This window comes from Corallococcus sp. CA054B, from assembly GCF_003611625.1.
GTDB classification, from domain to species: Bacteria; Myxococcota; Myxococcia; order Myxococcales; family Myxococcaceae; genus Corallococcus; species Corallococcus coralloides.
Genome location: NZ_RAVY01000006.1, coordinates 1 through 55,647 on the forward strand (window position 1 = coordinate 1; position 55,647 = coordinate 55,647).

The 55,647-nt window shown below is 69.8% G+C and carries 51 protein-coding genes, 1 tRNA gene and 1 pseudogene; 23 read left to right on the top strand and 30 right to left on the bottom strand.

Annotated features, from left to right (window positions below; genetic code table 11):
- The 3 genes and pseudogenes from D7V80_RS02600 to D7V80_RS02610 form a co-directional block, all read right to left on the bottom strand.
- A pseudogene (locus D7V80_RS02600) lies at positions 1-208 on the bottom strand (energy transducer TonB); the annotation flags it as partial.
- Between the two features lie 82 nt (positions 209-290).
- On the bottom strand, positions 291-1,508 hold the full coding sequence (locus D7V80_RS02605) for a glycosyltransferase family 87 protein (RefSeq protein WP_233585089.1): 1,218 nt from the start codon (positions 1,506-1,508) through the stop codon (positions 291-293).
- Positions 1,509-1,566: 58 nt separating this feature from the next.
- Positions 1,567-2,958: an NAD(P)/FAD-dependent oxidoreductase gene (locus D7V80_RS02610; RefSeq protein ID WP_120586638.1), complete on the bottom strand. Its 1,392-nt coding sequence runs from the start codon at positions 2,956-2,958 to the stop codon at positions 1,567-1,569.
- A 437-nt stretch (positions 2,959-3,395) separates the two neighbouring features.
- On the opposite strand from D7V80_RS02610, the gene D7V80_RS02615 reads away from it, so the two are divergent.
- From D7V80_RS02615 to D7V80_RS02635, 5 genes are all read left to right on the top strand, one after another.
- Positions 3,396-3,794: a ribosome-binding factor A gene (locus D7V80_RS02615; protein ID WP_120586639.1), complete on the top strand. Its 399-nt coding sequence runs from the start codon at positions 3,396-3,398 to the stop codon at positions 3,792-3,794.
- Positions 3,791-4,948, top strand: coding sequence for an RtcB family protein (locus D7V80_RS02620; protein WP_120586640.1), 1,158 nt, complete (start codon positions 3,791-3,793; stop codon positions 4,946-4,948). The genes D7V80_RS02615 and D7V80_RS02620 overlap by 4 nt, the downstream gene beginning before the upstream one ends.
- Positions 4,949-5,124: 176 nt before the next feature.
- Positions 5,125-5,198 (top strand) — tRNA-Gln (locus D7V80_RS02625).
- A gap of 57 nt (positions 5,199-5,255) precedes the next feature.
- Positions 5,256-5,786 (top strand): non-proteolytic archaemetzincin-like protein, encoded by a 531-nt coding sequence (locus D7V80_RS02630; RefSeq protein WP_120586641.1) that lies wholly within the window; start codon positions 5,256-5,258, stop codon positions 5,784-5,786.
- A gap of 141 nt (positions 5,787-5,927) precedes the next feature.
- Positions 5,928-6,881, top strand: a complete 954-nt coding sequence (locus D7V80_RS02635) for a TolB family protein (RefSeq protein WP_370452442.1) — start codon at positions 5,928-5,930, stop codon at positions 6,879-6,881.
- On the opposite strand, the gene D7V80_RS02640 is transcribed toward D7V80_RS02635, so the two are convergent.
- The 3 genes from D7V80_RS02640 to D7V80_RS02650 are packed head-to-tail and all read right to left on the bottom strand — an operon-like array spanning position 6,878 to position 8,387.
- Positions 6,878-7,417, bottom strand: coding sequence for a DUF3592 domain-containing protein (locus tag D7V80_RS02640; RefSeq protein ID WP_120586643.1), 540 nt, complete (start codon positions 7,415-7,417; stop codon positions 6,878-6,880). The two genes, D7V80_RS02635 and D7V80_RS02640, sit on opposite strands and share 4 nt — an antisense overlap.
- A 45-nt stretch (positions 7,418-7,462) precedes the next feature.
- A complete protein-coding gene (locus D7V80_RS02645) occupies positions 7,463-7,909 on the bottom strand; it encodes a DUF3592 domain-containing protein (RefSeq protein ID WP_120586644.1) in 447 nt (148 codons plus the stop codon).
- A gap of 7 nt (positions 7,910-7,916) precedes the next feature.
- Positions 7,917-8,387, bottom strand: a complete 471-nt coding sequence (locus tag D7V80_RS02650; protein WP_120586645.1) for a DUF3592 domain-containing protein — start codon at positions 8,385-8,387, stop codon at positions 7,917-7,919.
- A 155-nt stretch (positions 8,388-8,542) separates the two neighbouring features.
- Between D7V80_RS02650 and D7V80_RS02655 the strand changes: the two genes are divergently transcribed.
- A complete protein-coding gene (locus D7V80_RS02655; RefSeq protein WP_014400536.1) occupies positions 8,543-9,031 on the top strand; it encodes an ankyrin repeat domain-containing protein in 489 nt (162 codons plus the stop codon).
- Positions 9,032-9,119: 88 nt separating this feature from the next.
- On the opposite strand, the gene D7V80_RS02660 is transcribed toward D7V80_RS02655, so the two are convergent.
- Entirely contained in the window at positions 9,120-11,330 is a 2,211-nt protein-coding gene (locus tag D7V80_RS02660; protein ID WP_120586646.1) for a (Fe-S)-binding protein, read from the bottom strand.
- Between the two features lie 452 nt (positions 11,331-11,782).
- On the opposite strand from D7V80_RS02660, the gene D7V80_RS41630 reads away from it, so the two are divergent.
- The 6 genes from D7V80_RS41630 to D7V80_RS02685 all read left to right on the top strand — a co-directional run bounded on the left by D7V80_RS41630 (position 11,783) and on the right by D7V80_RS02685 (position 18,566).
- Positions 11,783-11,944 (top strand): hypothetical protein, encoded by a 162-nt coding sequence (locus tag D7V80_RS41630; protein ID WP_014400534.1) that lies wholly within the window; start codon positions 11,783-11,785, stop codon positions 11,942-11,944.
- A gap of 487 nt (positions 11,945-12,431) precedes the next feature.
- Positions 12,432-13,775 (top strand): VWA domain-containing protein, encoded by a 1,344-nt coding sequence (locus D7V80_RS02665; protein ID WP_120586647.1) that lies wholly within the window; start codon positions 12,432-12,434, stop codon positions 13,773-13,775.
- A 166-nt stretch (positions 13,776-13,941) separates the two neighbouring features.
- Entirely contained in the window at positions 13,942-16,269 is a 2,328-nt protein-coding gene (locus D7V80_RS02670; RefSeq protein WP_120586648.1) for a protein-disulfide reductase DsbD, read from the top strand.
- A gap of 56 nt (positions 16,270-16,325) precedes the next feature.
- Complete coding sequence (locus D7V80_RS02675; RefSeq protein ID WP_120586649.1) at positions 16,326-16,913, top strand: redoxin domain-containing protein; 588 nt, start codon at positions 16,326-16,328, stop codon at positions 16,911-16,913.
- A gap of 70 nt (positions 16,914-16,983) precedes the next feature.
- On the top strand, positions 16,984-17,598 hold the full coding sequence (locus D7V80_RS02680; RefSeq protein ID WP_233585090.1) for a hypothetical protein: 615 nt from the start codon (positions 16,984-16,986) through the stop codon (positions 17,596-17,598).
- Complete coding sequence (locus D7V80_RS02685) at positions 17,562-18,566, top strand: nucleotidyl transferase AbiEii/AbiGii toxin family protein (protein ID WP_233585091.1); 1,005 nt, start codon at positions 17,562-17,564, stop codon at positions 18,564-18,566. The genes D7V80_RS02680 and D7V80_RS02685 overlap by 37 nt, the downstream gene beginning before the upstream one ends.
- On the opposite strand, the gene D7V80_RS02690 is transcribed toward D7V80_RS02685, so the two are convergent.
- On the bottom strand, positions 18,542-19,510 hold the full coding sequence (locus D7V80_RS02690) for an oxygenase MpaB family protein (protein ID WP_158616534.1): 969 nt from the start codon (positions 19,508-19,510) through the stop codon (positions 18,542-18,544). The genes D7V80_RS02685 and D7V80_RS02690 overlap by 25 nt on opposite strands.
- Positions 19,511-19,675: 165 nt before the next feature.
- Between D7V80_RS02690 and D7V80_RS02695 the strand changes: the two genes are divergently transcribed.
- Together D7V80_RS02695 and D7V80_RS02700 are read left to right on the top strand one after the other, a co-directional pair.
- Positions 19,676-19,912, top strand: a complete 237-nt coding sequence (locus D7V80_RS02695) for a hypothetical protein (protein ID WP_120565340.1) — start codon at positions 19,676-19,678, stop codon at positions 19,910-19,912.
- A gap of 50 nt (positions 19,913-19,962) precedes the next feature.
- On the top strand, positions 19,963-20,577 hold the full coding sequence (locus D7V80_RS02700) for a hypothetical protein (RefSeq protein ID WP_120586652.1): 615 nt from the start codon (positions 19,963-19,965) through the stop codon (positions 20,575-20,577).
- Between the two features lie 15 nt (positions 20,578-20,592).
- On the opposite strand, the gene D7V80_RS02705 is transcribed toward D7V80_RS02700, so the two are convergent.
- From D7V80_RS02705 to D7V80_RS02735, 7 genes are all read right to left on the bottom strand, one after another.
- A complete protein-coding gene (locus tag D7V80_RS02705) occupies positions 20,593-21,507 on the bottom strand; it encodes a S1C family serine protease (protein ID WP_120586653.1) in 915 nt (304 codons plus the stop codon).
- Between the two features lie 12 nt (positions 21,508-21,519).
- Positions 21,520-22,410 carry a S1C family serine protease gene (locus tag D7V80_RS02710; RefSeq protein ID WP_120586654.1) on the bottom strand — a complete coding sequence of 297 codons (891 nt, stop codon included), beginning with the start codon at positions 22,408-22,410 and terminating at the stop codon, positions 21,520-21,522.
- A 139-nt stretch (positions 22,411-22,549) separates the two neighbouring features.
- Positions 22,550-23,029, bottom strand: a complete 480-nt coding sequence (locus tag D7V80_RS02715) for a hypothetical protein (RefSeq protein ID WP_147446970.1) — start codon at positions 23,027-23,029, stop codon at positions 22,550-22,552.
- A 23-nt stretch (positions 23,030-23,052) separates the two neighbouring features.
- A complete protein-coding gene (locus D7V80_RS02720; RefSeq protein WP_199738342.1) occupies positions 23,053-23,994 on the bottom strand; it encodes an HNH endonuclease in 942 nt (313 codons plus the stop codon).
- A 24-nt stretch (positions 23,995-24,018) separates the two neighbouring features.
- Positions 24,019-24,876 carry an ROK family protein gene (locus tag D7V80_RS02725; protein ID WP_120586656.1) on the bottom strand — a complete coding sequence of 286 codons (858 nt, stop codon included), beginning with the start codon at positions 24,874-24,876 and terminating at the stop codon, positions 24,019-24,021.
- Positions 24,873-26,066 carry a glycosyltransferase gene (locus D7V80_RS02730; protein WP_120586657.1) on the bottom strand — a complete coding sequence of 398 codons (1,194 nt, stop codon included), beginning with the start codon at positions 26,064-26,066 and terminating at the stop codon, positions 24,873-24,875. The genes D7V80_RS02725 and D7V80_RS02730 overlap by 4 nt, the downstream gene beginning before the upstream one ends.
- Positions 26,067-27,572, bottom strand: a complete 1,506-nt coding sequence (locus D7V80_RS02735) for an asparagine synthase C-terminal domain-containing protein (protein WP_120586658.1) — start codon at positions 27,570-27,572, stop codon at positions 26,067-26,069. It abuts the gene before it with no gap.
- 192 nt (positions 27,573-27,764) lie between these two features.
- On the opposite strand from D7V80_RS02735, the gene D7V80_RS02740 reads away from it, so the two are divergent.
- A complete protein-coding gene (locus tag D7V80_RS02740) occupies positions 27,765-29,693 on the top strand; it encodes an ATP-dependent DNA helicase RecQ (protein ID WP_120586659.1) in 1,929 nt (642 codons plus the stop codon).
- Here the strand turns inward: D7V80_RS02740 and D7V80_RS02745 are convergent.
- From D7V80_RS02745 to D7V80_RS02755, 3 genes are all read right to left on the bottom strand, one after another.
- Complete coding sequence (locus D7V80_RS02745; protein ID WP_158616535.1) at positions 29,677-30,564, bottom strand: nucleotidyl transferase AbiEii/AbiGii toxin family protein; 888 nt, start codon at positions 30,562-30,564, stop codon at positions 29,677-29,679. The genes D7V80_RS02740 and D7V80_RS02745 overlap by 17 nt on opposite strands.
- Complete coding sequence (locus D7V80_RS02750) at positions 30,561-31,475, bottom strand: hypothetical protein (RefSeq protein WP_233585092.1); 915 nt, start codon at positions 31,473-31,475, stop codon at positions 30,561-30,563. The genes D7V80_RS02745 and D7V80_RS02750 overlap by 4 nt, the downstream gene beginning before the upstream one ends.
- A 306-nt stretch (positions 31,476-31,781) precedes the next feature.
- Positions 31,782-33,374 carry a S8 family serine peptidase gene (locus tag D7V80_RS02755; protein WP_120586661.1) on the bottom strand — a complete coding sequence of 531 codons (1,593 nt, stop codon included), beginning with the start codon at positions 33,372-33,374 and terminating at the stop codon, positions 31,782-31,784.
- An 80-nt stretch (positions 33,375-33,454) separates the two neighbouring features.
- On the opposite strand from D7V80_RS02755, the gene D7V80_RS02760 reads away from it, so the two are divergent.
- Positions 33,455-34,249: a radical SAM protein gene (locus D7V80_RS02760; RefSeq protein WP_120586662.1), complete on the top strand. Its 795-nt coding sequence runs from the start codon at positions 33,455-33,457 to the stop codon at positions 34,247-34,249.
- Here D7V80_RS02760 and D7V80_RS02765 read toward each other — a convergent pair whose 3' ends face one another.
- From D7V80_RS02765 to D7V80_RS02795, 7 genes are all read right to left on the bottom strand, one after another.
- Complete coding sequence (locus D7V80_RS02765) at positions 34,250-36,364, bottom strand: ATP-binding protein (protein WP_233585093.1); 2,115 nt, start codon at positions 36,362-36,364, stop codon at positions 34,250-34,252.
- Positions 36,365-36,436: 72 nt separating this feature from the next.
- On the bottom strand, positions 36,437-37,447 hold the full coding sequence (locus D7V80_RS02770) for an aldo/keto reductase (RefSeq protein ID WP_120586664.1): 1,011 nt from the start codon (positions 37,445-37,447) through the stop codon (positions 36,437-36,439).
- A gap of 86 nt (positions 37,448-37,533) precedes the next feature.
- Positions 37,534-38,832, bottom strand: coding sequence for an AMP-binding protein (locus D7V80_RS02775; RefSeq protein WP_120586665.1), 1,299 nt, complete (start codon positions 38,830-38,832; stop codon positions 37,534-37,536).
- The gene (locus D7V80_RS02780; RefSeq protein ID WP_120586666.1) at positions 38,829-39,392 is read right to left on the bottom strand and encodes a hypothetical protein; all 564 of its coding nucleotides are present in this window, start codon (positions 39,390-39,392) and stop codon (positions 38,829-38,831) included. The genes D7V80_RS02775 and D7V80_RS02780 overlap by 4 nt, the downstream gene beginning before the upstream one ends.
- Complete coding sequence (locus D7V80_RS02785; RefSeq protein ID WP_120586667.1) at positions 39,392-41,098, bottom strand: M48 family metalloprotease; 1,707 nt, start codon at positions 41,096-41,098, stop codon at positions 39,392-39,394. The genes D7V80_RS02780 and D7V80_RS02785 overlap by 1 nt, the downstream gene beginning before the upstream one ends.
- Positions 41,095-41,922, bottom strand: coding sequence for a hypothetical protein (locus D7V80_RS02790; RefSeq protein WP_199738343.1), 828 nt, complete (start codon positions 41,920-41,922; stop codon positions 41,095-41,097). Before D7V80_RS02790 ends, D7V80_RS02785 begins: the two co-directional genes overlap by 4 nt.
- Complete coding sequence (locus D7V80_RS02795; RefSeq protein WP_120586669.1) at positions 41,919-43,463, bottom strand: MoxR family ATPase; 1,545 nt, start codon at positions 43,461-43,463, stop codon at positions 41,919-41,921. Before D7V80_RS02795 ends, D7V80_RS02790 begins: the two co-directional genes overlap by 4 nt.
- Before the next feature lie 127 nt (positions 43,464-43,590).
- On the opposite strand from D7V80_RS02795, the gene D7V80_RS02800 reads away from it, so the two are divergent.
- From D7V80_RS02800 to D7V80_RS02815, 4 genes are read left to right on the top strand one after another with little or no spacing between them, the layout of a single operon-like run.
- Positions 43,591-43,893, top strand: a complete 303-nt coding sequence (locus tag D7V80_RS02800) for a hypothetical protein (protein ID WP_120586670.1) — start codon at positions 43,591-43,593, stop codon at positions 43,891-43,893.
- Positions 43,890-44,324 carry a type II toxin-antitoxin system death-on-curing family toxin gene (locus D7V80_RS02805; RefSeq protein WP_120586671.1) on the top strand — a complete coding sequence of 145 codons (435 nt, stop codon included), beginning with the start codon at positions 43,890-43,892 and terminating at the stop codon, positions 44,322-44,324. Before D7V80_RS02800 ends, D7V80_RS02805 begins: the two co-directional genes overlap by 4 nt.
- A 9-nt stretch (positions 44,325-44,333) precedes the next feature.
- Positions 44,334-45,614 (top strand): hypothetical protein, encoded by a 1,281-nt coding sequence (locus D7V80_RS02810; protein WP_147446971.1) that lies wholly within the window; start codon positions 44,334-44,336, stop codon positions 45,612-45,614.
- 60 nt (positions 45,615-45,674) lie between these two features.
- A complete protein-coding gene (locus D7V80_RS02815; RefSeq protein ID WP_120586673.1) occupies positions 45,675-46,961 on the top strand; it encodes a hypothetical protein in 1,287 nt (428 codons plus the stop codon).
- Positions 46,962-46,965: 4 nt separating this feature from the next.
- Here the strand turns inward: D7V80_RS02815 and D7V80_RS02820 are convergent, their stop codons facing one another.
- The gene (locus D7V80_RS02820; RefSeq protein ID WP_120586674.1) at positions 46,966-47,595 is read right to left on the bottom strand and encodes a response regulator transcription factor; all 630 of its coding nucleotides are present in this window, start codon (positions 47,593-47,595) and stop codon (positions 46,966-46,968) included.
- A gap of 123 nt (positions 47,596-47,718) precedes the next feature.
- On the opposite strand from D7V80_RS02820, the gene D7V80_RS02825 reads away from it, so the two are divergent.
- Positions 47,719-48,903 (top strand): S41 family peptidase, encoded by a 1,185-nt coding sequence (locus D7V80_RS02825; protein ID WP_120586675.1) that lies wholly within the window; start codon positions 47,719-47,721, stop codon positions 48,901-48,903.
- 4 nt (positions 48,904-48,907) lie between these two features.
- Here the strand turns inward: D7V80_RS02825 and D7V80_RS02830 are convergent, their stop codons facing one another.
- Positions 48,908-49,978 carry a dipeptide epimerase gene (locus tag D7V80_RS02830; RefSeq protein WP_120586676.1) on the bottom strand — a complete coding sequence of 357 codons (1,071 nt, stop codon included), beginning with the start codon at positions 49,976-49,978 and terminating at the stop codon, positions 48,908-48,910.
- Positions 49,979-50,175: 197 nt separating this feature from the next.
- Between D7V80_RS02830 and D7V80_RS02835 the strand changes: the two genes are divergently transcribed.
- A complete protein-coding gene (locus D7V80_RS02835) occupies positions 50,176-52,161 on the top strand; it encodes a PAS domain-containing protein (RefSeq protein ID WP_120586677.1) in 1,986 nt (661 codons plus the stop codon).
- Between the two features lie 29 nt (positions 52,162-52,190).
- Here the strand turns inward: D7V80_RS02835 and D7V80_RS02840 are convergent, their stop codons facing one another.
- The 3 genes from D7V80_RS02840 to D7V80_RS02850 form a co-directional block, all read right to left on the bottom strand.
- Entirely contained in the window at positions 52,191-52,886 is a 696-nt protein-coding gene (locus D7V80_RS02840) for a suppressor of fused domain protein (RefSeq protein ID WP_120586678.1), read from the bottom strand.
- Between the two features lie 93 nt (positions 52,887-52,979).
- Positions 52,980-54,170 (bottom strand): GNAT family N-acetyltransferase, encoded by a 1,191-nt coding sequence (locus tag D7V80_RS02845; protein ID WP_120586679.1) that lies wholly within the window; start codon positions 54,168-54,170, stop codon positions 52,980-52,982.
- A 94-nt stretch (positions 54,171-54,264) separates the two neighbouring features.
- On the bottom strand, positions 54,265-54,675 hold the full coding sequence (locus tag D7V80_RS02850) for a helix-turn-helix domain-containing protein (RefSeq protein WP_120586680.1): 411 nt from the start codon (positions 54,673-54,675) through the stop codon (positions 54,265-54,267).
- 107 nt (positions 54,676-54,782) lie between these two features.
- Here D7V80_RS02850 and D7V80_RS02855 point away from each other — a divergent pair, with 107 nt between their 5' ends.
- Entirely contained in the window at positions 54,783-55,640 is an 858-nt protein-coding gene (locus tag D7V80_RS02855; RefSeq protein ID WP_120586681.1) for an SDR family oxidoreductase, read from the top strand.
- The last annotated feature ends 7 nt before the right edge of the window (positions 55,641-55,647 follow it).

Sequence of the window (55,647 nt, forward strand, 5' to 3'; positions counted from 1 at the left end):
GCTTCACCTCCACGACGGGAGGCGGCGGAGGCGGAGGGGGACGGAAGACGACGTCCACCTTCTTCTCCTTGATGACTTCCTTCACCGTGTTGGCCGCGGTCATCGCCGCCACGGCGATGAGTCCGAAGACGGCGACCGACGCGGTGGTGGAGAGCGCGAACCGCCGGGCGGCGGGGGCGCTGGAAGCGCTGTCGAACGTTTCGAACATGACGGGGACGCATATAGCGACACCGTGTGTCACGAAGGTTCAGGCGCCGTGACACTTTGCCCCCGGCCCTGTTTCGATTGGGTCACGAACCGCGAGCGTTCAAAAATCCGCGCGGCAGGTGAGTCACGGTCTTGTCGGACATCACCGCCGTGGGCGTTCCGTGGCGCCGCGTCTGCCACAACAGCGCGATCAGCAGGGCGGAGTACGCCACCGCGAACGGCCGGAAGAGCAACACGCGCCGGGTCTGGTCCGCGCCCAACACCGCGTCGGACACGACCATGCCAATGAGGGCCACCGCGGCCACGCACACCTGTCCCAGCCGTGAGCGTCCCTCCAGCGCCGCGCGGATCACCGGCCACGCGAGCAGGTAGTTCGCGCGCCATGCCAACGGTGACAGAAGCGTGACGCCCAGGCAGCAGAACGCGAGCAGCTCCACCGGACCGGGCCGTGCCCACACGAGCGCGCCGATGAACAGCCCCAGCGCCACGACCTGCGCCCCGGTCATCGAGCCAGCGGGAGGCAGCGACTCCGCGGGCAGCACCAGCGACAGCAGCAGCGTGGGCAGGCCCTGCGGGTTGTGGCCCAGCGCCCATGGCGGCGTGGTGCGCGCGAGGATCTCCGTCCAGTCACGCAGCTGTGACAGCGTGCCCGCCCAGCCGTAGCGGCCCAGCGTGGGCAGCACCAGCAGGACCCCAAAGAGGGCGGTGGTCCCCACCACGCGCCAGTGCCGGCGCGCCAGGAAGAACAGTCCCAGGAGCGCGGCCGGAGGCTTGAGCAGGCACGCCACGGCGAAGGCCGCGCCAGGGCCCCACGCGCGGCCCCGCTCGGCACCCACGGCCGCGAGCACCAGCAGCCACAGCAGCACGGCGTCCACCTGGCCGTAGAAGATCTCGAAGGAGAACGCGGGCAGGAGCGCGGCGGTGGCGAGCACCGGAGCCCACGGCCACGGTGTGGCCTCCGCGTCCCTGGGGACCGCGCGGCGCGTGAGCACGGACACGGCGCCGAGCGCGAGCACGGAGCCCAGGTTCCACAGCGCCACGGCCGCGCGCGGCGGCAGGGCGGTGAAGGGCAGGAACAGGGGCGCGGTGACGGGCGCGTACTTGAACGGCATGGTGCCGTCCTCGGCGCGGTAGAGGTCCGTGCCCTCGCGGAAGCGCTCGGCGGCGGTGAGGTAGACGCGGAAGTCCGCGCCGCGCCGGGGATGCTGCCCCACCGCCACGGCCGCCACGGCGAGCACCAGCAACAGCGCCCACTCCACCTTCAGGGACGCGCGGTGGCGGGCGGGCTCAGCGGTGCTCATTCACGGGCGGGGACACGGTGGGGCGCGCACCATTCCACGCGGGAGCGCCCCGCCGCAATCACAGCCCGTAGGCTTCCAGGAGCCGCAGCCACACCTCGCTCACGGTGGGATACGACGGCACCGCGTGCCAGAGCGTGTCCAGCGGCACCTCGCCCGCGACGGCGATGGTGGCCGCGTGGAGCATCTCGCCCACGCCCGGCCCGGTGAACGTGGCGCCCACGATGACCCGGCGCTGCTCGTCCACCACCAGCTTCGCCGTGCCCTTCAGGTCCTTGCCCATGACGGACGCGCCGGCCACGTTGCCCAACTCGTACTGCACGGTCTTCACCGGCACGCCCGCCTTGCGCGCCTTGTCCTCGGTGAGGCCCACGCTGCCCACCTGCGGGTGCGTGAAGATGACCTGCGGCGTGGCCTTCGCGTCCGCCCACGCCTTCACGGGCTTGCCCAGCAGGACGTCGCCCAACAGCCGCGCCTGGTACTTGCCCATGTGCGTGAGCAGGTTGCGGCCGTTCGCGTCGCCGCACGCGTACAGCCAGCCGCCGTCCACACCCGTGGCGCGGAGCTGATCATCCACCTCGATGGTCGCGCCGGGCTTGAGCCCCACCGTGTCCAGGCCCAGGTCGTCCGTGCGCGCGGTGCGGCCCATGGCGACGAGCAGCGCGTCCGCGCGCAGCGTGTCCCCGCCGGTCAGCGTGATGGTGTACTCGCCCTTTTCGCCGGAGCGCTGCACCTTGGTGGCCTGCGTCTCCAGCAACACGCGCACGCCGGAGTCGCGCAGCGCCTCGGCCACCTGCTCGCCCACGAAGGGCTCGAAGCGCTTGAGCACGCGGGGCCCGCGCTGCACCAGCGTCACCTCCGAGCCCAGCTCGCGCCACGCCTGCGCCAGCTCCACGGCCTCCACGCCGCCGCCCAACACCACCAGCCGGCCCGGCACGGTCTTGGCGCCGGTGCCCTCGCGGTTGTCCCAGGGCTTGGAGTCCTTCAGGCCCGGGATGTCCGGCAGGCGCGGCTTGCTGCCCGTGGCGACGACGACGGCCTGCTTCACCTCCAGCTCGCGCACCTTGCCGTCCTTGCCCGTGACGGCCACCTTGCGAGGGCCGGTGAGCCGGCCGTGGCCGCGCATGACGGTGAGCTTCGCGCCCTCCGCCCACTTCACCTGGGACCTGTCGTCGTAGCCGGACACCATCTGGTCGCGGTGCTTGAGCACGGCGTCCGCCTTGAGCGGGCCCTGGATGAGCTCGCGCACGCCGGGCGTGTGCTTCGCGAGCCACAGCGTCTCGCCGGGATGCAAGAGCGCCTTGCTGGGCATGCAGGCCCAGTAGGAGCACTCGCCGCCCAGGAGCTCGTGCTCCACCAGCGCGACCTTCAACCCTCCCGCCGCCGCGCGCGCGCCCGCGTTCTCCCCCGCGGGACCCGCTCCAATCACCACCACGTCGAAAGTCTCGGCCATGACGCCTCCTGGCCCCTGCTTGCCCGGGGTCGGCCGTCCCGCCAATCCGACTGGCGCCGCGCGTCGGATGGTGGATGGAACGGCTGGTCACCAGAGGACAGCACCGCCTTGTGTCAGGACCTGGAATGCCCCCGCGTCAGGGCACGGACGGATGCGCGTGTCTCCCCGCGTCCGTGGACGGTCCGCGCATCGGCTTGCGCGGCGGGAGGTGTGCCATGGGACGTGTCGCCAAGGTGGTCTCGGTCCGCTCCGCGGGGTCGCGCTTCTAGCGTCACCGGCGGCGTCCAGCGCCCGTCCGAAGGCAGCGCCGTCCGAGCGCTGTCGCGGCCGTGGAGGACGCCATTGCCGTGAGGTCCAGACGGCGTGTCCGCGCGGTGTCGTTCGCGTGCACACCCCGGCCGTGCTCCGGCACGGCCCGCAGGAATCCGTCTTCGTTCATGTCCTCTTCCAAGCATCGCCGTACCCGCGCGTCCAGCCGGCGCTCGGGCTCCTCGCTGTTCCATGCCGAAGCTCCGTCCGCGCGTCACCTGCGCGTCCAGTCCACCCTCTCCGAGGACGTCTCGCTGCTCTTCCGGAGCGAGCTGTCCGACCCCAGGCTCGAAGACATCACGCTGACGTCGTGCGAGCTGTCCCCCGAAGGCCGCACCGTGCGCATCGGCTACTCGCTGCCGCACGACGCGGACCCCGCAGCCGTGAAGGAGGCCCTCGCCCGAGCGGAGGGCTTCCTGCGCTCGCGGCTCGCGCAGCACCTGAACCTCAAGCGCACCCCGCACCTGCGCTTCGTCCTCGTGGGCACCGCCCCACGCACCGAAGCAGAGGACGGGGGTGACGCATGATGCCCCGCGTCCTCGAAGTCCCACCGGGCGCGGTGCCACTCCTCGCGTGGGCACGCACGGTGCCCCCCGCGGCCCTGAAGCAGCTCCAGCGGCTCGCCGCGCAGCCCTACGTCACGGAGCACGTGGCGGTGATGCCGGACGTGCACCTCGCGTCGGGCGTGGCGGTGGGCACCGTCTTCGCCACGCAAGCCCACGTCGTCCCCGGCGCGCTGGGCAACGACCTGGGCTGCGGCGTGAGCGCGCACCGCTTCGCCTTTCCCGCCGCTTCGCTCTCGCGCGCGGACCTGGAGCGGCTCCTGTCCCAGCTCGCCCGGGTCATCCCGGTGGGAGACGCGGTGCACCGGGGCCGGGGCCTGCCCCTGCCGCCGGGGCTCGAAGCGCCACCGCTGTCCACCCAGAAGCTCGCGCATGCCTGGGAACGGCTGGCGCCGCGTCACCTGGGCACGCTCGGCGGGGGCAACCACTTCCTGGAGCTGGACCGCGACGGGGCAGGGGACCTGTGGCTGCTCATCCACTCCGGCTCGCGGGGCGTGGGGGGCGCCGTGGGGGAACACCACCAGCGCGTGGCCCAGGCGCTCGGACAGGGCACGCCGCCCGCGCTCGACACCGGCACTGAAGCGGGCCGGGCCTGCGTGAATGACCTGGACCTGGCGTGCCGCTTCGCCCGTGCGAACCGCGACCAGCTCGCCGTCCGGGCCCTGGCGGTGCTGGCGGACGTGCTGGGCGTGGCCCCGGATCCGGACCGCACCGTGGACGTGCACCACAACCACGTCGCCTCCGAAGCGCACTTCGGCCGCGCGCTCTGGGTCCACCGCAAGGGCGCGGTGGGGCTGGATGCCGGAGCCCGGGGGCTCATCCCCGGCTCCATGGGCACGGCCTCCTACGTCGTCGAAGGGCGGGGGGAGCCCCGCGCCTTCCGCTCCTGCTCGCACGGCGCGGGCCGCGTGCTCACCCGCACGGAGGCCCGCGCCCGCATCCGCCCGGACGCCCTGGTCCACGCCCTGCGCCGCGTGGTGTTCGACCCGGGCCGGACGCACGCCCTGGTGGAGGAGGCCCCCGCCGCCTACCGGGACCTCACCGAGGTGCTGGAGGACGAGGCGGACCTCGTGACGCCCCGCGTCCGGCTCACGCCCCTGGCCGTACTGAAGGGCTGAAGGGGCCGCACCTGTCGGGTGGATGACAGCCCGGCCCCCCAGCAGCCTCCCGAGTGGCGTCCGGGGGGAGTGATCCACCCCCGCACGCCATGGATGGAAGGGTCCAGTGTCAGAGTGGGTTCCCGCGCCCGTCAAAGTGCCGTAGTATTGGCCCACGAGTACGCGTGCGAACCTGCTGGGGCGTCGTCTAATGGCAGGACGTCAGACTTTGACTCTGATTATCAAGGTTCGAATCCTTGCGCCCCAGCCACTCCGCTCCGGGGGGACGCGGTAACGTCGTCCGTCCGGAAGCAAAGGCGGTGGGCTGATGCCGCAGAAGACGCTCCTGCTGGTCACCGTGGGCAGTCCACCGTCCGCGCTCGTGAACGCCTTGCAGGATCCGCTGGTGACCCATCTGGGCGTCAGCTCGGTCGTGAGCCGGATGGCGCTGTCGTCGCCGGCCTACGCCTTCAACAAGGACCGCGGCCAGTATCACTGCAACGCCATCATGCGCCGGCTGGGCACGGTGCTGGATGAGTCGCCGCAGGAACTGGTGATGGGCGTGACGGACGCGGACCTCTTCGAACCGGACTCGCCCTTCGTCTTCGGGCAGGCGGACCGGGAGTCCAAGGTCGCGGTGATGAGCCTGTTCCGGCTGCGCCAGGGTGCGGAGGGCGAAACGCTCCGTCGCCGCGTGCAGGTGGAGGCGGTGCACCAGGCCGGGCACCTCATCGGCCTGTCGTACTGCGAGGACTCGCGCTGCGTGATGTTCTTCCCGCAGTTCCCGCAGGACATCGACCGCAAGTCGCTGGGCCCCTGCAACGTCTGCCGCAACGAACTGAACCGCCTCAACCGCTGAAAGGCCCTTGCGCGCTCCCGGACACGGGCGCGCGTGAATGCCTCCGTGTGCGTTGACGTCCTGTCCGGCGCGCCCTGTAGTGTTCGGGCGCGAAGCGCGTGTGACAGGGCCGGCACGGCGGGAGACACAGCGATGATGGGCATGCGGCGATGGCTCGGCGGAGTGGTGGCGGTGGGGTTGTTGGGTGCGTGCGAGCCCACGGACTTTGGCGGTGGCGGCACCACGGGTGACGTCCTCTTCGACCGGGGCTTCGCCTTCGTGCGCGGCGACCGGAACATCTACGTGGTGGACGACGACGGTGACCCCAACAGCCCGCAGCGGCTGACGACGGCCGGCGGCGCGTACACGCCGTCCATCTCCAAGAACGGCAACAGCATCGTGTTCGTGCAGCGCTCGGGCAACACGTACTCGCTCCAGACGGTGCCCACCACGGGCGGGCCGGTGGCCACGCTGCTGAGCACCAACGACGCGGCCTGCGGCAGCTGCACCGGCTTCCGCGGGCCCACGTTCAGCCCGGACGGCCGCTTCATCGTCTTCGCGTTCGAGCGGACGTCGGGGGCGCTGAGCTCGCTGGCGCGCATCGGGGTGGATGGCAGCGGCTTCGTGGAGCTGACGCCCAACGCGGGCATCGCCTTCGGGTCGCCGTCCTTCTTCCCCTCTGGCAACACGGTGGTGGCGCCCGCGGGCAACAATGCCTCCTTCTACAACCAGCTCGCGTTCGTGCCGCTGGGCGGAGGTGTCACGCAGTTCGTGTTCATGGGCGGTGACGTGCTGGCCATCGCGAACCGCGCGGTGGTGTCCCCGGATGGGCGGCAGGTGGCGCTGGACGGGCGGCAGTCCAATGGCAGCACGCGCATCTTCGTGGGCAACGTGACGACCAACGGCCTCAGCGGCGCCCTGCGGCGGCTGACGGACTACACGGCGAGCACCGTGGAGGAGAGCTTCCCCAGCTGGACGAGCAGCACGGAGCTGGGCTTCCTCTTCAACGACTCCGGCGGTGACCCCAGCATCTACCGCGCCCCGGTGTCCTCCACGGCCAGCTCCGTGACGCTCGCGGTGCCCGCCGCGAACGAGCCCTTCTACGGGCCCAACTAATAGGCGCCGAGCTGCCGCTTCTCCCCGGAGGGATGTGGCCGCGTGCGCGAGGGCGTCTCGTCGTAGTTCCGCAGCGTGCCCGCGGGCGTGGGCCCGCGCGGCGCCGGAGCCTTCTTCCTGGGCGCGCTCATCAGCATGAGGACGAGCAGCACCAGGAGCACCGCCATGCCAATCACCCCGGTCGCGGCGCCCAGCAGCCCGACCTCCGTCCCCACGCGCTGGTGACGGTACGGGTTGTCCGGCAGGTAGTGGACCTCCAGCGGGTCCCCCTCGGAAGGCGCGGAGGAGAAGAGCGAGGACGAATTCTCGGAGTACTTGCCACGGACCTCCGCGCCGTCCTCCAGGTAGAAGACGTACTCCACGATGCGCTGCCTCCCGTTCATCCAGCTCGTGCGGACGCTGACCACCTCGCCCCGGGCGTGCAGCCCCCGCTCCCGCAGCTCCAGGGTGAGCTGATGCTGGAGCAGCAGCCGCACCAGCACCACCAGGACGGAACCCACGAGGAACACCCCGACCACGATTGCGTTCAAGGGCATGGCAGCGCTCAGGATGACGGGGGGAGGGAGGTGGAGGCAACCGGGCTACGGGCTCCACTCGCCCATGGGGTGGGGCATCATCAGCTGGTACATGATGTACCCGCCCACGACCATGACGAGCACCAGGACGACCATCGTGGCCACGAGCGTGAGCAGCCCGACTTCCGCCCCTACGCGTTGATGCTGGCGGGGGTCGTCCGGGAGGTAGATGACTTCGAGCGGGTCCCCCACCGAGGGATACGAGCGCAGGGGGCGCCTGCTCAGGCGGAGCGCCTCGTGGTGCTCCGAACCGTCCGGCAGATGGAAGGCGTACTCCATGATCACGGAGTTCGACAGGAAGTCCGTGCGCAGGTTGACGACCTCGCCCGGAGCGCGCAGTCCCCGCGCTCGCAGCTCCTGGGTGAGCCGGTGCTGGCGCAGCACCCCCACCATGGTGAACAGGCAGGCCCCCGGGAGGATGGCCCAGAACAGGAACCCGAAGATGGAGGTCATGAATCCTTCAGGATGGGGGAGGGAGGGAGGTGGAGGCAACCTGGGTCGTGTCTGGCTCGGCCCTCGCCAACAGGGCCACCCCTCCGATGAGGGTGAGGAACACCTCCACGACGCTGAGGAACAGGGCGAGTCCCAGCGACATCACCCCGTGGCCCTCCGGGAAGCTGCGGCGCGGGTCGCTCTGTCCATACTGCACCTGGATGCGGTCCCCGGGGCGCAGCCGCTTCCACAGCTCCGAGGAGATGTTCCGCCGGTGCTCCTGGCGCTCACCGCCCTGGGGCGTGAAGGCGTAGACGAGGATGTAGTCGCTGTCATCCGAGGCCGCGAGGAACTCCTTCTTCACCACCGTCCCTTCCGCGTGAAGCCCCTCGCGCAGGATGCCCAGGTCCCGCCGGTACGATCCCCAGGTCAACACCAGCATGGACGCGCCCAGCACCACGAACGTCGCACCCAGGACCCGCGCCGCGAAGAGAGCCACGCCGTGCCTCCTGCCCGTCTTTTAAGTGGGCACCCGGCGGCGCGAAACGGCAATGCCCTCCCTTCTCCGCCGTAGAGCCAGCGCGTGGGCCCCTCCCTGGCGCCGCGTCCGCCGAACCGCCATGCTCCCGCGCGTCCTGTCCGGAGGTACGCACCGTGTCCCTGTTCGATGCCGTCGCCGCGGGTGACCGCGCCGCCCTGAGCGCCCAGCTCGACGCGGGCGCGGACCCCAACCCCTTCGACGACGAGGGCCGTACACCGCTGATGATGGCCGCGCGCTCGGGCCAGGACGACCTGGTGCAGGTGCTCCTGGAGGCCGGCGCGGACCCCACGCTGCCGGACTCCGTGGGCGAGACGCCCTTCGTCGCCGCCGCCGCGTACGGCCACCTCCGGGTCTGCGCGCTCTTGTCCCCGCACGCCACCGCGGACGAGAAGGACATGGCGCGCACGCTGCTCAAGAACCAGGGCATCGACGAGATCCCCGCGCGTCCCTCGCGCGCTTCCGAGGTCTCGCCCGACGACTTCCGCCGCAAGCTCGCCTCCGCGGGCGCCTACGTCGCGGGCAAGCTGGGTGACGCCGGCGCCACCAAGCGCCTGGAGCGCGTGCTGCGCTCGGAGGGCAACGCGCCCAAGGGCCGCAAGTAGTCTCCCAGCCTTCGAAAAGGCGAAGGGCCCGGCCGCTCCCATTTCGGGGAGCCACCGGGCCCTCGTCACATCTGGAGCCGGACCTGCGCTACTCCGGCTTGGCGCTCACCACGGGGCTGGGGCTCACGGTGCCGCCCTTGTTGGTCGTCTCCATCGAGTCCGCGACCAGCTCGGTGATGTCCTTGATTTGAATCTGCTCACGGCCGGTGTCGTTCTTCGCGTCGTTGAGCATCGTGGAGCAGAACGGGCAGGCCACCGCGACGATGCCCTTGCCGCCCGGCTCCTTGTAGTCGCCCACCATGCCCGGCTTCTTCTTGTCCGCGGCGTCGGGGTAGGGCGTGTTGGGGTCCTCCGCGTGCTTGAGCGTGAGGGCCGCCTCGTTCATGCGGTTGTGGTTGATGCGCGTGCCAATGTGCTCCTCCATCCACATCCGGCCGCCACCGGCGCCGCAGCAGAAGCCCTCGCGCTGGCTGCGCTGCATCTCCACCACTTCCAGGCCCGGGATGCTCTTGAGCACTTCACGGGGCGCGTCGTACACGCCGTTGTGACGGCCCAGGTAGCAGGGGTCGTGGTAGGTCAGCTTCGTTCCGGCGTTCATCACCGAGGACAGCTTGATGCGCTTGTCCTTGAGCAGCTCGTTGATGAGCTGCGTGTGGTTGATGACGCGGTACTCGCCGCCGAACTCCGGGTACTCGTTCTTGATGGTGTTGAAGCAGTGCGGGCACTGCGTGATGACCGCCTTCACGCCCATCGCGTTCCAGGACTCGACGTTCGTCTTGGCCAGCGTCTGGTACAGGTACTCGTTGCCCATGCGGCGCGCGGAGTCGCCGTTGCACATCTCCTGCTTGGACAGCGTCGCGAAGGACACGCCCGCCTCGCGCATGATTTTGACCAGCGCGCGGCTCACCTTCTTCTGCTTGTCGTCGTAGCTGCCCGCGCAGCCCACGAAGAACAGGTACTCGTACTCGCCGCCGTCGCCCCAGGTGGGCAGCGCCAGGTCCTCCGCCCACTCGTCGCGCCGGTCCTGGCCCAGGCCCCAGGGGTTGCCCTGGCGCTCCATGCCCTCGAACACGCGCTGGATTTCCGGCGGGAACTCCGCCTTCACCTGCACCTGGTAGCGGCGCATGTCGATGAGGCGCGGGACGTTCTCGATGAACACCGGGCAGGCCTGCTCGCACCAGCCGCAGCTCGTGCACGCCCACACCGTCTCCGCCTTCAGCGCGCTGCCGACAATCTCAGGCAGGGGCTCCTTCACGCCGTTGGGGCCGTAGCCCTCCTCCACCCAGCGCTCGTTGTCCCAGAGCCAGTGCTTCAGGTCCTGGTTCACGGCCTTGTGCGTGAGCGGCTTGCCCGTGATGTACGTGGGACAGTGCGTCTGGCACCGGCCACACTCCGTACAGGAGTACAGGTCCAGGCCGTTCTTCCAGGTGAGGTCCTTCACCGTGGCGGCGCCGAACTCCTCCTTCTCCAGGTTGGGCGTGGACAGCTTGCCGGTGGAGTGCGTGCGCTGGAAGAAGACGTTGGGCAGGCCCGTGATGATGTGGAAGTGCTTGCCCAGCGGCAGGAAGTTCAGGAACGCCAGGATGATGGTCAGGTGGATGAAGAAGCCCGCCACGCCCAGCACGTGTGACGCCGTCACGCCCAGGGGCATCATCAAGAGGCCCGTCAGGCTGGTGATGGGCTCCCACCACACCATCGCGGCCGGCGCCGCGGGCACCTGCGTGGCGCCCACCGGCACCTGCTGCGCGGCGGCGTGCGCGGCCACCATGTGGCTGCCGCCGAACATGAACTCGGTGATCATCAGGCCCGCGATGAAGCCCAGGATGAGGTAGGCCTCCCAGGACTGGGACATGCGGTCCGGCTTCACCTTCCAGCGCGTCCACACGAAGTAGGCCACGCCCGCGAGCGCCAGCGCCGCGACGATGTCCTTCACCAGCAGGTAGACCTTGTAGAGGCCCAAGAGCGGCGGCGCCACGTCCCACGCCGGGTGGGAGAGGTCGGTGAGCACGTCCAGCGCGGTGGACGAAAAGCCCATCACGAACAGCATGATGGTGCGCACCGCCAGCACCATGAACGCCGCGTAGATGAAGATGTGGAACAGGCCCGGCGTGAACTCCTCCGGATCCACCATGCGCTTCTGGCCCAACCCGAAGCGCACCAGCTGCGCCACGCGGTAGGGGATGTGGTCCAGCCGGTTCTCCTTCTTCATCGCGAGCAGCACGCCCACGCGGCCGGACATCGTGATGGCGAAGATCGAGACTGCGCCTGCCAGCAGCAGGCCGGTGATGATGGGGTTCATGGAACCTCGGGACCCTCTGGGGCCGCACGGTGGCAACGCCGGTTGCTGCGACGCGGCAATTCTGGAGTGATTGTCAACCCTAGCAGGGGTGATTCGCGAATCAAGCACCGTGCGGGGGCCGTGTCCCGCAGCGTTCCCTCCACCGCTTCCAGACCGCCCTCCAGGGTGGTGCCTACCCACCCTCCGCCCCGGACCTGCCGTGCGCGAAACGCCCACGCCTGGCGTGCCGGAAGGCAGGCGGCCGGGCGTGATTCGCCGGACGATCGCAGAACTTTGCTGTCCCGAGGGCTTTACAAAACAGGGCCGGGCTCCCAACATGCTCGTAAATCGGTCAAGAAGCGCTTGTAAAGGGACCCGCATGGGGCGGGCCCGGTGACCGACGCAGGGCGTCCAAGGGGACGCGAGCCGTCACAGGCCGTACACCCCGTGAATGGAGCGCCGAGGAGCCGGACATGAGCCACGACGAGAGCACGTACCTGGACGAGGGGTTGGAAGACCTGGAGCTGTCCGCGACGGGTGAACACGGCCGTTCGGTTCCGCTGGACCCCACGGATGACCGGCGCTGGGGCCATCTGGATGAAGAGGCCTGGGGCGGCTGGCACGTGGCGGAGTGACGCCCTGCCCCCGCGGCCCGTGGCCTGCGCGGGGGCCTTCGTTGTCGAACCTGTCGGACTGTCGGACAGGTTTGGGAGCTGACACTCCCGGAGGCTGATGCAGTGCGCTGGACGCCGTGACGCTCCCCGCCCAAGGCCGGGTCGAGCCCCGCGCAGCGGTCCCCGGAATGACCGGTGCCGGACCGTCAAAAAGTAAATCCGTAAAGCGCTGAACGAAGCTGCCGGAATCCGCGTGTCTGTAGGTGACGCAGGGCGTCCCGAGGCGCGCCGGGTGGGTGATCGCCGGTGCCGGGCGAGGCTCGGGAGACCAGGGATTGGTCGGGCCGGACACGTTGCTTTCACGACCGGAAACCCGACATCCTCCGGGAACAAGCGACAGGATTTCCGGGCGGACGCGGGCCCGTGCAGGGGCGTCCGGGGCCAGGAGGTCGTCGCGACGGCAATCGCGAAGGGCAGGATGGGGCCCACCCACCATGCGGGAGTGCGGATGAAGCAGACGGCCTGGGCAGTGGAGCGCGACGCGGAGGGCGGCCGCGAAGTGCTGCTGCTGGTGACCCTGGAGGCCGAAGCGGAGACGCCTCGGGCCCCGGTGGCGGTGAACCTGGTCATCGACCGCAGCGCGTCCATGCGGGGCGCGCCGCTGGCGGCGGCGGTGGAGGCGGCGCGCGCGCTGGTGGAGCGGGCGGGGCCCAAGGACTACGTGGGGCTGCTCACGTTCGACGCGGACGCGGAGCAGGTGCTGCCCGTGCGCGCCATGGAGTCGGGCGCGAAGTCGGCCTTCCTGAAGACGCTGTCCCGCCTGGACTCCGGTGAAGGCACCGCGCTGCACGAGGCCGTGGAGAACGGCGCGGAGGCCGTGCGGCGCGTGCTGGTGCCGGGCGCCCGGCCGCAGCTGCTCATGCTCACGGACGGCGAGCCCTCCGTGGGGCCCACCGCGCTGGGCGAGTTCAAGGTGCTGGGCCAGCGGGTGCATGACTCCGGCGTGGCGCTGCACGCGCTGGGGCTGGGCAAGCACTACCTGCCGGAGATTCTGGAGGCCCTCACCGGCCCGTCCGGCACGGGCTTCACGCACGTGGACGACGCGGAGGGCCTGCCGCTGGCGGTGGGCGCGCTGGGCGCGGAGCTGTTCGGCGAGGTGGTGGCGGACGCGCGCGTGTACGTGCTGCCCACGGGCTTCGCGGACCTGCGCTGCCGTCACCGCTACCCGTCCCGCGTGGAGGGTGACGCGATGAGCGCCGCGCTGGGGGCGGTGTCGCACGCGTTCCCGCGCCGCGTCCTCTTCGCGGGCGCGCTGGAGAAGGGCGACTGGAACCTCACCGTCAGCACTTCGTACACGGAGCACGGCGACACCCGGCGGGTGTCCGTGCCGGTGACGCGCCTGTTGCCGGACAGCGAAGAGGGCCGCTTCGTGCGCGCGGTGTCCGCGGAGCTGGAGCTGGTCTCCTACGAGGCCGCCGCCTGGAAGGCGCTCTCCCGCCGTCAGCAGGACGCGGCCGAGCGGGCGCTCGAGGGCGCGGACAAGGGGCTCTACAAGCTGGCCCGCCTGGGCTCCGCGGAGGTCCCCGCGCAGCGGCACGTGGACCGCCTGTCGGACCTGCGCCGCGCGGTGGAGCGCCGTGCGGCCCAGCCGTCCGCCCTGGGCGTGCGCAGGGCGCAGTCGGAGGTGTCGCGCATCACCATGAGCCGCATCGGGCCGGCGCTTCCGGCCGCGGTGAATGTGGGCCCGCCCCCGCGGCCGGCCCTGCCCGCTCCGGCGAACGGCGGAGCGCCGGCGGGGACGATGGACGGCGCGGCGCTGCTGCCCTGGAAGACGGGCAACACCGAGCCGTAACCGGCCGGAGTCCTTGAGCGTATGGGAAGGGCGCGGGGGCCCGGGGTGGTCCCTGACGCCGGGCGTGCGGGCATGCGGAATGCCCGGCTGCCCGGAAGGTTGAGTGCATCCCGCGGGGACGCATCCCAGGTAGCACGGCGTTTCCAGGTGGATTAACGGGAGTCGCATGACGCATCCGTGGAGCAAGAGGTCTGGAAGCCGGCTCGGTGGGCTGGGCGTGGTGGGCGCGCTGCTGTTGGCGACGTGGGCCCAGGCCGCGCTGCCGCCCACCGCCGTGGGCAGCACCGCGCCGGACGAGGGAGACCCGCGCCTGGAGGGCGCGCTGCTCCTGGATGCCACGCAGGTGAAGGCGGGCGGCGACTTCCGCGTGGGCGTGCGCCTCAAGATGGACCCGGAGTGGCACGTCTACTGGAAGAACCCGGGCGACTCCGGCCTGGCCACGGACGTGTCGTGGGATGTGCCGGGCGTCACGGTGGGCGACTTGCGCTGGCCCTTCCCCAGCACGTTCCGCACGCCGGACGGCTTCATCACCACGCACGGCTACCACGACGAGGTGCTGCTGTTCGCGCCCGCGCGCGTGTCCGAGAACGCCTCGGGCACGCTGAACGTGTCGGCGGCGGTGGACGCGCTCGCGTGCAAGGTGCACTGCATCCCCGCGCAGCTGGTGCTGACGCGCACGCTGCCGGTGGGGCCGGAGACGGTGACGGACCCGGAGTTCGCGCCGCAGTTCGACGCCGCGCAGGCCCAGGTGCCGGCGCCGGTGGGGGCGCAGGGCGCGCCGCGCGTGGCCCTGGCGCTGGACGGCACGACGCTGACGGCGGGCAAGCCGTTCACCGGCAAGCTCACGGTGACGGCGGCGGACGGCAAGCCGTTCGCGGGCGGCGTGGAGGATGACTTCTTCGTGCCCGGCCGCATCCTGGGCGTGGACACCGTGAAGCTGAAGCAGACGGCGCCGGGGACGTTCGCGCTGGAGGGCCAGGCGTCGTCGGTGGTGCCCAGGGGCGAGCCCCGGCTCACGGGCGCGCTGCGCCTGGGCACGAAGGCCACGGGCTTCACGGCGGTGGACGTGGACACGGCGCTCGCGCCGATGGTGGCTGCTGACGGTGCCGTGGCGGGCCCGGCGCCCCTGAAGGTCCCGTCGGTGAAGGACGCGATGGGCAAGGTGAAGCCCGCGGTGGTGGCGGCGGCGCCGGCGGCGTCGGGCGAGACACCGCTGGGGCTGGGCGTCGCGCTGCTGTTCGCGTTCCTGGGCGGCGCGCTGCTCAACCTGATGCCCTGCGTGTTCCCGGTGCTGGCGCTCAAGGCATACGGCTTCACGCGGATGGTGCAGGAGGAGAAGGGCAAGGTGGCGCCGCACGCGGCGGCGTACGCGGGCGGCATCCTGGCGACGATGCTGCTGCTCGCGGGCGCGGTGCTGGCGGTGCGCGCGGGTGGAGCCAGCGTGGGCTGGGGCTTCCAGTTCCAGGAGCCGCTGTTCGTCGCGGGCGTGAGCGCGGTGCTGGTGGCGTTCGCGCTCAACCTCTTCGGCGTCTACACGCTGGGCGCGGACGGCACGGCGCTGGCGGGCAAGGTGGACCAGAGCCACGGCCTGATGCGCAGCGCGGGAGAAGGTGTGCTCGCGGTGGTGCTGGCGACGCCGTGTTCGGCGCCGCTGTTGGGCACGGCGGTGGGCTTCGCGTTCGCGGCGGGGCCGGCCACGGTGGTGGCGGTGTTCATGGCGCTGGGGTTGGGGCTGGCGCTGCCCTTCTGCCTGCTGGTGCTGGTGCCGGGGCTGGCGAAGCGGCTGCCCAAGCCGGGCATGTGGATGGAGCGCGGCAAGCAGTTCCTGGGCTTCGCGCTGTTGGGCACGACGGTGTGGCTGGTGTGGGTGATGGGCGGGCTGGCCGGCGTGGACGGCATGGCGCGGCTGCTCGCGTTCCTCATCGCGGTGGGGCTGGTCACGTGGCTGTACGGCCAGTCGCAGAGCCTGGAGGGCGGGCGCCGGGGCGTGACGGTGGCGCTGGCGGTGCTCGTGCTGGTGGGCGCGGGCGCGGTGGCGCTGCGCTTCGAGGAGGCGCAGGCGTCGCTGGAGACGCGCGGCGCGGCGGTGGCGTCGCACGGTGGCGCGCAGCCTTGGGACGAGTCCGCGGTGACGGCGGCGCTGGCGGCGGGTCAGCCGGTGTTCGTGGACTTCACGGCGGACTGGTGCCTCACGTGCAAGTTCAACGAGCGCACCGTGCTGTCGCGCGACGACGTGCGGCAGGCGTTCCTGAAGCACAACGTGGCGTTCTTCGTGGCGGACTGGACGCGGCGGGACGCGCGCATCACCACGAAGCTGGCGGAGCATGGCCGCGCGGGCGTGCCCATGTACCTGGTGCTGAGCCCGGGTGCGCCGGACAAGCCGGAGGTGCTGAACGAGCTGCTCACCGCGGACAGCGTCATCCAGGCGGTGCAGCGCGCGGCGGAGTGTGGGTCACCGTTGAAGGGTGGCTCGGTGGTGTGTGCCCGGCCTTGAGCCGGGAGTGAAGTGGCGGTTCGTTGCGCGGCGTTCAACTCATTGGAGGTTCCGTCATGAAGCAGGTCTTCAAGGCTCTCGCTCTCACCGCGGCGTTCGTGTCCGCTCCCGTCTTCGCTGCTGACACCGCGGAGGTGGGCAAGCCCGCTCCGGCGTTCACGCTGAAGGACGAGGCGGGCAAGGCCCACTCGCTGTCCGAGTACAAGGGCAAGGTGGTGGTGCTCGAGTGGACGAACCCGGAGTGCCCGTTCGTGAAGCGGCACTACGACGCCAAGACGATGCAGAACACGCAGAAGGGCTTCGACGCGAAGAAGGTGGTGTGGCTGACGGTGGACTCGTCCTCCACGCACAACGCGAAGAGCGCCGCGGACTGGAAGAAGAAGGAGGGCTTCAGCCAGCCGGTGCTGCTGGATACGGACGGCACGGTGGGCAAGAGCTACGCGGCGAAGACGACGCCCCACATGTACGTCATCGACGGTGAGGGCGTGGTCCGCTACGCGGGCGCCATCGACAACGACCCGCGCGGCAAGGAAGCCACCAAGGTGAACTACGTGCAGACGGCGGTGGACGCGCTCCTCAACGGCAAGCAGGTGGCGACCCCGACCTCCGAGCCGTACGGCTGCTCCGTGAAGTACAAGAGCTGAGCGACTGTCCGTCGTGAGGTTCAAAGGCCCGTGTCCCTGTGAAGGGACGCGGGCTTTTTCGAAGTTGACGTTGTACTTTTTCTTCGGGAAATTCCGTACCACCATGCCTGCCGCCGTCCATCCCGTGCTGGAGCCGGGCCGCGTCTATCGGACGAAGGAGCTGGCCACGTGGGGCGTGAATGCGCCTCGGCTGGCCCGGCGATTGGTGGGCGAGGGTGTACTGATTCCCCTGGCGCATGGGCTCTACGCCTGTCCGAAGCGGGGGCGCTTCGGCGTGGTGGCTCCGTCCGATGAAGCCATCATGAAGGCGTTCCTGGAGGGCGGTCCGTTCGTCTTCACCGGACCGGACCGATGGAACGCGCTCGGGTTGGGAGCCACGGCGGTCTTCGCTTCGGCGCTCGTCTACAACACGAAGCGCTCGGGTCGTTTCGAGTTGGGGGGAAGGACCTTCGAGCTGCGGCGGGTTGCCTTCCCGCAACCTCCGACGCCGGAATGGTTCGTGGTGGATCTCTTCGAGAACGCCGGGAGTGCCGGCGTCGTGCCCGCTCAGTTGTCGCGTGCATTGACGCGCGCACTGAAGCGACGCGCGTTCGATGCCCGGCGGCTCGGGGAGATGTCTGACCGGTTTGGTAGGCAGAGCACGCGTGAGTGGATCCACGAAGCGATCCGCTCTGCCTCTGCATGACCTTCATCCACGACGACCCTGAATTCGATCAACTGCTGCGAATCGTCGCCGACACGCGGCGGCTCTCCCTTGGCCTCACCGAGAAGGACTACTGGGTCACCCATACGCTGTGGGCCCTGCATGACGCGGGCTTCGAGGTCTGGTTCAAGGGCGGCACGTCGCTTTCGAAGGGCTTTTCGCTCATCCAGCGGTTCTCGGAAGACCTGGACCTCAAGCTGGAGGCAGGGTCGATCGCTCTTCCCCGGGTGACGGACTGGAGCCGCACCGGAGCAGGAGCGACGAAGGCCCGCCGGGCGTACTTCGAGGCCCTGGCCGAGTGCATCCAGGTTCCCGGGGCGCGGACGGAGCTGGATGTCGATGGAGCGGATCGGTACTGGCGCTCCGCGAGCGTGCGCATCCTGTATCCGGCACAGCACCTGGGCGGCATGGTGGGAATCCTGCGTCCCTTCGTCCTCCTGGAGGTTGGCAATGCGCGGGTGACGCCCTTCGTCCGGCGCGACATGGCGTCATTCGTCCACGAAGAGCTTGAGGTCCAGCAGCAGCTGGCGGACTTCAAGGACAACCGTCCCAGGGCCGTGCGGTGTGTTCATCCCATGGTCACGCTGTTGGAGAAGGTGGATGCCATCCAGCGCCGGCTCCAGAAGGAGCCGCTGGAGCCTGCCACCTTCGTTCGCCATTACGAGGACGCGGCACGCATCATCGCCGCCGAGAATGCGCTACCGCCTCTGCCTGACTACCCGGACGTTCGTGCGTTGGCCGAGGAGATGATCCGGCAGAAGCAGATTCTGGCGCCCCCTGCCGGTGACGTGCGGCACTTCCTCCCAGGTGGTGAAGGCACCGCGGCCATCCAGGCCGCCTTCGAGGCAATCGCCCCGATGTTCTGGGGGCCACGTCAGACGCTGGATGAGGCCGTGGCGGCCCTCTGTGCCTGGTTCACCCGGTTTCATTCCGCGTCGCGGTGGGCGTAGTCCGGGCCCAGGCCTTCGATGCGGTAGGTGTTGCCGGGGTAGGTGCGGTTGAGCGTCGTCTCCAGGGTCGACGGGTAGCGCTCCAGCGAGACGCGGCGTTTGACGCGCTTGCGCAGCTTGAGGGCGCCTCGGACCAGGCCTCCCACCCAGGCGGGTGGGGATTCGAACTGGATGGCCGGTAGCAGACGCGGTGGCACCAGGCTGAGGCTGATGGGGGCCACCAGCGGACGCAGCGGGCGCGGCACCCAGCCGGCGAGGATGTCCACGGTGGACTGGGCCACGCGGTGGCTGGCCTCGTTGGGGACGAACTCACGCGCCTCGTAGTCGCGGATGAAGGCGTCGTAGGCGGGCTTGTCCTCGGGGAGGTCCTTCAGTCCCATGCGGCGGCCGATTTCGCACCAGTAATGGAACCAGGCCTCCTGCTCGTGCTGGGTGAAGGGACGCCAGCCGAACTCCAGCATCCACTGGATGGGGAAGTCGATGAACGTCCACAGCACGAAGAGGAAGTCCTCGTTCGGGATGCGGAAGAAGGAATGGATGTGGTTCATCTGCTCCAGCGAGCGGCGCCCCTCCGCTCCATCCCAGCCGCACTCCATGAACCGAGCGATGAGCAGCCGCGTGTCGTCGTAGCGCTTCTGGCCTCGCTTGTTGAACTCACCCGTGCGGTCCAGGAGGCGTGAGACGGAGCGGCTGCCGTAGGTGTGGAAGAGGGCAATCTCCGTGGACCGCACGATGTCGAAGGGGAACTCGTAGTTGGTCAGCAGGTGCACGATGCGCTGGCAGTCGCGCCGTGCATCCAGGGAGGCGATCTCCCGGCTCACTTCGGGCAGACGCGCTCTCCAGAACGGCTTCCGGTAGACCGGGCCGGGCACGCGAGCGGCGGATGGCTTTCCCGCGCCGCTGAAGGGACAGCTGGAGGGGACAGCGTCGGCCGGGTGGGTCATGGCGGGGCGGCTCCGGGAAGCAAGGCGACTGGCGATGCTACCCCGCTCCATGACGGCATGCCGTACCCCTGCCGCCCCGTCTGTCGCATGCAGTGGCCTTGTCGGGGGAGGGGACGCGCCGGACCTTGTCCTGGAGGGCAGGACATCCAGACAGGAGACGCGACCATGGCCAGCAACAAGGGGCCGCCGGTGAAGGGGCCCGAGCGCACGGATACCCACAGCGCGGAGGAACTGGAGCGTGAAGCCAGGCACCAGCGCCCGGGCACCGAACGCGGCGACGTGACGGACGAGGACGTGGGCGAGGACCGCATCCTCCAGAAAGGCATTGGCGGCTACGGCGCGCAGAAGGGCACGGAGCCCGCGAGGGAAGCGCCGCCGCTTAGCGATGACGGCGAACGGTAGCGCTGGCTGACGCACGACGGGCGAGGCCTCCGCGGGCTTAGAGTGCCGCCATGGCCTCCGCCCGCCTCGTGCGTTCCTGCTGCGTCCTGGTGCTGTTGTTCTTCGCGATGCCTGGGGTGGCGCAGGAGACGCCCGCACCGGACGCACAGGCGTGGCTCGCGCAGCACAACGCGGAAGCAGTGCGCGTGAACCAGACCGCGATGGGCATCCTGTTCGGCTGGGCGGTGCTGAACATCGGCACGGGCGTCGCCGGACACTTCGCGAGCGAGGGCGAGACGCGGGCCTTCTTCCAGGCGAACGCGGCCTGGAACGTGGTGAACCTGGTCATCGCGGGGCTCGGCTATCACGGACAGGCGACGGCTGATCCAGCCTCGTGGGACCTGGCGCGCAGCCTGTCCGAAGGGCAGCGGATGGAGAAGCTGCTGCTCTTCAACGCGGGCCTGGACGTGGGCTACATCGCCTTCGGCGGGTTCCTGTGGGAGCGCGGAATGCGCAAGGACTCGGAGCGCTTGAGGGGCTGGGGCAAGAGCGTGCTCATGCAGGGCGCGTTCCTGTTGGTGTTCGACGGCGTGCTCACGTTCCTCAACGCGAAGCTGAACGGGCAGCTCACGGCGCGCCTGGTGCCCGCGCCGGACGGGGTGGGCTTGATGCTGACGTGGCCGTGAGCTGCCCCGTTGAGCTCAGGCCGCCACCGGTTCGCGGCGGTGGCGGGCCCGGGCGGAGACGTCCTTGCGGCGGCCCTTGCGCAGCACGTCCAGGTGCACCTCTTCCCCGGCGGCGAGCGCCATCAGCCGTTGCAGGTCGTCCACGCTGTTGACCGGCCGGCTGTTGATGCCGAGCAGCAGGTCGTCCGGCTGGAGGCCGGCGTCGTCCGCGGGCGTGCCCTCCTGCACCTTCAACACGCGCACGGCTCGCGGCTGGCCGGTGTCCTTCGCGAGCGCGGGCTCCAGGTTCACCGCCGTGGCGGCGATGCCCAGGAACTTCCGGTCCACCCGGCCGCGCTGGATGAGCAGGCTCGCGACCCAGGCCGCCGTCGTGGCGCTCACCGCGAAACCAATCCCCTGCGCGAACGGCAACACCAACGTGTTGAGCCCCACCACGCGCCCTCGCGTGTCGAGCAACGGCCCGCCGGAGTTGCCCGGGTTGATGGCCGCGTCCGTCTGGAGCATCCCCTCCAGGATGACGCCGTCGGGCAACGTGATGCTGCGGTTGATGGCGCTCACCACGCCCAGCGACACCGACTGCTCCAGGCGGAAGGGATTGCCAATGGCCATCACCAGCTGCCCCACCCGCACCGTCTCCGGATCCGCGAGCGGCAGCGTGGGGAAGTCATCGCCTTCCGCGCGCACCACCGCGAGGTCCGTGGGCGCATCCGCGCCCACCAGCGTGGCCCGGCGCTCCTCGCCGTTGTGGAGCTGCACGGTGAGGCGCTTGGGCGTGCGCATCACCACGTGCCGGTTGGTGAGCACGTAGCCATCCGGCGTGAGGAACAGGCCGGTGCCGTGGCCGCGCGCGTGCTCCACGCCCACCACGGCAGGAGCCGCGCCGGCCACGAGCCCTTCCAGGTCATCCGAGAGCTGCTGCAACAGTTTCATCGCCGGCTCCTTTCAAGAACGCTTGCCCACGGTGATGGGCACCTCGCGCAGCTCGCCCGCGCGCAACACCTTCGCCTGGATGGACGCGCCCACCTTCTCGTCGCCCAGGTAGCCCAGCAGGTCCTCCACGCCGTGCAGCGACTGGCCGCCCAGGCTCACCAGCACGTCGCCCAGCAGCAGCCCGGCCTTCTGCGCCGGCCCGTCCGGATCCACGGAGAGCAGGATGAGGCCCGACTTCGTGCCCTCGATTTCACGCGGCAGGCGCACCGGGTAGGCGCCCACGCCCAGGTAGCCGCGGCGGATTCCGCCGTGCTCACGCAGCGAGTTCGCCACGCGCGTCAGCGTGCCGCCGGGGATGACGACCGCGGCGGTGCGGGAGAAGGCCGCCGTGGGGATGCCCAGGAAGCGGCCCTGCGCGTCCACCAGCGCGCCGCCGGAGAAGCCCGGAGGCAGGTCCGCGTCGGTCTCCAGGTAGCGGTCCACCTGCCCGCCCGCGTGCGTGCGCCAGTCGCCGCCGAACGCGCTGACGATGCCCAACGTGGCCCGCGCCGTACGCCCCGGCCGGCCGAGGGCCAGCACGATGTTGCCCACCTTCACGTCATCGAGCGGCGCGGGCGCGAGCGCGGTAAGTCCACGGACGTCGGCCTTGAGGAGCGCGAGGTCGGTGCTCGGGTCGCGGCCGACGAGCTCGGCGGACACCGAGCGGCCGTCCGCGAGGCCCACCTGGATGGAGCCCTCGTGCTCGACGGCGTGGCTGGTGGTGAGGATGTGACCGTCGGCATCCCAGACGACGCCGCTGGCGCCCCGGCGACGGCGGGCCTCGACGCGGACGAGGGAGGGAGCGATGCGCTCGACGACGGTGGAGATGGACTGCGAGAGGGACTGGAGGGCGTCGGTGGACATGGCGTGTTCCTTTCGAGCCTGAAACTAAAGGGCTCGAAATCGCGCCACATCGGCGGACCGGGCAGGACGGCGACCTACCCATTCAGGCAGGACGCCTCTCCTTCCGGAGAGGTGCCTCGCCGTTCATCCAGGCACTGCGTTACATCTGCTCCGAGAATCGCGCCGTCCACTCGGAGGGGATGTCCCGTGGACCCTTGGTCTCGATCCACTCCCGCAGCTGTTGCCTGAAGGCACAGGCCGCCGCCCCCCAGTCGGCCCAGGCAAACGGAACCTGCTGCCAGTCGGGATTCGAATCGCCGCCGCCCATGCCGGCGACAATCGAGAGGAGAACGGACTCGCCCCGGCGCTCAAAGAGGAATGCCGAATCGCCCTGTTCGCAGGAGTCGAGCGTGTGGGTTCCTTCGGCCGCGAGCCCGGTCAGGGTGGCGTTGATTCCGTCCCACCACTCCCCCAGGCACACGTCGTCGGGTCCCCAGAATCCCATCCCGGGGACCTGCCTGCCGGCGATCGTCCATCGCAGCTCGCCGTGGATGTGGGGCTCATCCTCATGGAGCTCGGTGAGGGGACGGCGCTCCGTGTCCTCGCCAGGAACATGCGCGCTCAAGAGTTCCAGCTTCACGGACGCTTCGGCCATACCGGAACCTAGCTCACCTTGCGGAAGCGCTCGTAGCGCTCTTCCAGATAGAGCTTCTTGGGGCGCAGTTCCTTCGCGCGCGGCAGCTGGAGTGTCTTGCCCACGAAGCCCTTCAGCGCGTGCTCCAGCGTGGGGCCGTCCTGGGTGGCGAGCAGGCTGGGCGCCAGCTCGATGACTCCGTCGGGACGGATGCCCATCAGGTTCGTGTCGAAGGCACCGTGATGGAGTCGGCAGAGCGCAAGCCCGTTGGGGACTTCCGCGTGGCCTCGCTCGTCACGGTCCGGAAGAATGTGGGCGCCGTCCAGTAGTTCCTTGCGAGGAAATGCGCAGACGGCGCAGCGGCATTGGTATGCCTTCAGGACGTGTTGGCGGAAGGCGGCTTGATGCAGTCGTTTCTTGGCCTGCACCGTGGCGTAGCGCCGCTCCATCGACAGCAGCTTTGCGTCCGCGGTGAACGTATTGGGTTGAAAGCGGTTCACCTTCTCCGGTTCATCCACCATGACGTGGAAGGAGCGCTCCTCAAGATTCACGTTGGAGATGTAGACGGGCCACAACGGCCGGTACACCCCTGGTGCGACGCCGTAGAAGTAGATGAGCGGTACTTCCGCTTTCTGCATCCGAACCAAGCGCCTGTTGTCGCGTCCCTCTACGTCTTCGCCTTGAAAGCGGTACAGGAAGGCATCGTCCGAGGCCACCTCACCGTCGTTGTATCGCGCAACGCGGTTCCCTCGTTGCTTCGGCGTCTTGATGGACAGCGCGGTCTCTTGCATCTGCCGGGGCCAGAATATGCCCCGCGACTTGTTGGCGAAGAAGTGCTTCTCTCCGCGGAACGTGAAGCCTTTGTGAATGAGGCCCCAAGGCAACACCTCTCCGTGCCGCTCCATCAGCGCCTGCAAGGCATTGAAGGCCGCCAGTCGGATGGCCTGGTCGTTGTCTGAGGGCGTGGGCACGGGTCCACGACCAGGTTACCAGGCTCAGCCCCGTTCGAGCAGGGCTCCACCCGGGCCGAAGCCCAGGGACAGGCACAGCACGCGGCGTCCCTTCACCTGGGGGGCTCGCCGCGCGGATTCGGCCGCCAGCTCCGCGTCGTTGAGCACGAGCACCGGTCCTCCCGTGTCCGGCAGGCCCGCGTGGGCGAGGATGTCCGGGACCAGGGAGGCCGTGCCCTCGAAGCCGTAGGTGCAGCCTCCGGGCATCAGGGCCTCATCCAGCGGACACGGCAATGCCAGACACAGCGCGTCCGGAGGCTCGCGGCTATCCTCCGCGAGAAACGTCCTCAGCGCTCCCGAGATGAACGCCACCGTGTCCCGGATGTGATGGCCGTCCGCGGGACGCGGCTGCCCGATGAACAGCGGGGGCAGGGTGGTGAGGTTCCGCTCAACGACGCGCGTGGCTCCGGCACGCGCGAGCTTGATGCTCGTCTGCCCCACGTCCACGCAGAGCGGACTTCGCGCGCCCGTGGCTTCCAGCATGCGCAGCCCCGCGCGCACGGGAGCGAAGCGCGGTGACAGCGCGATGTGCACCGGGCGGCGCAGCGACGCCGTGGCCTCCCTCAGCGCGGCGGGAAAGCCGTCCAGCTCCGCCAGGCCTCCACTCAGATACGCCGCATCCGGCGCGTGCTTCTTCACCAGCAACGCGAGCGCCTCCGCCAGCGGAAGCATCATGCGGGCCGAGAGCGTGGCTCCAGGCACTCCCGCGCGCCGGTCGTCCTCCACCCACGGGGAGCCCAGCAGCTCCCACAGCTCGCGGCCGAACACGGGCAGGTTCCACACCTCCAGCGGTGTGATCCCCTCGGGGTGATGCCGGCGAGGACTCCACTTCGAACGACTCATTCCACGAGCCCGGCGATGCGTTCAGCAGCGGTCTTCGCACCATCGTGCGCGCGGTAGGAACGGGAGATCTCCGCCACGCGGTCACGCATCGGTGACTTCGGTGCCAGCAATCGCGCGATGGCTTCGCGGCACGACTCCACCGTGAGGGTCCTCGGGTCCCTCGCGAGCCCTGCTCCGGCCTTCTCCAGGAAGTGCGCCTGCACGGGCTGGTCGTTGCACACCGGCAGCAGCAGCATCGGCACTCCCGCTGTCATCGCCTCCATCACGGAGTTGGCGCCACCGTGGGAGATGAACGCCGCCGCGCGCTCCAGCACCTGCCGCTGCGGCGTGTAGCGCACCGCCACCACGTCACCGGGCAGCGTGCTCGGGAAGTCCGTGTCCGCCAGCTCGCCCGCGCACAACACCAGTGTCACGCCGAAGGGCTTCGCGGCCTCCGCGATGAGGCGGAACAGCTCCGGCTGATACGAAATCTGACTGCCGAAGGACACGTACAGCACCGGCTTTTCGCCCAGCCGCTCCCAGGGGAAGGGCACCTCGTCGCCCCGCGCTTCTGGCGGAATGGAGGGACCCACCAGCAGCGTGTCCGGGGGCACTCCCGCGTCCGGGCCCAGGAAGGCCTCGGTGGCGAAGATGACGTTGAGCCGGGGCGACAGGCACTCGCAGGTGCGGAAGCGCGCGTCGAAGCCGTGACGGCGGAACAGGGCCTGACGGTCGTCCTTCAGCGCCCTTACGTTGCGCAGCAGGGGAATCTCCGGACGCGGCTCCAACAGCGTCAGCGCGGAGGACACACCCGCCCAGGGAATGCCTTCCGTGTGCGCCGCGAGCACCGCCGCATACTGCATCCCGTCCAGCGCCATCACGTCGGGACGGAAGGCGCGCACCACCTCGCGCACGGGCTCCAGCATCGTGGGGGCCGAATCCAGCAGCAATCCCCGGATCCACTTCCCCAGCGCGACGTCATCGAGCACCAGCTTCGCCAGCGCTTCGCCTCCCGTTTCGATGCCCGGCGGCGCGGCCTCGACGTGCGGCAGGCTCAGCACCTCCACGCCCAGGGACTCCAGCTGCGGCGCGGGTTCGGGGATGCACAGCCAGCCGACGGTGTGCCCCAGGCGGCGCAGCCATTGGGCCACGCCGACCATCGGGTTGAGGTGGCCCTTTTCGGGCGAGGTGGCGATGAGGACTCGGGACATTCAGGGGGGCGCCTTGGAGTGGGCCTGGAGCATGGCCAGGGACATGAGGCGCATCAACAACCGATCCATCGGTCCGGCCTGCGCGTCGTCGGGCGGCAGGCGGAAGTAGCGCTCCATCAATCCCAACACCCCTTGCGTGTTGATGACCTGGAGGGAGTCCAGCCGCGCGGGAGAGAGCCAGGCGCGATACAGCTCCAGCCAGCGCGACCGCACCGGGCTGGAGAGGGCGGTGTGTCCATACCGGGGCGTCTTGCGCGCGAGGCGGACCTCGTCCGGCACCAGCGACCGCACCGCATGCCGGAACAGCCACTTGCCGAACCCGTCCCTTTGCAGCACGGACTCCGGCAGGGCCAGCGCCACCCGCGCGAAGCCTTCATCCAGGTATGGCGTGCGGACCGTGAGCCCATGGGCCCGGGCGCCTCGCAGCTCGGGCGGGAGGATGAGCTCGGCCAGCACCCACTTCGCGTACCGCAGCTCCTCGGAGGGGAGCGCATCCTCCTGAGGCAGCTCCCACGGAGCGGCGAGCCGGGTCCCCAGGTTGTCCACAGGGGGGGCGCGCGAGGCGTGATCGCTGTTCCGGCGCTCGGAAACAGTCCTCAAGTTGTCCACAGGTGTGGAGTCTTCACGGCGTCCCATGGGTTGATCGGAGCCGCCGTTTCCAGAGGGGAAATGCCCCGTGGATGGCTTTGATTCCTGGTCGCCGCGCGGAGCCTCGTCCAGAGGGCTTCCCGAGTTGTCCACAGCCCCCCGTACCTCTCCGGGGGGCTCTTCATGATCGCGTGAGCCGGCTCGGAACGGCGCCCGCAAGTTGTCCACAGCCGCCATGGCTTCGAGTCTCAGGGCTCGCACGGCCAGCGTGCGGTCCTCGTCCACGCGGGCCTTCGCGGAGGCCCGCGCGCCCGGGGTGCCCTGGAGCACTTCGTCCGCTCCCGCGCCGCTCAGGAGGATGGGGCCCGCGCCCTGCCGCCGGGCCTCCAGATAGAACGCGTAGCTGGCCACGGCCCGGGCGTTGAGGATGACCGTCTGGTTGGCGAGGACCGCGTGCTCGAACAGGTCTGGGAGCACGGAGTCCGGGATGTGCACATCCACCAGCTCAGCGCCCGTCACCTTCGCCATCCGCCGCGCGTTGCTCCGCTCCACCGCGTCCGCGAAGTGCACGTCCATCGTCCACGCGCGAACCTTCCCGGGTGCATGCCGCGCGGCCATCGCGCACAGGGCCGCGCTGTCCACGCCGCCGCTCAGGCTCACCTCGTGCGTGCCCGCTTCGACATGTGCCCGCACGGTGTCGGACCAGGCGGACAGCAGCCGCGCCGCGAGCTCTTCTTCGTCCCGAGCCACCGCCTCCCGGACGACTCGCGGCAGCGTCACGCGGAGGGGCTCCGCGTCCGGCCGCAGGTCCGCGTTGGACGCGCGGGCATGGAACAGCAGGTCGCCTACCGCACGAGGTGACAGGCCGCGCGAGGGAGCCTTTCCTGCGGGGGACGCCTTGGGAGCGCGGGTCGGCATGCGGTCCGCATCATAGAGTTCGTCTCCGCGCGCACCTGTAGCGATCGTGTCTGCCCGCTCAGGAAGCGGGGGCGTTCGACTGAGGCGGCGCCAGGACAAGCGTCGCCAGACCGTCGGCCTGATTCATCCCTCCGGGACCTCCAGGAGGGTGAGATAACCCTCCTGGACAACGCGAACAGGGAAGGGCGGGACATGAGGACGGATGCGGTGGACGTCGTGTTGCGGGAGCGCTTCGGGCTGGACTCCTTCCGGCCTGGCCAGCGCGAGGTGCTCACGAAGCTGCTTGAGCCCCACGGCTCCGCGCTCGCGGTGTTCCCCACGGGCGGCGGCAAGTCGCTGTGCTACCAGTTGCCCGCGCTGCTGCTCGAAGGACTCACGGTGGTGGTGTCACCGCTCATCGCGTTGATGAAGGATCAGATCGACGCGCTGAAGCGGAAGGGAATCCGCGCCGCGCGGTTGGACTCCTCCCTGTCGCTGGAGGAGTCGCGCGAAGTGACGGAGTCCCTGCGCGACGGAACGCTGAAGCTCCTCTACGTGGCCCCCGAGCGCTTCAACAACGAGCGCTTCATGGGGCTCTTGAGCGAGCTCCAGATCTCCCTCTTCGCGGTGGACGAAGCGCACTGCGTCTCCGAGTGGGGCCACAACTTCCGGCCGGACTACCTCAAGCTCGCGCAGGCGGCCCGCACGCTCCAGGCCGAGCGCATCCTGGCGCTCACCGCCACGGCCACGCCGCAGGTGGTGCGCGACATCTGCCAGGGCTTCGGCATCCCGGAGTCACACGCGGTCGTCACCGGCTTCTACCGGAACAACCTCACGCTGGAGACCACGCCCACGGGCCCGGAGGCGCGTGATGCCCTGCTGGTGGAGCGGCTCAAGTCGCGCCCGCCCGGCACCACCATTGTCTACGTCACGCTGCAGAAGACCGCGGAGCGAGTGGCGGCGCTCCTGCGCGCGGAGGGCCTGCCCGCGAGCGCCTACCACGCGGGCCTGGAAGCCGAGGAGCGCGAGCGGGTGCAGGAGGCATGGACCCACTCCGAGAAGGGCATCGTCGTGGCGACCATCGCGTTTGGGATGGGCATCGACAAGGCGGACGTGCGCGCCGTGTATCACTACAACCTGCCCAAGGGCCTGGAGAGCTACAGCCAGGAGATCGGCCGCGCGGGCCGTGACGGCAAGCCCTCCGTCGTGGAGTTGCTCGCGTGCCCGGACGACGTGCCCACGCTGGAGAACTTCGCGCTCGGAGACACACCGCTGCCGGAGGCGCTGACGGCGCTGGTGAACGAGCTGTTGTCCTCGGGACCGGAGCTGCACCTGGACATGTACGCGCTGGGCAACCGCCACGACCTGCGGCCCCTGGTGCTGCGCACGGCGCTGACGTACCTGGAATTGGAGGGCGTGCTGCGCCAGGGCACGCCGTTCTACGCGGGCTACAAGGTGCAGCCGGCGGGTTCGGTGGATGAGCTCGTGGGTAGGTTCCAGGGGGAGCGCGCGCGCTTCGTGAAGGAGTTGTTCGCGCACGCGAAGAAGGGACGCACCTGGTACACGTTCGACCCCGCCGAAATCGCGAAGGCGTTGGACCAGCCGCGAGACCGGGTGGTGAAGGCGCTCGACTACTTCCAGGAGCAGGGCTACGCGGAGGTGCAGGTGGCGGAGCCGCGTCAGCGCTACACGCGGCTGCGCGAGCGCGAGGACGCGAAGGCGCTCGTGGCCCTGTTGCAGGAGCGCTTCCAGAAGCGGGAGGTCCAGGAGGTGTCGCGGGTGCGCGACGTGCTCCGGCTGGTCACGCATGACGGCTGCCAGAGCAACGCGCTGGTGGCCCACTTCGGCGAGCAGCGCGAAGCACCGTGCGGCCACTGCACCTTCTGCCGCACGGGCGTGGCGCGTGTGCTGCCGCCGCCGCATCCACGGCCGGACCTGCGCGAACAGCTGGACGCGGCCACGTTCCAGTCGCTCGTGGCGAAGCATCCGGAGGCGCTGGGCCATCCCCGGCAGGCGGCGCGCTTCCTCTGCGGCCTGAGCAGCCCCGCGCTGTCCAAGGCGAAGCTCAGCGGGCACAAGCTCTTCGGCACCCTGGCGGAGTGGCCGTTCGCGGACGTGCTTTGCTTTACAGAGAGACGCTGATGGTCGATTGCGCTGGGATTTCGAGTCGCGCTACCAGCTCCATCAGCAGCTCCCACGACTCATTGAAAGGGATGAAGAGCCGGCGCGTGCTGCTTTCCAGCGCATCATAGTCCGCACGAGCCCTATCCCGGACTTCAGGGTTCTGGAACGCCTGTTTGGATACAGGCACATTGCGTGCTTCAGCCTTGAGCAGCAGATACTCAGAAATACGCTTGATGTCGAGCTCGGCGCCGGAACGAATGAGTACGGCAATGTCCAATAGGTCTTGCTGCCTCGTCCGGTTTCGTAATGCCTGCTGAAGCAAGGCCCGGAGCTTCTCTGCCACGATGTCCTCTCGGGTGGAAACCTTCAGGGACGTGCCTGGTCCGAAGTCGACAAGCGTTGATTCACAGATACATTCATTGAGGCTGATTTCAAGAAGAACAATTGCTTTCGATGGTTCCTGCCGCTCGATCCGATCGCGGTTCTGAGGGTCGTCGGGAAGGGCATATCCTACCCGGACAGCATAAAGGATATATGTTTTCCCAGGTCCCGGCGGCTGTCGCTTGATGCTGTTGATTCTGAAGAGAATCCCAAGCTTTCGGCCCGTCGCTGTGAGCGTATCCGTCAGCTTTTTCTCAAGCTGGGCCTCATCGATACTCGAGTCTTCGGAGGAGAAGTCCAGGTCCTCTGTGCTGCGGTTGGGCTGCCAGACAAAATCAAGAGCGTTTCCGCCTTTGAAGACGAGGATTGACTTGAGTGAGCGAGAGTTTGCAATCGCGCTCAGGATTGCTCCTTGCGCAAAGCGTACTCTTGCTTCGGAGGGCCTGATGTTGCTCGCTTTGGCCCAGAGGGCAATCGAGTCAAATGATTCGGGATAGTTGGCTTTCAAGCTCGGGCCTCGGCCAGAAGCCCGACAGGGGCGTTGATTGAGAGCTTCCACTTTTCGCTGTAATGGCTCGAAAATGGTTCGCTGCCAACCAGGCGACTCGAACCACCTCTTTTGGCGGAGCGGGACCACTCCATCAAGGCAGGATGAGTGAGTTCCAGTTCATCCATGATGAAGCCAGCGCGTTGGCGGAGAATATTGACGCCGAATGAGTCAACCGTTTCGACCAGGGTGTCCAGGTTGATGGTGTCTCGCGCTTCGACCCAGGCCTGGAGCACCTTGCTGAATCCGCCACACCATTCCGGATGGTGAATCGCGTCAATCAGCGTGCGCTCCAGCGTGGTGACTCGTACCGGATACCCATTGGGTCGGTACTCGGAGGTCCCTATTTCGGCAGGGCCTGCGCTGAGTTGATGCCACTGGATGGGCTTCCCAAATAGAGACCTGGGGGTATGTCCTATGGAGGTGAACTGCTCATCCCATTCGATGGGGTTCACCCCAGGAGGGAGGAGGGTGGACTTGTTGGATGGGAGAATGAGATGGAACTCTTGTGGGAAGTCGTCGCTGAGGTCATGGAAGACCAGCGCAGTCGCATGGCTCAGTGCCGAGAATGGTTGGGCCTCCATCAAGACTTCATTTTCGCTGACAAGTCCCTTCCGGGCGTATGGAGCACGCGCCTCGTAGACGTAGGGCACATCCTCCAGCGGCTGGAACTCGCCCATCCTGCTCAGGCGGGAGAGGAGGGCCTGCGTGGCCTCAAGATTGGCTGGGGCCTGCTCCCAACGACGCTTTTCAGGGGGGATCTCCTGGGTTGCGCGATGCAAGAGAAGGAGCGCACGCCAGATGGAAACAACGTGGCGCTGTTCCGCAGCCAGTTGTTCCGTCAGTGCCCGGCCCAGCGTTATTTTTCTCATTTTAATTTTGTATTCAGCGGCTACCTATCGTCCTAAGGACGATAGGTAGCCGCTTAATGACGTTTTGTCAAGGTCTCTGGAAACAAATGTCCGGACTCTCTTGCACATACTGGGAGGCAGCGGCTTGGTTGGCAGCTTGCCTGGAGGCGGATATCCCTCGGCTTTACTCGAGTGAGCTGGGCCTCTTGCGATGTACCGACATCGTCAGGGGCTGGCGGCCCGTGAGGACTCCACGCATACCTGCCACATGCCCGCGGCCCCTCCGGGCCGCACCTCCCTGAGCAAACGTGCCGAGTTCCGTCTCGCTCAGCGGATCGCGGCCCGCAGGCTCGGTGAGAAGGGGGGCATGGCGGCTTGAGCACGCGCCTTGAGCGCCTGACGGTCCCTGCTCGCGCCTTCCTGGAGCGCATGCCGGAAGGGGGCATGGGTGAGCGCCCAGAACCGCAGCTCGCGCCCGAACTCCGCGTCGAGCCGCGATGCCTTCTGTTCATCGACCCCGAGCGTGGTCGCAAGGCCTCTCAGGACGTCTGCTTCCGGCAGGCCGCTGAAGGTGGAGGCCACGGTGTCCGAGGACTCATGGAGGAGCGCCCTCGTGGTGAACGACTCCAGCGCCGTCACGTCCGGGAGCGGGGCTTCGAGGCACGCCTTCGCGTTGACGAGCCCGGCGCCCCACGCGAGCTGGCTCTGGGGCCAGCTGTCACAGGTGGCGCGGAGCACATGGCGGAAGACCTGCGCCAGCGTCGGTCCCCCCTGGTACTTCGCGAGCAGGTTGTCCCGGCCATGGTGCGCCAGCCAGAGCGCGGCGATCCCCGCGACAGTCGCGGTCGCATACGAGGTGCCGCTGCTCTGCCCGACCTTGTCGCCGGGCTGCGCCACCCAGACGTCCTCGCCCGGACCGGTGGCATCAACGGCCTTGCCCCAGGCGGAGAAGGCCCAGGGCTGTGCGCTCGCGTTGCACGCGGCCATCGCGACGACTTCGTCATACGCGCCCGGCCAGACAACGACGGGCCCCGTGTAGTTGCCCGCGGCGGCGATGACGATGATGTTCTCGCGCACCGCCTGCTGGATGATCCGGTGCAATCCTGCATTGGGCAGCCACCCGAGGCTGATGCTGATGACATGGACCCGCCGCTGGATGGCGAACCCGATGGAGTCGCGCAGCCGGTCGACGCCCACGTTGAACAGCACCGGTGAGGGGACGAAGAGCGTGGGCTTCGCGACGCGCAGCGGGACGACCTCGGCCTTCGGCGCGATTCCATCCACGAACAGCTTCGGTCCGTCCACGCTCGGGCCGTTGTACGGGCTCGCCATGACGCTCGCGGTGCCCAGTCCGTGGCCTCCACCTGGGTTCTCCGTCGTGGGGTCATCGTCGATGAAGTCCCAGCCCAAGCGCGGCGTGAAGTTCGGCCCCAGCTCGGGGTGGGGCAGGTAGCCGCTGTCCGGATGTCCGATGAGGATGCCCTCGCCCTGGCTCGCGCCGCCGGGCAGCTTCCACGCCTCGTCCGCCTTCACGAAGCGCACGCTCCAGTCGCAATCGTGCTCGTTGAACGTCTCAGGCCCAGGCTCCGCGCTCTGCGCCTTGAGGAGCGTGGGCGCCGTGTCCGTGACGGAGGTGTGCTCCGCGTAGACCGCCTCGAAAGCCGGATCCGCATCCTCCACGTTCGGGTCCGCCTGGAGGCGGCGCGCCAGCTCCCACGCTTGTTCCGGCTCGACGGTGCCGGGAGGGAGGAGGTCGAACGAGCGGCCGGTGGGGTCGAACGGCACAGGACGGATGATCCACCGCTCCGTCCCGACCAGCGCGGCCACGCTCTTCTCCAGGGAGGCCCGGTCGAAACCCTCACGGATGAGGACGTCGAGGGTGCGGAGCTTCGAGGACTCGAATTGCTCGGGCGGCGCCATGGGCGCACCTGTAACCCTCGGGCTTCGTGGAGGGATACGGGCCCCCAGGGCGGTGGGTGTGTCGGTTAGACTCCCGCGCCGTGCGCTACGAGCTTCACGACAGCCGCGTCCTCACCTGGTCCCTGGAGGCGCACGTCACCACGCACTGCAACCTGCGCTGTGCACAGTGTTGCCCGCTGTCGCCGCACCTGCCCGCGTGGGCCGTGTCCCCCCAGGCCCTGGCCGAGGACCTGCGCCGGCTCTCGCGCGTGCTCAAGCCCAACGTCTTCAAGCTCACCGGCGGTGAGCCCTTCCTCCATCCGGACCTGCCCGCCGTGCTGGACGTGGTGCGCGCCTCCGGGCTCACCGGACAGGTGTCCGTCACCACCAACGGCTTCCTCGCCCAGAGCGCTCCCGACGCCGTGTACGAACGGCTCGACCGGATGACGCTGTCGTTCTACACGTCCGCGCCCCTGCCCGAACGCTCCATCACCCGCATCACCGAGCGCTGCGACCGGCACGGCGTCCACCTCACGGTGAAGGCCATCGACCGCTTCCAGCGCATCACCCCGGACGCGCCCCTCACGTCCGACGCGGAGATCCAGGACGTCTTCGACAAGTGCTGGCTCAAGCAGCGCTGCCACCTGGTCCACCAGGGCCGCTTCTACACCTGCACCCGCCCGCCCCACGTCGCCACCGTCTTCGCCGCGGAGCATCCGCACCTGCCCGCGCTCGTCGAACACGACGGCGTGCCGCTCGACGACCCGGACCTGCTCACGCGCCTGTTGGGCTACCTGGAGCGGGACACGCCGCTCGCCACCTGCCGCCATTGCCTGGGCTCCAGCGGCCCCTGGGAACCCCACGCGCAGCTGCCGCGCGCCCGCGCCGCTTCCTGATCAGGGCGCCGGAGCTCCCACGCCCGCCGGCGCCGCGGTCAGCGGCAGCTCCACCGTGAAGACGGAGCCCTGGCCCAGGCGGCTCTCCACGCGCACCGTGCCGCCCATTGCCTCCACCAGCGTGCGGGTGATGTAGAGGCCCAGGCCCAGGCCGCCGTAGTGCCGGTCACTCACGGCCCGCTCGAAGCGGCCGAAGAGGCGCGGCAGGGACTCCTCCGAGATGCCGATGCCCTGGTCCCGCACCGTCAGCGCCGCCTTGCCGTCGCGCGTCTCCAGCCGGATCTGGATGGGCCGCCCCTGGCCGTACTTGATGGCGTTGTCCACCAGGTTCACCACCACCTGCTCCAGACGCGGCCGGTCCCACACGCCCATCGTCACGGAGTCCATGCACTCCAACTGGAGCACGGAGCCGGAGCGCGCGGCGGGGCCCTCGTAGGCGGCGACCACGTCGCGCACCAGCTCCGCCAGGTCCATGGGCACGCACTCCATCGACAACCGTCCGGCCGCGATGCGCGACACATCCAGCAGGTCGTTCACCAGCTCCGCCAGCTTCTTCAGCTGCCGCGAGCCCACGTCCAGGTAGCGCTCCACCACCTCGCGCGGCACCGGGCCCGGGTGGCGGTCCAGCTCGCGCCGCAGCGCCTGGAGCTTGAGGTTGAGCGGCGTGAGCGGCGTCTTCAGCTCGTGGCTCGCGATGGAGAGGAACTCGTCGCGCAGGCGCACCGCTTCACGCGCCTCGCGGTACAGCCTCGCGTTCTCCATGGAGAGCGCGGCGCGGTTGGCCAGCTCCTGGAGGAAGGGCAGGTCCGCCTTCGTGTAGCGCCGCCCGGAGCGGTGCGTGGTGATGAAGCTGAGCAGCCCCAACGAACGCTCCCCGGTCACCAGCGGCACCACCACCAGCGAGCGGACGCGCAGCTCCTTCAGCAGCGCGAGGCGTTCCAGGTCATCCGTGAAGTGTGGGAGGAGGTCGTCGGTGAAGTCCTCGACGAGGAGGGGCTGCCCGTGCTGGGGCGACCCGGGGCCGGCCAGGCCAGGGATGCGCATCACGTACGCCGAGCGGGAGCGCAGCGACTCCGCGAGCGACTCCGGCTCCGTGGTCGCGTGCTCCACCTCCATGCGCTGGAAGGTGCCATCCTCCTTCGCGCTGTCGATGACGCACCAGTCCGCCAGCGTGGGGACCGCCAGGCGCACCACGTTGCGCAGCGTGGCCTTGTCGTCCAGTGACGTGGCCAGGAAGGAGCTGGCCCCCGCCAGCAGCCGCAGGTGCTCCTCGTTGTGCGACAGCTCGCGCGCCAGCCGCTCCGCCCGGGAGCGGGCGCGCACCACGTCCGTCACGTCGAAGCCGAAGCCCGCGATGCCGTCCACCTGCCCGTGCGTGTCGTGCGTGGGCGTGTACGTGACGTCGAAGATGTACTCCCGGAGGGTGCCATCCGGCTGGGGCAGCTTGAGGGACACCTCCCGGCCCTCGAAGGGCTCGCCCGTCGCGTAGACGTGGTCGAGGATGCGCGCCACGCGCTCGGCTTCCTCCTTCGGCCCCACCTCGCGCGCGGGCAGGCCCAGCAGCTGAGGAGGGTTGCCCAGCATCACGGAGTTGAGGGGGTTGGACAGCTCGAAGACGTGCTGGGGGCCGCGGAAGATGACCAGGTGCGCGGGCGCGTGCATGAACAGCTCGTGCAGGCGTGCGCGCTCGTACTCGGCGGCGGCGCGGGCGGCGCGCTCGCGCTCCAGCAGGTCCGCGCGCTCCGCGTTGGCCCGGCGCAGGCGCACGTTCAGCGTCGTCGCGAACAGCGAGAGCGCGAGGAAGAAGAGCAGCGCGACGATGTTTTCGGGCTCCAGCCGCCACTCACCCAGGGGGTGCAGGAAGAAGTACTGCACCATGAGCAGCGAGAGCCCGGTGGACACCAGCCCCGGCCCCCAGCCTCCCCGCCAGCTGGAGAACACGACGGCGGCGAAGAAGGCCAGGTACGGCGTGCTGGCCGTGATGGGCCACAGCACCCGTTGCACGGCGAAGGCCACCACGACGCTCACCACCGCCAGCCCATACCGCAGCAGCGCGGAGCCCTCTTCCTTGTGGAACGACTCCGGCGCGCGCGGAGACGGGGAGCAGGGAGGCACCGGCGGATGCGGCGGGCGGGACGGAGCGGGCGCGGTCATGGATGCGCGGGCGGACGGGCCTGGGGCCGGCCGTCAGCGGGTCTCCTTCCGTGCGTCGGTCTGGAGGAACCCCTGCATGGCGGTGGGGTAGCGCTCGCCCGCGGCCACGCCCGGCGGCGCGATGGACTCGATGGCCGCCAGGTCCTCCTTCGTCAGCTTCACGTCCAGGGCGCCCAGGTTGTCGTCCAGGTACTTGCGGCGCTTGGTGCCGGGGATGGGGACCACGTCCTGCCCACGCGACAGCACCCAGGCGAGCGCCAGCTGCGCGGGCGTGCACTGCTTCTGTCCCGCGAGCCGGTCGATGTGCTCCACCAGCTTGAGGTTGCGCTGGAAGTTCTCCCCCTGGAAGCGGGGCGAGTGGCGGCGGTAGTCGTCCTCCGGCAGGTCCTCGAAGCGCTTGAACTGGCCGGTGAGGAAGCCGCGGCCCAGCGGGCTGTAGGGGACGAAGCCCACGCCCAGCTCGCGGCACGTCTGGAGCACGCCGTCCTCCGGGTCCCGGCTCCACAGCGAGTACTCCGACTGGAGCGCGGTGATGGGATGCACGGCGCACGCGCGGCGCAGCGTCTCCGAGTTCACCTCCGACAGCCCCAGGAAGCGCACCTTGCCGGCCTTCACCAGCTCCGCCATCGCGCCCACCGTGTCCTCGATGGGCGTCTTCGGGTCCACCCGGTGCAGGTAGTAAAGGTCGATGACGTCCATTCCCAGCCGCTTCAGGCTCGCGTCGCACGCCTGCTTCACGTACTCCGGCTGGCCGTTGACGCCGCGCGACTGGGGATTCGCCGGGTCACGCACCAGGCCGAACTTCGTGGCCAGGATGAACTTCTGGCGGTGGGGGCCCAGCACGCGGCCCACCAGCTCCTCGTTGCGGCCAGGGCCGTAGGCGTCCGCCGTGTCGAAGAAGGTGATGCCCCGGTCCAGCGCGTGGAGCAGCGTGGCCTCCGACTCCGCGTCGTCCCGGCCCGCGTAGAAGTCCGACATGCCCATGCAGCCCAGGCCCAGCGCCGAAACGGTGAGGCCCAGCCTGCCCAGCTTCCGAGTCTCCATGTGTCCTCCGTGCGGGTGCACCTCCCTGGGAGAATCTTCACGCGAGGCGCGGGAATCCAGGGCAAACGACCAGGCGAAGGACTGGCTCATCCAGGGAGCGGCAGCTCGCAACGGAAGGGGAGCGGCTTGGCGGCCGGTGCCAGTCCTTCCGCTCCGCGCGCCTCCACCGCCGGAGCTGTCCAGCCCAGGTTGCGCAGCGCCGCGGTGAGCCGCTCGCACAGCGCCGCCACGCTGTCCTCGGGCGCGCCTGAAAGCTCCAGCGTGAAGCGCTCCAGCGCCACCTGCGTCAGCCGGAACGCGCGCAGCGGGTGGTGCTTGAACACCCACGCCAGCGACCACGCATCCACCGCGCGACCGGAAGGCGTGCGGAACGCGCAGGCCCCGCGTCCGCCGAAGCCCGTCAGCGTCCAGCCGTGGAAGCCGCAGGCGCAGGCGTCGCGCCGCACGGTGCCCGTGTCCCCGGGCCGATAGCGCAGCAGCGGCAGCACGCTGGGGCGCAGCCGCGTCACCACGACTTCGTCCCCGTCCGGCTCCAGCCAGACGTCCGGCGTGAGCACGTGGAAGCGGCCCCGGTTCGCGTCCTCCAGGCACTCCCACGCGAGCGGCCCCGTCTCCGTGGCGGCGTAGTAGTTGAGGACCGGCACGCCGCGCTCCTGCTTCCAGGCGTCGCGCAGCGCGTGCGGCAGGTGCTGCGCGGAGGTGAGCACCAGCCGGGGAGACGGCACCTCCGGATGCGCGAGCAGCCAGCGCAACCCCTCCGGGTCGGAGAAGACGACGGAGGCCTTCACCCGTCGCAGGCGCGCCACCGCGTCGTCGCGCAGCACGGAGACGCGGTGCAGGGCGCCGTCGTGGAACAGCGGCAGGCGCACCGAGTACTCCAGCCCGCCCGGCAGCGCATCCAGCAGCACCACGCGCGGACGCGGCGGGGGCACGGTGCGGGTGCGCTCGGTGAAGAAGCGCAGCACGGCCCACATGAGCAGGCAGTCGCGCCGGTCGCGCAGCACGTTCACCGGGTCGCCCGTGGTGCCGGAGCTCCTCACCACCACGCACTCGTCGGACGCGGCGGGCAGCGTGGGCACGTCCTCCCAGTGGCGCGCGAGCGTGGCGCGGTCCAGCGCGGGGAAGTGCCGCAGGTCCTCCAGGCGCCGCAGGTCGCCCGGGTGCAGGCCCGACTCGCGCAGCACGCGCACGTAGTAGGGCGAGCCCAGGAGCGCGTCACGCAAAGCCGGCAGGCGCGCTTCCAGCTCAGCGCGGGCGGCGGCCTCGTCCACCGTGGCCGTGCCTCGCGCCAGGCCCGCCGCCACGTCCAGCGCCCACGGCAGGTGCGGGCGCTGCGTGTGGCTGTCGCGGCGGATGCGGGCCCTGGGCGCGACCCCGAGCGTCACTCGCGCCAGCCCCGGGCCTCGGCTTCCTTGCGCTGGGCCTCCTGGAGCATCTCCTGGCGCCGGTCCGCCTCCTTCTTGCGCGCCTCCTCCACCTTGCGCAGGTCCGTCACGGCCTGCCGGTAGTCCAGGTCCTTGAGGCGGCGCTTGGACTCGGCCTCCGTCTCGCCTTCGATGTCCGCGCCCATGGCCGCCACCCATTTGCGCAGGAACTCCTCCTGGCGGAAGACGTTGGAGCGGATCATCTCCGCGGTGAGCGGGTGCACCTCCTCGAAGAACTGCTGGAGCCGCGCCTGCGGGGTGCGGTCCGGCGTGAGGTAGAGCACCGTCTTCTTGCGCAGGTCGGACACCAACAGCACGTGCGCGAGCATGCCCACCTGTTCGCGGAACAGCGGGTTCTTCACGCGCTGCTCCAGCTTCGCCCACTCGGCCTGGGACGGGGGGCGCTGGCTGGCCATGCGGAAGGTGTCGCAGACGATGGCCACCGCCAGGTCGTGCGGATACGGCGACAGGATGGGCATGGCCGCCAGCTGCTCACGGAGGAGGGGAATCGAGACCGCCATCATTTCTCCAACAGGGCATCGGCCAGCGCCGCGGCGGCACGGCCAAAGTCAGACATCCATTGCACGGTCGCCAGCCGGAAGCGTGGGCTGCCCAGCACCGGCGCCAGCACCTGCCGCGCGGACGCGTCGTCCGGCAGCGCGAGGAAGGCCACCACCCGGCGCGACCGGTTCATCCCTCGGACAAACCGCGGCAGCGCGCCCTCCTGCCGCATGTTGTAGAGGAAGTCGCTGTCGGAGATGACGACGCGCAGCGCGTCCGGCCGCTCCCCGGACAGCTGCTCCATGACTTCAACGGGGAACCACGTCCCCCCGCCGATGTAGTGCAGGAAGAAGTCGCGCGCGGTCTCCTCGTCGTACATCCACGGGGACACGACGGGGTTGTCCGCGGAGTAGATGATGCCGCGCACCGTGGCGCCCTTGCGCAGCGCGGAGGCGGACAGCACCTGCGCGGCCAGCGTCATCGCGTTGAGGTCCTGCTGCGGGTTGGGCATGGAGCCGCTGGTGTCCAGGTAGATTTCCAGCGCGGGCACGCCCAGGTCCGACGGGGGCGGCAGGTCCGCCTCCAGCTCGCGGCGCAGCGGGTTCACGGCGGCCAGGTGACCCTGCGCAATCACCGTGAGCGTCCAGTCGATGGTGGTCGGGTCGTCGCCGTACTCCCACGCCTCCGGAATCGTGCGCAGGTAGGGCTCCGGCTTCGAGGGCGAACTGGGCAGCTTGAGGATGTACGGGTCCACGAGCCGCCGGTAGTACCGGCCCACCAGCGCCCGCCGCAGCCTGCCGCCATCGTCGCCGGGGCGGTGCGCGGTCGCGCGGCGGATGGTCTCCAGCGGATCCGACTCCTTCGTGTCGTGCGAGTCGTCCAGCCAGCCGTTGGCGCGCGCCTCGTCCAGCGCGTCCTGCCACCGGCCTCCGGCCTGCACCGCCGCGTCCAGGTCGCCTTCGTCCGGAGCGCCCAGGTCGCCGGCCAACGGGATGCAGAAGCCCACTTCGGAGGGCAGGTCGATGAAGCGGATGAACGCGGCGCAGAAGTAGAGGAATTGCAGGCGCGGGTCGTGCAGCGCGTAGAACGTCTGCACGAACATGCGCGCCTGCGCGCGGAAGCCCGGGTAGGCCTCCTCCAGCTTCGGCAGCAGGGCCTCGGGCACCAGGTGTCCGGGCTCGCGGCGCCACAGCTCTTCGTAGATGGCCAGGTAGAAGCAGAACAGCGGGGACGGCCCGCTCGTGCCCGTGTCGCCGTCCTTCTTCTTCTTGTTCTTCTTGCGCCCGTCCGGCGTGCGCAGGAAGCCCCGGTACACCTGGCACAGCGCTTCGGCGTGGGTGCGCCCCACGAACTCGTTCACCTGGAGGTCGAAGAACAGGTTGGTGAGGGACTGGCGCAGGCCCGGGATGAGGCGCTGCTCCAGCACGCGCAGCTCCGCGTCCCATCCCAGCGTGTGCGGGAAGCGCACGTGGTGGCCGATTTCATGGGCCAGCACGGCGGTGAGGCTGTCGCGCGCGCCCATGCGGGCCAGCAGGTCGAAGTGGACGAACACCTGCCGGCGCACCAGGTCGATGTACGCGAGCGGTTCGTCCGGCGCGGCCTCACCGGGCCGGAAGGGCTGGTGCGGCTCGGGCGGGCTCAACTGCACGTGCACGTCCCACAGCGCCAGCGCGTCGCGCCAGCACCGCTCCACCTCCTCCGGGGTGAAGGCCGCGCCCGCGCTCATGCCGGCAGGATGACCGCCAGCCACTGGGACGTGTGCATCGTGGCCACCGCGCGCCATTCGTTGTGGTGGGTGCTGTACCAGTCCCCCGCGCGAGGGTCGCGCTGTGCCAGCGAGGTGAGCGCCTTGGAGGGCTTGCCCGTCGCGGGCTCCAGCCGCTCGTTGCAGCCCATGGGCCCCAGGAGCACGGGCTTCTTCACCAGCCACACGCCCTGCGTGGCGGCGTCACGTCCACCGGCGGCGGTGGCGCGGTGACGGTCGTGCACGCAGACGACGGCGGGCGCCAGGAAGTGCATCTCCCCGGGCATGAAGCGCGCGTCCTCCTGGGACAGGTCCACCCACTGCGCGGTGGACGTGTCGCCCAGCGTCTGGGTGGGCGGCTCCATGGCCTCGTTGGCGATGGTGTGCAGGTGGCTCTCCAGGCCCTCCAGCGAGGACAGGCTCGAGCCCAGGCGGCAGAACAGCCGCTGCACCCACGGCGGCGCGGACTCCAGGTTCTCACCGAGGTTCCACATGCGCGCGAGCGCCGGGGCCTGCTCCTCCCGGCGCAGGTCCGGCAGCAGGCGCGGCAGCAGGTCCGTCCACGCGAGCGTGAAGAAGTTCTCCCTGCCGGCGGACACCGGATACAGGTAGCCCAGGCCGATGCCCTCGGCGCCCAGCCGCAGGTAGTCGCGCAGGGTCTCCTCTCCCGCCGCGGCGTCACCGCTCGTGAGCGCCCGGCCCATGCGGACCCCCGGGCCTTTGAGGAACTCGTCCCACAGCGCGCGGTCCCAGCGCACGAACCGGCCGCGGGCCTCCTTCTCCAGGTCGTCGACGAACTCGCTCATGGCTGTTTCCCCTGACCGCCCGGGTTCTCCTTCAGCCACGTCGCGTAGTTGCGGTAGCGGCTGTAGAGGGACTTCAAGTGGATGAGGTCCTCGTACACCGGACCGGACAACTCCTGGCGGGTCATCAGGTCGTTCATCAGCACGGTGACGGCGGACAGGCGCTTCTCCGTGGTGCGCAGGTCCACGCCGGACAGGCCCAGGTCCAGCTCCGCGCGCAGGGCGGCGACCTTCTGGCGCACGGGCGCGTGCGTGCCGTAGCGGGCCATGGCCATGTCGAACATGTTGCGGATCCACGCCACGCGGTCCTGGAGCAGCAGCTTGTTGCCCTTCACCTCGAAGAAGGGGCTGCGCGCGTTGGGGGTGAGCTTCTCGTGCAGCACCCAGGGGATGATCTGCCGGAAGTCCTCCAGCTCCGTCACGCGGTGGCCCCGGAAGAACGCGAGCGCCTTCGCGAAGTGGAGGATGGTCTGGTACGCGCGCACGCTGGTGCCGTTCTCCGTCTGCGTGCAGAGGTGCACCTTCTTGTCCAGGGGGCACTGCTCGTTGCACACGGCGGACACGGTCTGTCCGGCGAGCTTCAGCGTGTCCTTGTGCTTGAACTCGAAGCGCGGGGACGCCATGCGGCAGAAGTCCAGCTGGCCCAGGAAGAAGGCCACGCGCTCCAGCACGCCCTTGGGCACCTCCACGGCGAGGATGGCGTTGTAGGCCTTCTCCAGCTCGCCGGGCGTGAAGACGATGTCCTTCGGCAGCAGCTCCTCCGGGGACTTGTCGGACTCGATGCGCTGGAGCAGCGTGTCCACGAAGCCGGAGTTGAAGGGCACGGCGCGCACGACGACGTCCAGGCGGTCCTTGAGCGCTTCGATGACCTGGAACGTGCCGCCGCCCTGGTCGTCGTTGGCGGTGAGGAACCAGGACGAGCGGCCGGTGTAGACGTACTGGTCCATCATCTCCGCGTAGCCCTCGCCCAGGAGCGACAGCAGGGCGGACTGGGTCTTGGTGGGGATGCGGTTGTACTCGTCGACGATCTTCACGCGCTGGCCAATCCACTTGCGCCAGCTGACCTTCACCGCGGACAGGTCCTCCGCCTTGAGCATGTCGGAGGGCAGGGGCGCGCCGAGCAGGTCCGCGATGGACAGCTGCGGGTGGCCGCGCTGGATGCCCCGGTGGACGTCCTCGCGGCCCATGCCGGAGAGCAGGGCCATGAGGATGGCGGAGGTCGTCTTGCCTCGGCCCGGTCCGCCCACGAGCAGGGCGCGGCGGCAGGTGAAGAGGGTGAGCAGCGGGATGAGGACGAAGGAGCTGTAGCTCATGTCCTCCGGGAGGTGGACCTCGTCCCCGGCGGTGTTCTTGAGCGCGGCGGTGCCGCCGAACTCGATGTCGTAGTAGGGGCAGATGACGGCGTTGTTGGTGATCCACCAATACGCCTGCCGCATCTTGTCGTGGAGGCTGCCGCCGTCGCGCTCGGAGAGGTGGACGCTGAGGCCCTTGTCCGCCGACGCACGCCCGGTGAGCAGGCGCGAGACCCAATCCTGGTTGGCCATGGAGGAGCGGGAGTGTAGCAGCGCGGATGGCCGCCGAGGTGCTCGGAAGGCACAGGCTCCCTCCCTGGGGGGTGACCAGGCTCCATGCGGCATGCTACGCGGACGCGTTCGAGAAGGGGGACCCGGGATGCTGCCTCACCTGGAAGTGATTCACGGCACTATCGAAGGGATCGATCCTGGCGTGTCGAACACGCCGACGATCCAGCTTGCCCAGCGGGAGGGCGGGATTCTCAAGGTGACCGCCACGGCGGCGCAGGTGGAGCAGGCTTCCCACCTGCGAGAAGTCTCCGCGATGGTCGTCATGGGCCCCAGCCCCCGGCTCATCTGGATCCGCGAGAAGGGCGTCGACGTGCCGGTTCCTCCCGCGGAGGCGCGTGATGCGCATGCCCTGCGGAAGTGGAATGAGCTGCTGCGGAGGCTGGCCCAATGAGTGACGCGCAGCCGTATGACCGGTTCTGCGGCCTGGCCCGGCTCCAGGAGTTGCAGGCCAAGGGCATCGCCGCGCACGGAGGCAGGGTGGGGGTCCGCGATGCGCTGGGCCCTGGTGCGACCCTGGGCGCGGCCTGGACCGCGGAGGAGTACGGCGCTCCGCCGGAAGCGGTCCCGGGACTGATGTACGCCGTCTACCTGCTCTTCTACATCGCGACGAAGCAGGTCTTCGTGGATGGGAACAAGCGCATCTCCTGGCTCGCCATGTGCGAGGCCCTGGCGTGCATGGGCCTGGAGGTGGACGCCACGGTTGATGAAGCGGAGGCGCTGGTGATGGCCATCTCCAACAACCAGTTCAAGGACGTCGAGCCGGTGTTCCTCTGGGTGGTCGAACACCTGCGCGAGCTCCGCGTCGGCGATGGACAGGCGTAGGCTGTGGGCATGTTCCATCGTGGATACCTGCTGACCCTGGGCCTGCTTCTCACCAGCGTGGCCTGCCAGCGTTCAGCGGAGGAACAGGAGGCCAACCGGAAGCGGATCGACGCTCGGGTCCATGTGGCCGCGAACCAGGTCTGGGAGGGGCAGCGGGCCCAGGCCCAGACGGAGCTCGCCGCCATCCTGAAGGAGGCGCCCCAGCATCCCGGAGCGCTGATGGTCCAGACCTGTCTGCAGTTGGAGCAGGGGGCCGAGGATGAAGCGGCCCGGACCGCGATCCGCCTCCGTGAGATGGCTCCCGACAAAGCGGATGCCATCATGCTCATGGCGCTCGTCGAGCAGCGGCGCCGGACGCCCAGGCCCGGGTGGACCGAGGCGTTGATCGAAGCGTGGAAGAGCGCGGGCCGCCCCTCCCTCCGGGACACCAGCCGGTATCCGGAGGTCGCCATGGATGCGAAGAATGCCGTCTCCGACGTGTGGAAGCGGACCGGGTCCGTGGAGTCGCGCCTCGTCGCCGTTCTGGCGGACCACAAGGCCTCGGAGGTCCAGCAGCGGTGGCTCGTGGAGCATCTCTCCGAACTCGAGGACCCGCACCTGCTGCTCTCCGCCCACGAGTATTTCAGTGGCGCCAACGGCCTGCCCGCGGACCTGCGGCGGCAAGCGCGCGAGACAGTACGGCTCAAGCTCCAGGCGCACGGCGCTGGGACGAACGAGTCCCGCATCCCGCTGCTCCTGTTGATGGCGGATGCCTCGGAAGAGACGCCGCTCACCCACGAAGACATCGTGGCGCTGGATCGCATCGCCAGCTTGAAGCACTACCGGGACGCCCCGCTGTCCCAGAGGTATGTGGATGCGGAGCGGCGCCTGGAGGCCGCGGGCGCTTCGTCGCGCTTCGACAAGGCCTTCATGGTGGCGGTCGCGAACCTGGTCCTGGACCCCGCCTCGGTGCTCACGAAACGGGCCGCGGCGACGAAGGACCGGCTCGCCCCGGATGACCAGGACCGGCTGGGGAAGGCGTTGCTCACGTTGGGAGCGCGCATCCAGGCGGGGAACACGTTGGTGGAGCGCAGCGTGGGATTGCGCATGATGGAGCAGGGCGCGGTCCTGGTCGGAAACGAGGAGATGAGTGCCCAGGTGGCCGAGGGCTATGAGTCGATTCGTTCGGTCATTCAATCCTCCCGGCAGGTGCAGATTGAGAACTGGCCCCTGCCCACGCTCCAGCGCGAGTGGGCAAAGGCCCTGGTCCAGGACGAGTGGGCCTTCTTGAGCAACCTCGTCGCGCCCTGAGCACCCATCACCGGGCAAGCATCCGCCGGAGCCTGCCTGGAGACCCGCTACGATGACGGGATGAAGCGGACTCCCTGGCGATTCCTGGCGTCGCTGTTCCTGGGCGGGTGGCTCTGTGCCTGCTCGTCCGTGCCGACGTCCTCCGCTCCCCAGCGTGAGTCCACCGACATGCGGCTCCAGCGGGCGGTGGACCACGCCTGGGCAAAGAAGCCGGACCTGGCACACGCGGAGCTCGACGGAGTCCTGGAGGAAGCGCCGCTGTACCGGTCGGCGTGGATCGTCCGGGCGTGTCTGTTGCTGGAGGAGGGAAAGCTGGCCGCGGCGGCCCGGGTGGTGGCGCGCTTGCGTGAGCTGGCGCCCAAGGATCCGGAGCCGCGCGTGCTCGCGGCCTTCATCGACCAGCGCAGACTTCAGCCCCAGGGAAGCTGGCTGGATGCCATGCGGCAGGCGTGGTTCGTCGCGGGACGCCCCAGTCTCCACCACAACGACCGGATGGAGCTCCTCCACCCGATGCAGGACACCGTCGCCATCGTCTGGGCGCGGACCGAGGACGTCGAGGACCGGTTCATCGCCGCGTTGGCGGGAAATCCCTCCGCGGCGCAGGAGCAGTGGTTGATGGACCATGTCTCCGGATTGAGGGATCCGGTCCTGAGGCTCGCCGCGTTCGAGTTCTTCCACCGGGCCACCGGCCCCCATGCGGTGGTAGCGGCACGCAAGCGGGGGCGGGACCTGCTGCGGAAGGAGATGGCGTCGCTGGCCGCCCGGTCGCCGCACTCGGACCTGCCGTTGTTGTTGCTGGTGGGCGGGACCTCTGGCGATGCACCGTTCACGCGGGAGGAGCTGCCGGAACTGGAGCGGATCGCGGAGCTTCCCCGCTACCGTGAGACCCGCATGGCCCAACTGGGCGATGCGGCCCAGTGGCGGATGGAGTCCCTGGGCGTCCGCTATCCGGATTGGAGCTTCTACTGGGCGGCCATGGGGACGCGGCTGCTGGGTGCTCCCATGGAGTTGCTGCGGCGGCTGGAGGTGACGAAGGAGGGGCTGACGCCCGAGGAGCGGCTTCGGCTGGGCGTCGCGGTGTGGAAGCTGGGCGGGCGCATCGCCGAAGGGAACACCACCTTCGAGGGCATGATGGGCCACAAGTTGATGGAGCAGGGCGCCCTGCTGAAGGGAGACGAAGCCGGGCGCGCGTTGGCGGCGGCAGCGGCCCAACGAAACCTGGAGGCGAGCGTGGCGTCCTTCAACTTCCGGGTCGAGCTGTGGCCCCTTCCCTCGCTCCAGCGCGAGTGGCTGGAGGCGAACCTGGACGACGAAGGGCACCTCCTGGAGACCTTCGTCGTGCGCTGAGCGCTTAGAGCGTCACCAGTCCCATCCGCGCCGCGCGCACCACCGCCTCCGTGCGGCGCTGCACGCCCAGCTTGGCCAGCACCGCGTTCACGTGGAACTTGGCGGTGTGCTCGCTGATGTCCAGCCGGTCCGCGATGGCCTTGTTCGACAGGCCCTCCGCCAGCAGCCCCAGCACCTCGCGCTCGCGCGGCGTCAGCGTGTCCGGGCCTGGGGCTCCCGTGGGCGCCGTGCTCCTGGGCGCGGCGCGCACCTGGGACAGGCCCGGCTCGAACACCGTGAGGCCTCGCGCGACCGCGTGCAGCGCGGCGCCCAGCATCCCCGGCGCCACGTCGCGGAACAGCAGGCCCCGCGCGCCCGCGCCCAGCGCCAGCTCTCCCGCTGCCTCGTCCGCCACCAGCGCCAGCACCGGCGCGCCCAGGTCCGGCGCCGCGCCTTCCTCCAGCCGCAGGCCCGTGTCCCAGAGCACGACGTCGGGCGGCCCGCCCCGCGCCGCCTCCAGCTCCTCCTGCGTGCCCGCCGCCACCACCGTCCAGGCCTCCGCCTGGTCGCTCAGCGCCCGTGCGAGCGCACCCCGGGCCAGGGGGTCCTCCGACACGAGCGCGAGCCTGGGCGATGACGAGGGCGCATCCAACATGAGCCCCTCATCCCTAACCGCGCCCGCCGCGTTCGCCACACCGCGCGGCGCCAGGACGCCTTTCCTTCCCTCTGGGGCGCGCCCCTGTGAAGAATCGTGAAGTCCTCCTGGGAGGGGCACGCAATGACGGTTCTGACGACGCGGTGGTGGGTGGCGGGGCTGCTCGTCGTGGCGAGTGCCCAGGCCGCCACGTCCCCCTTCACGAAGCGCGGCGATGAAATCGTCAACCTCGTGCGCACCCGCTACGTCGACGCGGCGAAGGGCGCCGCCTGGGCCGACGCGCACCAGGGCTACGCCGCCGACGCGAAGGACGTGGAGGACTTCACCCGGCGCACGAACGCGGCGCTCGCGGAGCTGAAGACCTCCCACACGGCCTACTACCCGAAGGAGAGCCCCGGCCACGCGGAGGTGACCTCCATCTTCGAGGTCTTCCTCAAGAAGGAGAACGTGGAGGCCACCGGCATCGGCGTGGACGTGCGGGAGACTCCGGACGGCTTCTTCGTCCGCCACGTCTTCGCGGACGGCCCCGGCGCGAAGGCGAGGCTGCTGCGCGGGGACCGGCTGGTCACCGTGGAGGGCAAGCCCTTCCATCCCTGGCACGCCTTCACGAACCGCGCGGGCAAGGCCACGCGCCTCACCGTGGAGCGCGTGAAGGGCGCCGCGCCCCTGTCGCTCACCGTCACGCCCCGTCGCCTGAACCCGCGCAAGGAATGGCTCGCGGTCCAGAAGGCCAGTGGGCAGGTCGTGGAGCGCCAGGGCCGCCGCGTCGCCTACCAGCACGTCTACGCGTGCGCGGGCGAGGAGTACCAGCGAGCCCTGGAGGAGGCGCTCCAGGACACCTTCGCGGACGCGGACGCGCTCGTCATCGACTTCCGCGACGGCTGGGGCGGATGCAGCCCGGCCTTCATCAACCTCTTCAACCCCCAGGTGTCCCTCCTCCTCAACACCGGCCGCGATGGCAAGACGCGTCCCTACGCGCTGTCCTGGCGCAAGCCGGTGGTGCTGCTCGTCAACGGCAACTCGCGCAGCGGCAAGGAGCTGGTGGCCTTCGCGATGAAGCGCCACCGGCTGGCGACGCTCGTGGGCGAGCGGACCGCGGGCGCGGTGCTGGCCGGCGGGCCGCAGAAGCTGGCCAACGGGGACCTGCTCTACCTCGCCGTCATGGACGTGACCGTGGACGGCGAGCGGCTGGAGGGCGTGGGCGTCCCGGTGGACGTGGAGGTCCCGGACGCGCTGCCGTACGCGGCCGGCGCCGACCCGCAGAAGGAGCGGGCGCTGGACGTGGCCGCCTCCCAGGTGAAGGGCTGAAGGCTCAGCGCAGCGTGACGCCGTGCCCCAGCGCGTCCGGGTCCAGGGTCAGCCGCGAGCCCTCGTACCGACCGCCGCCCTGGAACGGGTGGTTCGCGATGAACAGCGGCGTGTCCAGGTCCGCGTAGCTGAAGCCGCCCAGCCCCGCCGCCAGGTGCGCGGACGCGGTCATCGCGAGCACGCTCTCCACCATCCCACCCACCATCAGCTCCAGCCCCGCCGCCCGGGCGAGGCTCCACATGGTCACCGCGTCCACCATCCCGCACTTCATCGTCTTGATGTTGATGCCGTGGCACGCGTTCTCACGGATGAGCCGCAGCACGTCCTTCACCGAGCGCGCCGACTCGTCCGCGCACACGGAGACCCTCGAGCGTTGCGTCACCTCCGCGAGCCCCGCGACGTCGGCCACCGGCTGCTCGAACAGCGACAGCGGCACCTCCGCGCGCTCCAGCTCCTTGAGGAACGCCAGCGCCTCCGCCACGTCATAGCCCCCGTTCGCGTCCGCGATGAGCCGCGCCTTCGGGGCCTCCTGGTGGATGGCCACGAGCCGCGCCGCGTCCGCGTCCGGGTCCAGCGCGCCGACCTTCACCTTCACCGTGTCGATGCCCCGCCCCAGGATGGCCCGCGTCGACGCCACCGCGTGCGTCACGTCTCCGGCGGTGACCGTCATGTCGATGTCCAGCGACGTCCCCGCTCCGCCGAAGAAGGCGTACATGGGGATGCGGTGGTGCCGCGTGAGCGCGTCCAGGAGCGCGATCTCCACGCCACACCGCGCGGCCGGCGCCAGCGCCAGCGCATCCCCCAGCGCCTCCGACGCCGGCCGCCACTCCTGGGCGTCGCGGCCCACGAGCAGCTCGCGCACCGGCTCCAGGGAAGCGAGCGTGCTGACCTGCGTCTCTCCGCTTACCGCAGTGAAGGGCGCCGCCTCGCCCAACCCCACGGTGCCGTCCGCGAGCGTCACGCGCACGAGCACGTTCTCCGCCGCCAGCTGCGCGCCGGTGGCGATGGCGAAGGGCTCCGTCAGGGACAGGTGCAGCGGTTCGAACGAGACGTGCGTGATGAGGGTAGAGCGCATGGGCAGGCACGAGTGTGGCCGACGTTCCGGTCCGGAGGGGAGTCTTTCCTTTCCTTCCGGCTTTCACTCTCACACGTCTGTAATTCGAGAAGGTTAAGAAAGATACGAAGACTGGGGCTGGCTTGAGCCGCCGTGCGATTCGTGGCGACATGCGGGCTTCCCGGGGGTTGGGCGGTGCCTGGGCCGCGAGGAGCCGGATGTCCGCGACCGATACGACCGTGGCCCTTCCGCTCCCGGATGCATTCCTGGCCGCGTTGGAGGAGGCCGAGCGCGAACACCCCGAGGCGTGCATGGTGCTGCGCGCCGTGCGCTCTCCGGGCGGGGCCATCCTGGACTTCGAGTGGCTGTGGGCGAACCCCGCCGCGGCGCGCGCGCTGGGCCGGGGGCCGGAGTACCTGCGGGGCCGGCGCCTGGGCGAGGTGTCCTCGAAGGGGGGCATCGCCGGCCGCATGGACCTCCTGCGCCAGGTGGTGGAGTCCGGCCGGCCGCACGCGGACCACTTCGCCGAAGGGGAGGTGCTGCTGCAGGGCACGGCGGTGCCGCTGCGGGACGGGGTGCTGTTGCGCCTTCGTGACATCACCAGCGCCCAGCGGGTGGAGGAGGGGCTGCGCGAGACGCTGGACTGGGTGCGCGACGTGCTGGAGAGCATGCCGGACGCCTTCTTCACCGTGGACACGGACTGGCGCCTCACCTACGTGAACCGCAACGCCGCCGCGCTCACCAACCGCTCCCAGGAAGAGCTCTTCCGCCGCGTGCTGTGGGAGGCGTGCCCGGAGCTGTGCGGCACCCCGTTCGAGCGCACCATGCGCGAGGTGGCCTCCGAGGAGAGCTACCGCCTCTTCGAGGTGCGCACCGGCAGGGACCGCTGGCACGAGGTGCACGCCTGGTCCAGCGGCCGGAACATCTCCACCTACGCGCGCGACATCACCGACAAGAAGCGCGTGCAGGCGGAGCGCGACGCGCTGCTCGCCCGCGAGCACTCCGGCCGCCTGGAGGCGGAGGCCCTGGCCCAGCGCCGCACGCACGAGCTGATGGCCGCGCGCGAGCGGCTGATGCAGTCGGAGAAGCTGGCCATGGCGGGCCAGCTGGCCGCGGGCGTGGGCCACGAAATCAACAACCCCCTGTCCTACGTCGCCGGCAATCTCCAGTTCGCGGTGGAGCAGCTCACGCCGCTCGCCCGCCGCCCGGGGCTCCAGGACGCGGTGGGCGAGGCGCTGGAGGCGCTGCGCGAGGCGAAGGAGGGCGCGGAGCGCATTCGCGTCATCGTGCGCGACCTACAGACCTTCGCCCGCGCGGACGAGCTGCGCCTGGGGCCCGTGGACGTGCACGCGGCGCTGGAGTTCGGCATCTCCATGTCGATGACCCACCTGCGCAGCCGCGCCCAGGTGGAGCGCCACTTCGGCCAGGTGCCGCCCGCGCTGGCGCACGAGGCGCGCCTGGGGCAGGTGTTCCTCCACCTGCTCATCAACGCCGCGCACGCCATCCCCCCCGGCGCCTTCGACCGGCACCGGGTGACGCTCACCACCCGCCGCGAGGGCGCGTGGGTGCTGGCGGAGGTGTCCGACACCGGCCTGGGCATGACGCCGGAGGTGCTCCAGCGCGCCTTCGAGCCGTTCTTCACCACGCGTCCCGTGGGGGAGGGCAGCGGCCTGGGGCTGTCCATCTGCCTGGGGCTCGTGCGCAGCATGCACGGCGAGCTGACGGCCACCAGCATCCCCGGCCTGGGCAGCACCTTCCAGGTGCGGCTGCCCGTCCTGGAGCCCATCGTCCACCCGGTCGTCCCCGCGGTGCGCGCGGACGAGGGGCCCTGCCGCAAGCGCGTGCTGGTGGTGGACGACGAGCCTCAGCTCACCTCGGTGCTCCGGCGCATCCTCGGCCGGCAGCATGACGTGGTGGTGGCGCACAGCGGCCGGGAGGCGCTGGCGCTCCTGGAGCAGGATGACGCCTTCGACCGCGTCTTCTGCGACCTGATGATGGCGGACCTCACCGGCATGGACGTGCACGCGGAGCTGTCGCGGCGCCGGCCGGAGCTCCTGTCGCGCTTCGTGTTCATGACGGGCGGCAGCTTCACGGAGCGCGCCCGCGCCTTCCTCCAGGCCGTGCCGCTGCCGCGCATCGAGAAGCCCTTCGAGCCGGGCCTCTTGCACTCGCTGGTGGAGTCCTCGCCGCCGCGCGCCGGTTAGCGCGGGCGGCGAGAGAGAGAGAGTGGGAACTACAGCTTCACCTCGTCGCGCTCCGGCCGCGTGATGTACGCGGTGGCGGGGTTCGCGGGGTCGGCCAGCTTCTTCAGCAGGCTGTCCATGCCGTTGGAGCGCGCGAAGGCCATCTCGTTCTTCGTCACGCCCACCAGCGTGAGCAGCTCCACCTGGCCGCTGGGCAGGGTGAAGTGGCTGGGGCGGTTGGCGTCCTTCACGAACACGAAGCCCGCGAGCTTCGTCTCACCGCCGGTGAGCGTGCCGTCCACCGGGTAGCGGTGCCCCATGGCGAACAGCCGCGCGCACACGAGGTTGTAGGCCATCATGTCCAGGAGGCGCAGAACCGGCCAGCGCTCCTCCTCGGGCGTGTGGATGACCATCTCGTAGCCCAGGCCGCTGCGGGCGTCGTCCGCCAGGTCCTCGCCGGGGGCCACCGTGAAGGGGTTGGACAGGCCGCTGGTCACGTAGGTCCAGTACGGGTGCTCCGGGCTGGGCGGCGCCACGCGTACACCCATGGGCAGCCAGTTCGGATCCATCTCCGTTCCCTGGGCCAGCTCGCTCTCCAGCCACCCCTCCAGCACGCCGGTGCCCTCCAGGAGATCCACCTCCTCGCGGATGGCGCCGAACAGCTTCGGGTACTCCACCTCGTCGCGGTCCGCCCAGCAGTCTTCGTACCACTGGATGAAGTCTTCCTCTGTCTCCGGGACTTTCATGGGGCGGACTCTAGAGGTTCACCCCGATTTCACAACTTGAACCGAGCCTGGATGCCCACTGGCCGGTGGGCTGGCGGACAGACGTTCAGGTTTTCAGGTTCCGGTGGACCCGGGGGCCGGGTTGGAGGCCCATGGTTTGAGGCCGCAGATGCGCTCCGCCTCTTCCACGGCGGGTGCCAGCCGCGCGTGCTCCATGCGCAGGAAGCTCCGCACGGCCTTGTCCAGGCGCTTGTCGAAAATCAGGTGGGCGCTGTGCACGGCGGTGGGCTCGAAGCCGCGGGACACCTTGTGCTCGCCGCCGGCGCCGGGTTCGAACACCTTGCGCCCTGAGCGGATGCAGTCGTCCACGGAGTGGTACAGGCAGACGTTGAAGTGCAGGAAGGGGTGCTCTTCCGTGCAGCCCCAGTAGCGGCCGTAGAGCCGCTCCGGCGTGGCCAGGTTGAAGGCCCCGGCGATGACCTTCCCGTCCTTCACCGCCTCCACCATCTCCACCGCCTGGGGCAGGTCGCGGAAGACGCGCTCGAAGAAGCCCGGGGTGAGCTGCACCTGGCCCCAGGCGTGGCGCTCGCAGGTGGACGTGTAGAAGGTGTACGCGCGCTGGGCGTGCTCCTGCGTCAGGTCCGCGCCGCGCACGGTGCGCAGCTGGATGCCCTGCGTGGCCGCGGCGGCGCGCTCGCGCTTGAGCTGGTTGCGGCGCTTGGAGTCGAAGCGGGCCAGGTAGTCGTTGTAGCGCTGGTAGCCCGGGTTCTTCCAATGGAACTGGAGCGTCATCCGGCGCGCGAGCCCGGCCTCCTCCAGGAAGTCCGCCTCTTCGTCCGTGGGATAGAGCACGTGCACGCCGGAGCAGTCCTGGGCCTGGGCGGTCTCCACGGCGGCCTCGAGGAGCGCTCGGCGCAGGGCGGCGGCGTCCTCTCCGGGGGCGGTGAGGAAGCGCGGCACGGTGGCGGGGGACAGGGGGCCGCCCACGAGCAGCTTCGGGTAGTACTCCACGCCCAGCTGGGCGGCGGCGTTGGCCCAGCCGAAGTCGTAGATGTACTCGCCCATGCTGTGGAACTTGAGATAGGCGGGCGCCGCGGCGACGAGCTTCCTACCTCGCCACAGCGTCAGGTGGTGCGGGGCCCAGCCGGTGTCCTCGGTGGCGCTGCCGCTCTCCTCCATGGCGGACAGCCACGCATGGCGCACGAAGGGGGGCGCGCCGTCAGCGACCAGGGCGTCCCATTGGGCGGCCGGGACATCGCGGATGGCATCGAGAATGCGGACCTTGAGCGGGGTGTCGGCGGGCACGGGAGCAGTCTTAACGCGGGCCTGTTCCCTTCGCTCCCGTTCGTCCCGCTGGAGGGCACCCAGGCAAGGAGGCGCGGGGCCGCCTTGGGGCTGCTCAGGAGGCCTTCTTGCGGGGTGGGGCCTTGGTGCGGGCGCTCATCACGCGAGGGAGGTTGTCCTCGATCCAGGAGGTCAGCGCCTCCACGTGGACGGCCACCTCTTCGCCCAGGGGCGTGAGGCTGTAGTCCACGTGGGGAGGAATCACGGGGTGGGCCTCCCGGTGCACGAAGCCGTCCTGCTCCAGGGCCTGGAGCGTCTGGGCGAGCATCTTCTCGCTGACCCCGCCCACCTTGCGGCGCAGCTCGCTGAAGCGGTGGGTGCCTTCCTCCTTGAGCGCGACGAGCACCAGCACGCCCCACTGGCTGGTGACGTGCTCCAGGACGCCGCGCGAGGGACACGCCGCCGCGTACAGGTCCCCGCGCTGCTTCACCTTCTCCAGCAATGGACTGCCCTTGCTTGCCTTCATGACGGGACACTTACCATGAGGTGCGTACTTACGAAAAGTGAGTACCCCCGTTACGGTAAGCCCAGTTCGAGTTCGCGCCTGGAGCGCGGGAAGGAAAGGGCGAAGCCATGTTCGTGGTCACGGGAGCCTCGGGGAAGCTGGGCCAGTTCGTCGTGGAGGGGTTGCTGAAGAAGGTGCCGGCGGACCAGGTGGCGGTGGCGGTGCGCAATCCGGACAAGGCGAAGGCCTGGGCCGCGCGCGGCGTGCAGGTGCGCCAGGTGGACTACGACCGCCCGGAGACGCTGAGCGGGGCGTTCGGGAAGGGGGACACGGTGCTGCTCATCTCCGCGAACGAGGTGGGGAAGCGCTTCCCGCAGCACTCGGCGGTGATTGAAGCGGCGAAGAAGGCGGGCGTGAAGCTGCTGGCCTACACGAGCATCCTGTTCGCGGACAAGAGCGGCCTGTCGCTGGCGGGGGAGCACAAGGCGACGGAGGAGGCCATCCGAGCCTCAGGCATCCCGTACGTGTTCCTGCGCAACGGCTGGTACGTGGAGAACTACACGGAGCACATCGCGCCGGCGCTCCAGTACGGCGTGGTGCAGGGCAGCGCGAAGGAGGGCCGGGTGGCCACGGCGACGCGCCAGGAGTACGCGGACGCGGCGGTGGCGGTGCTGACGGGCACGGGCCACGAGAACCAGGTGTACGAGCTGGCGGGGGACACGAGCTTCACGCTGCCGGAGTACGTGGCGGAGCTGTCGCGCCAGTCGGGCAAGCCGGTGAAGTACGTGGACCTGCCGGTGGCGGAGTTCTCCGCGGCGCTCCAGCAGGTGGGCGTGCCCAAGCCCTTCGCGGACACGCTGGCGGACGCGGACGCGGGCTTGTCGCGCGGAGAGCTGAATGACACCAGCCGCACGCTGAGCCGGCTTATCGGCCGGCCCACGGCGCCGTTTGGTCAGGCCATCGGCGCGGCGCTGAAGCAGGGCTGAGTTCTGG

What these genes read in the sequence shown, in the direction of transcription:
- D7V80_RS02620 (WP_120586640.1), top strand. Translation starts at nt 3,791, where the DNA reads ATGATGCCCCGCGTCCTCGAAGTCCCACCGGGCGCGGTGCCACTCCTC.
- D7V80_RS02785 (WP_120586667.1), bottom strand. Translation starts at nt 41,098, where the DNA reads ATGAGCGCGGGCGCGGCCTTCACCCCGGAGGAGGTGGAGCGGTGCTGG.
- D7V80_RS02645 (WP_120586644.1), bottom strand. Translation starts at nt 7,909, where the DNA reads ATGACCTCCATCTTCGGGTTCCTGTTCTGGGCCATCCTCCCGGGGGCC.
- D7V80_RS02725 (WP_120586656.1), bottom strand. Translation starts at nt 24,876, where the DNA reads ATGAGTCGTTCGAAGTGGAGTCCTCGCCGGCATCACCCCGAGGGGATC.
- D7V80_RS02675 (WP_120586649.1), top strand. Translation starts at nt 16,326, where the DNA reads ATGAAGCAGGTCTTCAAGGCTCTCGCTCTCACCGCGGCGTTCGTGTCC.
- D7V80_RS02750 (WP_233585092.1), bottom strand. Translation starts at nt 31,475, where the DNA reads ATGAGAAAAATAACGCTGGGCCGGGCACTGACGGAACAACTGGCTGCG.
- D7V80_RS02700 (WP_120586652.1), top strand. Translation starts at nt 19,963, where the DNA reads ATGGCCTCCGCCCGCCTCGTGCGTTCCTGCTGCGTCCTGGTGCTGTTG.
- D7V80_RS02825 (WP_120586675.1), top strand. Translation starts at nt 47,719, where the DNA reads ATGACGGTTCTGACGACGCGGTGGTGGGTGGCGGGGCTGCTCGTCGTG.
- D7V80_RS02850 (WP_120586680.1), bottom strand. Translation starts at nt 54,675, where the DNA reads ATGAAGGCAAGCAAGGGCAGTCCATTGCTGGAGAAGGTGAAGCAGCGC.
- D7V80_RS02615 (WP_120586639.1), top strand. Translation starts at nt 3,396, where the DNA reads ATGTCCTCTTCCAAGCATCGCCGTACCCGCGCGTCCAGCCGGCGCTCG.
- D7V80_RS02640 (WP_120586643.1), bottom strand. Translation starts at nt 7,417, where the DNA reads ATGCCCTTGAACGCAATCGTGGTCGGGGTGTTCCTCGTGGGTTCCGTC.
- D7V80_RS02780 (WP_120586666.1), bottom strand. Translation starts at nt 39,392, where the DNA reads ATGGCGGTCTCGATTCCCCTCCTCCGTGAGCAGCTGGCGGCCATGCCC.
- D7V80_RS02800 (WP_120586670.1), top strand. Translation starts at nt 43,591, where the DNA reads ATGCTGCCTCACCTGGAAGTGATTCACGGCACTATCGAAGGGATCGAT.
- D7V80_RS02635 (WP_370452442.1), top strand. Translation starts at nt 5,928, where the DNA reads ATGCGGCGATGGCTCGGCGGAGTGGTGGCGGTGGGGTTGTTGGGTGCG.
- D7V80_RS02695 (WP_120565340.1), top strand. Translation starts at nt 19,676, where the DNA reads ATGGCCAGCAACAAGGGGCCGCCGGTGAAGGGGCCCGAGCGCACGGAT.
- D7V80_RS02660 (WP_120586646.1), bottom strand. Translation starts at nt 11,330, where the DNA reads ATGAACCCCATCATCACCGGCCTGCTGCTGGCAGGCGCAGTCTCGATC.
- D7V80_RS02815 (WP_120586673.1), top strand. Translation starts at nt 45,675, where the DNA reads ATGAAGCGGACTCCCTGGCGATTCCTGGCGTCGCTGTTCCTGGGCGGG.
- D7V80_RS41630 (WP_014400534.1), top strand. Translation starts at nt 11,783, where the DNA reads ATGAGCCACGACGAGAGCACGTACCTGGACGAGGGGTTGGAAGACCTG.
- D7V80_RS02755 (WP_120586661.1), bottom strand. Translation starts at nt 33,374, where the DNA reads ATGGCGCCGCCCGAGCAATTCGAGTCCTCGAAGCTCCGCACCCTCGAC.
- D7V80_RS02665 (WP_120586647.1), top strand. Translation starts at nt 12,432, where the DNA reads ATGAAGCAGACGGCCTGGGCAGTGGAGCGCGACGCGGAGGGCGGCCGC.
- D7V80_RS02730 (WP_120586657.1), bottom strand. Translation starts at nt 26,066, where the DNA reads ATGTCCCGAGTCCTCATCGCCACCTCGCCCGAAAAGGGCCACCTCAAC.
- D7V80_RS02805 (WP_120586671.1), top strand. Translation starts at nt 43,890, where the DNA reads ATGAGTGACGCGCAGCCGTATGACCGGTTCTGCGGCCTGGCCCGGCTC.
- D7V80_RS02690 (WP_158616534.1), bottom strand. Translation starts at nt 19,510, where the DNA reads ATGACCCACCCGGCCGACGCTGTCCCCTCCAGCTGTCCCTTCAGCGGC.
- D7V80_RS02830 (WP_120586676.1), bottom strand. Translation starts at nt 49,978, where the DNA reads ATGCGCTCTACCCTCATCACGCACGTCTCGTTCGAACCGCTGCACCTG.
- D7V80_RS02810 (WP_147446971.1), top strand. Translation starts at nt 44,334, where the DNA reads ATGTTCCATCGTGGATACCTGCTGACCCTGGGCCTGCTTCTCACCAGC.
- D7V80_RS02770 (WP_120586664.1), bottom strand. Translation starts at nt 37,447, where the DNA reads ATGGAGACTCGGAAGCTGGGCAGGCTGGGCCTCACCGTTTCGGCGCTG.
- D7V80_RS02740 (WP_120586659.1), top strand. Translation starts at nt 27,765, where the DNA reads ATGAGGACGGATGCGGTGGACGTCGTGTTGCGGGAGCGCTTCGGGCTG.
- D7V80_RS02855 (WP_120586681.1), top strand. Translation starts at nt 54,783, where the DNA reads ATGTTCGTGGTCACGGGAGCCTCGGGGAAGCTGGGCCAGTTCGTCGTG.
- D7V80_RS02610 (WP_120586638.1), bottom strand. Translation starts at nt 2,958, where the DNA reads ATGGCCGAGACTTTCGACGTGGTGGTGATTGGAGCGGGTCCCGCGGGG.
- D7V80_RS02710 (WP_120586654.1), bottom strand. Translation starts at nt 22,410, where the DNA reads ATGTCCACCGACGCCCTCCAGTCCCTCTCGCAGTCCATCTCCACCGTC.
- D7V80_RS02735 (WP_120586658.1), bottom strand. Translation starts at nt 27,572, where the DNA reads ATGCCGACCCGCGCTCCCAAGGCGTCCCCCGCAGGAAAGGCTCCCTCG.
- D7V80_RS02840 (WP_120586678.1), bottom strand. Translation starts at nt 52,886, where the DNA reads ATGAAAGTCCCGGAGACAGAGGAAGACTTCATCCAGTGGTACGAAGAC.
- D7V80_RS02630 (WP_120586641.1), top strand. Translation starts at nt 5,256, where the DNA reads ATGCCGCAGAAGACGCTCCTGCTGGTCACCGTGGGCAGTCCACCGTCC.
- D7V80_RS02705 (WP_120586653.1), bottom strand. Translation starts at nt 21,507, where the DNA reads ATGAAACTGTTGCAGCAGCTCTCGGATGACCTGGAAGGGCTCGTGGCC.
- D7V80_RS02790 (WP_199738343.1), bottom strand. Translation starts at nt 41,922, where the DNA reads ATGAGCGAGTTCGTCGACGACCTGGAGAAGGAGGCCCGCGGCCGGTTC.
- D7V80_RS02605 (WP_233585089.1), bottom strand. Translation starts at nt 1,508, where the DNA reads ATGAGCACCGCTGAGCCCGCCCGCCACCGCGCGTCCCTGAAGGTGGAG.
- D7V80_RS02670 (WP_120586648.1), top strand. Translation starts at nt 13,942, where the DNA reads ATGACGCATCCGTGGAGCAAGAGGTCTGGAAGCCGGCTCGGTGGGCTG.
- D7V80_RS02820 (WP_120586674.1), bottom strand. Translation starts at nt 47,595, where the DNA reads ATGTTGGATGCGCCCTCGTCATCGCCCAGGCTCGCGCTCGTGTCGGAG.
- D7V80_RS02795 (WP_120586669.1), bottom strand. Translation starts at nt 43,463, where the DNA reads ATGGCCAACCAGGATTGGGTCTCGCGCCTGCTCACCGGGCGTGCGTCG.
- D7V80_RS02835 (WP_120586677.1), top strand. Translation starts at nt 50,176, where the DNA reads ATGTCCGCGACCGATACGACCGTGGCCCTTCCGCTCCCGGATGCATTC.